Source organism: Acidiphilium sp. 20-67-58 (assembly GCF_002255515.1).
GTDB lineage: Bacteria > Pseudomonadota > Alphaproteobacteria > Acetobacterales > Acetobacteraceae > Acidiphilium.
Genome location: NZ_NCAS01000003.1, coordinates 56,206 through 111,403, shown reverse-complemented (window position 1 = coordinate 111,403; position 55,198 = coordinate 56,206). Strand labels below are relative to the sequence as shown.

At 69.4% G+C, this 55,198-nt stretch carries 55 protein-coding genes (1 of these 55 cut by a window edge); 33 read left to right on the top strand and 22 right to left on the bottom strand.

The genetic code is table 11. The annotated features are described in order from the left end of the window. The 3 genes in view from B7Z76_RS02535 to B7Z76_RS02525 are tightly spaced (at most 22 nt apart) and all read right to left on the bottom strand, a layout consistent with a single transcriptional unit that may run on beyond the window. Nucleotides 1-210 carry the 5' portion of a c-type cytochrome gene (locus B7Z76_RS02535; RefSeq protein ID WP_291341942.1) on the bottom strand. 156 nt of this gene lie to the left of the window's left edge, so 210 of the gene's 366 nt are visible here — the first part of the coding sequence; it begins with the start codon at nt 208-210; its stop codon lies off the left edge, out of view. A gap of 22 nt (nt 211-232) precedes the next feature. Beyond that, on the bottom strand, nt 233-718 hold the full coding sequence (locus tag B7Z76_RS02530; RefSeq protein WP_291341940.1) for a copper chaperone PCu(A)C: 486 nt from the start codon (nt 716-718) through the stop codon (nt 233-235). Next, entirely contained in the window at nt 718-1,362 is a 645-nt protein-coding gene (locus B7Z76_RS02525) for an SCO family protein (protein ID WP_291341938.1), read from the bottom strand. The genes B7Z76_RS02530 and B7Z76_RS02525 overlap by 1 nt, the downstream gene beginning before the upstream one ends. A 119-nt stretch (nt 1,363-1,481) precedes the next feature. Here B7Z76_RS02525 and B7Z76_RS02520 point away from each other — a divergent pair, with 119 nt between their 5' ends. The 3 genes from B7Z76_RS02520 (at nt 1,482) to B7Z76_RS02510 (ending at nt 5,333) form a co-directional block, all read left to right on the top strand. Further along, on the top strand, nt 1,482-2,999 hold the full coding sequence (locus tag B7Z76_RS02520; RefSeq protein ID WP_291341936.1) for a glycosyltransferase family 39 protein: 1,518 nt from the start codon (nt 1,482-1,484) through the stop codon (nt 2,997-2,999). Nucleotides 3,000-3,247: 248 nt separating this feature from the next. Next, the gene (otsB, locus tag B7Z76_RS02515) at nt 3,248-3,958 is read left to right on the top strand and encodes a trehalose-phosphatase (RefSeq protein WP_291341934.1); all 711 of its coding nucleotides are present in this window, start codon (nt 3,248-3,250) and stop codon (nt 3,956-3,958) included. A 1-nt stretch (nt 3,959) separates the two neighbouring features. Further along, nucleotides 3,960-5,333 (top strand): trehalose-6-phosphate synthase, encoded by a 1,374-nt coding sequence (locus B7Z76_RS02510; RefSeq protein ID WP_174504564.1) that lies wholly within the window; start codon nt 3,960-3,962, stop codon nt 5,331-5,333. Here the strand turns inward: B7Z76_RS02510 and B7Z76_RS02505 are convergent. The 11 genes from B7Z76_RS02505 to B7Z76_RS02455 all read right to left on the bottom strand — a co-directional run bounded on the left by B7Z76_RS02505 (nt 5,286) and on the right by B7Z76_RS02455 (nt 19,356). Next, a complete protein-coding gene (locus B7Z76_RS02505; protein ID WP_174504563.1) occupies nt 5,286-5,960 on the bottom strand; it encodes an RluA family pseudouridine synthase in 675 nt (224 codons plus the stop codon). The genes B7Z76_RS02510 and B7Z76_RS02505 overlap by 48 nt on opposite strands. Nucleotides 5,961-5,996: 36 nt before the next feature. Next, entirely contained in the window at nt 5,997-6,596 is a 600-nt protein-coding gene (locus tag B7Z76_RS02500; protein WP_291341930.1) for a GNAT family N-acetyltransferase, read from the bottom strand. An 8-nt stretch (nt 6,597-6,604) separates the two neighbouring features. Continuing rightward, on the bottom strand, nt 6,605-8,521 hold the full coding sequence (gene rpoD / locus B7Z76_RS02495) for an RNA polymerase sigma factor RpoD (protein ID WP_174504561.1): 1,917 nt from the start codon (nt 8,519-8,521) through the stop codon (nt 6,605-6,607). Nucleotides 8,522-8,566: 45 nt separating this feature from the next. Then, nucleotides 8,567-10,429, bottom strand: a complete 1,863-nt coding sequence (dnaG, locus tag B7Z76_RS02490; RefSeq protein WP_291341928.1) for a DNA primase — start codon at nt 10,427-10,429, stop codon at nt 8,567-8,569. After that, complete coding sequence (locus B7Z76_RS02485; protein ID WP_174504559.1) at nt 10,426-10,926, bottom strand: GatB/YqeY domain-containing protein; 501 nt, start codon at nt 10,924-10,926, stop codon at nt 10,426-10,428. The genes dnaG and B7Z76_RS02485 overlap by 4 nt, the downstream gene beginning before the upstream one ends. 48 nt (nt 10,927-10,974) lie before the next feature. Further along, nucleotides 10,975-13,362, bottom strand: a complete 2,388-nt coding sequence (locus tag B7Z76_RS02480) for a bifunctional diguanylate cyclase/phosphodiesterase (protein WP_291341926.1) — start codon at nt 13,360-13,362, stop codon at nt 10,975-10,977. A gap of 328 nt (nt 13,363-13,690) precedes the next feature. After that, entirely contained in the window at nt 13,691-14,917 is a 1,227-nt protein-coding gene (locus B7Z76_RS02475) for an acyl-CoA dehydrogenase (RefSeq protein WP_291341924.1), read from the bottom strand. Further along, nucleotides 14,914-16,554 carry a DEAD/DEAH box helicase gene (locus B7Z76_RS02470; RefSeq protein ID WP_408736362.1) on the bottom strand — a complete coding sequence of 547 codons (1,641 nt, stop codon included), beginning with the start codon at nt 16,552-16,554 and terminating at the stop codon, nt 14,914-14,916. The genes B7Z76_RS02475 and B7Z76_RS02470 overlap by 4 nt, the downstream gene beginning before the upstream one ends. Nucleotides 16,555-16,732: 178 nt before the next feature. Further along, a complete protein-coding gene (locus tag B7Z76_RS02465; RefSeq protein WP_174504555.1) occupies nt 16,733-18,061 on the bottom strand; it encodes an ATP-binding protein in 1,329 nt (442 codons plus the stop codon). Between the two features lie 81 nt (nt 18,062-18,142). After that, a complete protein-coding gene (locus B7Z76_RS02460) occupies nt 18,143-18,841 on the bottom strand; it encodes a response regulator (RefSeq protein ID WP_291341921.1) in 699 nt (232 codons plus the stop codon). After that, nucleotides 18,838-19,356 (bottom strand): MarR family winged helix-turn-helix transcriptional regulator, encoded by a 519-nt coding sequence (locus B7Z76_RS02455; RefSeq protein WP_174504553.1) that lies wholly within the window; start codon nt 19,354-19,356, stop codon nt 18,838-18,840. The genes B7Z76_RS02460 and B7Z76_RS02455 overlap by 4 nt, the downstream gene beginning before the upstream one ends. 206 nt (nt 19,357-19,562) lie before the next feature. On the opposite strand from B7Z76_RS02455, the gene B7Z76_RS02450 reads away from it, so the two are divergent. The 15 genes from B7Z76_RS02450 to B7Z76_RS02380 all read left to right on the top strand — a co-directional run bounded on the left by B7Z76_RS02450 (nt 19,563) and on the right by B7Z76_RS02380 (nt 34,958). Beyond that, nucleotides 19,563-20,462, top strand: coding sequence for a branched-chain amino acid aminotransferase (locus B7Z76_RS02450; RefSeq protein WP_174504552.1), 900 nt, complete (start codon nt 19,563-19,565; stop codon nt 20,460-20,462). Further along, nucleotides 20,459-20,848, top strand: coding sequence for a YidH family protein (locus B7Z76_RS02445; protein WP_174504551.1), 390 nt, complete (start codon nt 20,459-20,461; stop codon nt 20,846-20,848). The genes B7Z76_RS02450 and B7Z76_RS02445 overlap by 4 nt, the downstream gene beginning before the upstream one ends. Nucleotides 20,849-20,921: 73 nt before the next feature. Continuing rightward, on the top strand, nt 20,922-22,139 hold the full coding sequence (locus B7Z76_RS02440; RefSeq protein ID WP_291341916.1) for a multidrug effflux MFS transporter: 1,218 nt from the start codon (nt 20,922-20,924) through the stop codon (nt 22,137-22,139). 23 nt (nt 22,140-22,162) lie between these two features. Next, nucleotides 22,163-22,903 carry a gamma-glutamyl-gamma-aminobutyrate hydrolase family protein gene (locus B7Z76_RS02435; RefSeq protein ID WP_174504550.1) on the top strand — a complete coding sequence of 247 codons (741 nt, stop codon included), beginning with the start codon at nt 22,163-22,165 and terminating at the stop codon, nt 22,901-22,903. A 52-nt stretch (nt 22,904-22,955) separates the two neighbouring features. Then, nucleotides 22,956-23,438, top strand: a complete 483-nt coding sequence (locus tag B7Z76_RS02430; RefSeq protein ID WP_174504549.1) for a hypothetical protein — start codon at nt 22,956-22,958, stop codon at nt 23,436-23,438. A 10-nt stretch (nt 23,439-23,448) separates the two neighbouring features. Beyond that, nucleotides 23,449-24,318 carry an acetyl-CoA carboxylase, carboxyltransferase subunit beta gene (gene accD / locus B7Z76_RS02425; protein ID WP_174504548.1) on the top strand — a complete coding sequence of 290 codons (870 nt, stop codon included), beginning with the start codon at nt 23,449-23,451 and terminating at the stop codon, nt 24,316-24,318. A 34-nt stretch (nt 24,319-24,352) separates the two neighbouring features. Further along, on the top strand, nt 24,353-25,654 hold the full coding sequence (locus B7Z76_RS02420) for a folylpolyglutamate synthase/dihydrofolate synthase family protein (RefSeq protein ID WP_291341911.1): 1,302 nt from the start codon (nt 24,353-24,355) through the stop codon (nt 25,652-25,654). Nucleotides 25,655-25,739: 85 nt separating this feature from the next. Continuing rightward, on the top strand, nt 25,740-26,813 hold the full coding sequence (locus B7Z76_RS02415; protein ID WP_291341909.1) for an alcohol dehydrogenase: 1,074 nt from the start codon (nt 25,740-25,742) through the stop codon (nt 26,811-26,813). Next, on the top strand, nt 26,810-27,721 hold the full coding sequence (locus B7Z76_RS02410) for a LysR family transcriptional regulator (protein WP_291341907.1): 912 nt from the start codon (nt 26,810-26,812) through the stop codon (nt 27,719-27,721). The genes B7Z76_RS02415 and B7Z76_RS02410 overlap by 4 nt, the downstream gene beginning before the upstream one ends. 139 nt (nt 27,722-27,860) lie before the next feature. Beyond that, on the top strand, nt 27,861-28,334 hold the full coding sequence (locus B7Z76_RS02405) for a formate dehydrogenase subunit gamma (RefSeq protein ID WP_174504544.1): 474 nt from the start codon (nt 27,861-27,863) through the stop codon (nt 28,332-28,334). Beyond that, nucleotides 28,334-29,884 carry an NADH-quinone oxidoreductase subunit NuoF gene (locus tag B7Z76_RS02400; RefSeq protein ID WP_174504950.1) on the top strand — a complete coding sequence of 517 codons (1,551 nt, stop codon included), beginning with the start codon at nt 28,334-28,336 and terminating at the stop codon, nt 29,882-29,884. The genes B7Z76_RS02405 and B7Z76_RS02400 overlap by 1 nt, the downstream gene beginning before the upstream one ends. A gap of 12 nt (nt 29,885-29,896) precedes the next feature. Then, on the top strand, nt 29,897-32,737 hold the full coding sequence (gene fdhF, locus B7Z76_RS02395) for a formate dehydrogenase subunit alpha (RefSeq protein ID WP_291341904.1): 2,841 nt from the start codon (nt 29,897-29,899) through the stop codon (nt 32,735-32,737). Next, nucleotides 32,734-33,561, top strand: a complete 828-nt coding sequence (gene fdhD / locus B7Z76_RS02390; protein ID WP_291341902.1) for a formate dehydrogenase accessory sulfurtransferase FdhD — start codon at nt 32,734-32,736, stop codon at nt 33,559-33,561. Before fdhF ends, fdhD begins: the two co-directional genes overlap by 4 nt. Next, on the top strand, nt 33,551-33,787 hold the full coding sequence (locus B7Z76_RS02385; protein ID WP_174504541.1) for a formate dehydrogenase subunit delta: 237 nt from the start codon (nt 33,551-33,553) through the stop codon (nt 33,785-33,787). The genes fdhD and B7Z76_RS02385 overlap by 11 nt, the downstream gene beginning before the upstream one ends. Before the next feature lie 346 nt (nt 33,788-34,133). Further along, nucleotides 34,134-34,958, top strand: a complete 825-nt coding sequence (locus B7Z76_RS02380; protein WP_174504540.1) for a formate/nitrite transporter family protein — start codon at nt 34,134-34,136, stop codon at nt 34,956-34,958. Between the two features lie 160 nt (nt 34,959-35,118). Here B7Z76_RS02380 and B7Z76_RS02375 read toward each other — a convergent pair whose 3' ends face one another. Then, nucleotides 35,119-35,454, bottom strand: a complete 336-nt coding sequence (locus B7Z76_RS02375) for a DUF1491 family protein (RefSeq protein WP_174504539.1) — start codon at nt 35,452-35,454, stop codon at nt 35,119-35,121. A 72-nt stretch (nt 35,455-35,526) separates the two neighbouring features. Here B7Z76_RS02375 and B7Z76_RS02370 point away from each other — a divergent pair, with 72 nt between their 5' ends. From B7Z76_RS02370 to B7Z76_RS02355, 4 genes are read left to right on the top strand one after another with little or no spacing between them, the layout of a single operon-like run. Beyond that, on the top strand, nt 35,527-36,537 hold the full coding sequence (locus B7Z76_RS02370) for an ABC transporter substrate-binding protein (RefSeq protein WP_174504538.1): 1,011 nt from the start codon (nt 35,527-35,529) through the stop codon (nt 36,535-36,537). 1 nt (nt 36,538) lies between these two features. Continuing rightward, nucleotides 36,539-37,279, top strand: a complete 741-nt coding sequence (locus B7Z76_RS02365; RefSeq protein WP_174504537.1) for an ABC transporter ATP-binding protein — start codon at nt 36,539-36,541, stop codon at nt 37,277-37,279. Beyond that, nucleotides 37,276-38,061, top strand: a complete 786-nt coding sequence (locus B7Z76_RS02360; RefSeq protein ID WP_174504536.1) for an ABC transporter permease — start codon at nt 37,276-37,278, stop codon at nt 38,059-38,061. The genes B7Z76_RS02365 and B7Z76_RS02360 overlap by 4 nt, the downstream gene beginning before the upstream one ends. Before the next feature lie 47 nt (nt 38,062-38,108). Beyond that, on the top strand, nt 38,109-38,309 hold the full coding sequence (locus B7Z76_RS02355) for a hypothetical protein (protein WP_174504535.1): 201 nt from the start codon (nt 38,109-38,111) through the stop codon (nt 38,307-38,309). 202 nt (nt 38,310-38,511) lie between these two features. Here the strand turns inward: B7Z76_RS02355 and fabI are convergent, their stop codons facing one another. Beyond that, on the bottom strand, nt 38,512-39,348 hold the full coding sequence (gene fabI, locus B7Z76_RS02350; protein ID WP_174504534.1) for an enoyl-ACP reductase FabI: 837 nt from the start codon (nt 39,346-39,348) through the stop codon (nt 38,512-38,514). Between the two features lie 102 nt (nt 39,349-39,450). Here fabI and pdxH point away from each other — a divergent pair, with 102 nt between their 5' ends. Then, entirely contained in the window at nt 39,451-40,038 is a 588-nt protein-coding gene (pdxH, locus tag B7Z76_RS02345; RefSeq protein ID WP_174504533.1) for a pyridoxamine 5'-phosphate oxidase, read from the top strand. Then, nucleotides 40,035-41,315 (top strand): amidohydrolase family protein, encoded by a 1,281-nt coding sequence (locus B7Z76_RS02340; RefSeq protein ID WP_291341958.1) that lies wholly within the window; start codon nt 40,035-40,037, stop codon nt 41,313-41,315. Before pdxH ends, B7Z76_RS02340 begins: the two co-directional genes overlap by 4 nt. A gap of 165 nt (nt 41,316-41,480) precedes the next feature. Here B7Z76_RS02340 and B7Z76_RS02335 read toward each other — a convergent pair whose 3' ends face one another. From B7Z76_RS02335 to B7Z76_RS02310, 6 genes are all read right to left on the bottom strand, one after another. Next, entirely contained in the window at nt 41,481-42,689 is a 1,209-nt protein-coding gene (locus B7Z76_RS02335; RefSeq protein ID WP_174504532.1) for a histidine kinase, read from the bottom strand. Between the two features lie 115 nt (nt 42,690-42,804). Next, a complete protein-coding gene (locus B7Z76_RS02330) occupies nt 42,805-43,227 on the bottom strand; it encodes an organic hydroperoxide resistance protein (RefSeq protein WP_174504948.1) in 423 nt (140 codons plus the stop codon). Nucleotides 43,228-43,266: 39 nt separating this feature from the next. After that, a complete protein-coding gene (thiD, locus tag B7Z76_RS02325) occupies nt 43,267-44,085 on the bottom strand; it encodes a bifunctional hydroxymethylpyrimidine kinase/phosphomethylpyrimidine kinase (protein WP_291341956.1) in 819 nt (272 codons plus the stop codon). A gap of 8 nt (nt 44,086-44,093) precedes the next feature. Continuing rightward, nucleotides 44,094-45,464: a phosphoglucosamine mutase gene (glmM, locus tag B7Z76_RS02320; RefSeq protein WP_174504531.1), complete on the bottom strand. Its 1,371-nt coding sequence runs from the start codon at nt 45,462-45,464 to the stop codon at nt 44,094-44,096. Nucleotides 45,465-45,548: 84 nt separating this feature from the next. Then, nucleotides 45,549-46,391 carry a dihydropteroate synthase gene (gene folP / locus B7Z76_RS02315; protein ID WP_291341888.1) on the bottom strand — a complete coding sequence of 281 codons (843 nt, stop codon included), beginning with the start codon at nt 46,389-46,391 and terminating at the stop codon, nt 45,549-45,551. A gap of 72 nt (nt 46,392-46,463) precedes the next feature. Beyond that, nucleotides 46,464-46,706 (bottom strand): hypothetical protein, encoded by a 243-nt coding sequence (locus tag B7Z76_RS02310; protein ID WP_174504529.1) that lies wholly within the window; start codon nt 46,704-46,706, stop codon nt 46,464-46,466. Nucleotides 46,707-46,928: 222 nt separating this feature from the next. On the opposite strand from B7Z76_RS02310, the gene B7Z76_RS02305 reads away from it, so the two are divergent. From B7Z76_RS02305 to B7Z76_RS02265, 9 genes are all read left to right on the top strand, one after another. Beyond that, nucleotides 46,929-47,810 carry an alpha/beta hydrolase gene (locus B7Z76_RS02305; RefSeq protein WP_291341886.1) on the top strand — a complete coding sequence of 294 codons (882 nt, stop codon included), beginning with the start codon at nt 46,929-46,931 and terminating at the stop codon, nt 47,808-47,810. A 55-nt stretch (nt 47,811-47,865) separates the two neighbouring features. Then, nucleotides 47,866-48,525 (top strand): glutathione S-transferase family protein, encoded by a 660-nt coding sequence (locus tag B7Z76_RS02300; RefSeq protein ID WP_174504528.1) that lies wholly within the window; start codon nt 47,866-47,868, stop codon nt 48,523-48,525. Continuing rightward, a complete protein-coding gene (locus B7Z76_RS02295) occupies nt 48,525-49,163 on the top strand; it encodes a uracil-DNA glycosylase family protein (RefSeq protein WP_174504946.1) in 639 nt (212 codons plus the stop codon). The genes B7Z76_RS02300 and B7Z76_RS02295 overlap by 1 nt, the downstream gene beginning before the upstream one ends. After that, on the top strand, nt 49,160-49,447 hold the full coding sequence (locus B7Z76_RS02290; protein ID WP_174504527.1) for a 4a-hydroxytetrahydrobiopterin dehydratase: 288 nt from the start codon (nt 49,160-49,162) through the stop codon (nt 49,445-49,447). The genes B7Z76_RS02295 and B7Z76_RS02290 overlap by 4 nt, the downstream gene beginning before the upstream one ends. A 65-nt stretch (nt 49,448-49,512) precedes the next feature. After that, nucleotides 49,513-50,919, top strand: coding sequence for a dipeptidase (locus B7Z76_RS02285; protein WP_291341883.1), 1,407 nt, complete (start codon nt 49,513-49,515; stop codon nt 50,917-50,919). A gap of 4 nt (nt 50,920-50,923) precedes the next feature. Then, nucleotides 50,924-51,523 carry an ATP-binding cassette domain-containing protein gene (locus tag B7Z76_RS02280; protein WP_291341881.1) on the top strand — a complete coding sequence of 200 codons (600 nt, stop codon included), beginning with the start codon at nt 50,924-50,926 and terminating at the stop codon, nt 51,521-51,523. Beyond that, complete coding sequence (locus tag B7Z76_RS02275; RefSeq protein ID WP_174504524.1) at nt 51,520-52,311, top strand: ABC transporter permease; 792 nt, start codon at nt 51,520-51,522, stop codon at nt 52,309-52,311. The genes B7Z76_RS02280 and B7Z76_RS02275 overlap by 4 nt, the downstream gene beginning before the upstream one ends. Nucleotides 52,312-52,515: 204 nt before the next feature. Next, nucleotides 52,516-54,441 (top strand): S9 family peptidase, encoded by a 1,926-nt coding sequence (locus B7Z76_RS02270; RefSeq protein WP_174504523.1) that lies wholly within the window; start codon nt 52,516-52,518, stop codon nt 54,439-54,441. After that, nucleotides 54,438-55,070, top strand: coding sequence for a VC0807 family protein (locus tag B7Z76_RS02265; protein ID WP_174504522.1), 633 nt, complete (start codon nt 54,438-54,440; stop codon nt 55,068-55,070). The genes B7Z76_RS02270 and B7Z76_RS02265 overlap by 4 nt, the downstream gene beginning before the upstream one ends. The last annotated feature ends 128 nt before the right edge of the window (nt 55,071-55,198 follow it).

Below are 55,198 nucleotides of genomic sequence, written 5' to 3'. Positions count from 1 at the left end.
GAGGCGCGGGGCGCCGATGGCGGGATTGCCGGCGAGATCGGCGCCGTGACAGACCATGCAGGGCAGCACCCCGCCCGCCGTGCCATGGGCGACGATGGTTGCGCCGCGCGCCGCATTGCCCGCTGCTTCGCCTTGGGGCGGGAGGGCGGCCACGGCGAGAGACGGCAGCAGGAGGAGGGCGGCGAGCAGCGCCGGCCGGAAATACGACACGGGCAGATCTTGCCTTCCCGTGTTACTGGCTGGCCGGGCGGCCATCGGCGCCATAGACGGTGAAGGGCACGGTGAGCGGCGGGGCGGCGGCGAATGTCAGGGTGACGCTCGCGGTCTGTCCCACCGCCATGTGCGGCTTCATGCACATGATGTGATAGGCGCCGGGAGAGAAGCGGAATTTGCCATGGGCCGGGATGGTCACGGATTGCACGTGGATCATCATGTCCATCCCGCTATGGTTCAGGCTGCGGTGCAGCATGGCGCTGCCGCAGGCGGGGGAACGGACGCCGGTGAGCACCGCGGGGCTGTCGCTTTCATTGGCCAGGGTGACGAAGCCGGCAGCCGGGATTTGTGGCAGCAGGTAGCGGAACCAGCCATCTTTGGCGGTGATCGCGGGAGCGGTGATCGCGGGAGCGGGGCTGCCGGCGGCGGCGGGAGCGGCGGCGGCGGGCTGGGCCAGCCCTGCGGCGACCAGAACGGCGGCGAGGAAAGCGGGGCGGCGCGGCATCAATAATTGTCCATCGTCTTGCGGATGAGCGCGGCCACGCCGGGCAGGTCGGGCCGCGAGGAGGGGAAGGTTGCGAGCAGGGCGATGGCCCACCCGTTCGGCCCGAAGAGATAGGTGGCGCTGCTGTGGCGGATGGCGCCCTCGGGATCGGGCGAATCGGGGCCGGTGGGGGCGCGGTAATAGACGCCGAAGCGCTGCGCCAGCGCCTTGAGTTCCGCCGGCGTGCCGCGCAGGCCGGTGAAGACCGGCGGCGGGCCGAATTTGGCGACGAAGGTCTTGAGCCGGGCGGCGGTGTCATAGGCGAGGTCGACGGTGACGAAGACGACCCGCAGATCCTTCCCGTACTTGCCGAGCAGGGGGACGAGTTTTGCCGCGTTTTGCAGGGTCAGCGGGCAGGTGTCCGGGCAGCGGGTAAAGCCGAAATAGAGGATCACCGGATGGCCGCGAAAGGTGGAGGCGGTGACGGTCTGGCCGGTTTCGACATCCTGCATGTGCAAGGCGAGCGGCGGCAAATGGCCTTCGAGCGGGATGATGGCCGGGCCGGCGGGGGCGCTTTCGGCCGAGGCGGAGCGCAGGGCGAGGCCGCCGAGGGCGAAACCGGACAGGCCGAGCATGGCCCGGCGGTCGAGGGCGTGTCGTGACATCGTGAACCTCCGTGGGAGGCCTTGCTAGAGCGGGATTCAGCACCCGGCAAGTCAGGCTCGCGTGAGGACAGGGCGGCAGCGCTTGACCGGCCGGCGCGGCGCGGCCATGCGATGCGGTCATGAAGCAGATGCAACCGGGCAGCGCCGCGCTGCTCGTCATTCTCGCCGCGACGCTGGCGCGGCTGGTGCTGGCCGCCGGCATGGGGCTCGGGATCGACGAGAGCTACATGGTCGCCGCCGCGCACACGTTCCAGCTGTCGTATTTCGATCATCCGCCGGTCTCGTGGTGGATGGAACTCGGCATCCAGCGGCTGACCGGGCTGCACACGCCGTTCATCGTGCGGCTGCCGTTCATCGCGACGTTCGCGGCGACGAGCGGGCTGATGTACGGGCTGACAAGGCGGCTGTTCTCGCCGGCGGCGGGGCTGTGGGCGGTGATCGGGTTGAATATCTCGCCGGTGTTCTCGTTTGCCTTCGGCACCTGGGTGCTGCCGGACGGGCCGCTGGATGCGTTCCTGGTCGGCGCCGCCTGGGCGCTGGCGCGGGCGCTGGGGATCGGGCGGACGGAGCAGGCGGCCACGCCCGATCCGGAATTCTGGCCGCTGGCGGGCATTCTGATCGGGCTCGCGATGGCCTCGAAATACAACGCGGTGCTGGTGCTGGCGGGGGCGCTGCTGTTCCTGCTGGTGGATGCGCGGGGGCGGCGGGCGCTGGCGACGCCGGGGCCGTGGGTGGCCTGCGTGCTGGCGGCGGGGATGTTCTCGCCGGTGGTGATCTGGAACGCGCTGAATGGCTGGGCCTCGTTCGGCTATCAGGGCGACCGGGCGGCGGGGCTGGCGCTGCACCCGCTGCGGCCCTTCGCGATCTGGGGCGGGGAGGCGCTGTTCGTCGCGCCCTGGATTTTCGTCCCCATGATCGGGCTCCTGATCGGCGGGCTGCTTGGGCGCGACCGGCGGGCGCGGCTGCTGGCCTGGCTCGGCGTGGTGCCGGTGGCGCTGTTCTCGGTGATCGGGTTGTGGTCGTCACGCAAGATTTTGTTCCACTGGGCGGCGCCGGGGTATCTGATGTTGTTCCCGCTGCTTGGCGACTGGGCGGTGCGCCAGCGCGGGGCGCTGCTTCTGTGGATCGGCCGGGCGGCGGCGGGGACGGCGGCGCTGCTGGCGGTGGCGGTGCTGTTCATCGCCGTGCAGGTGCGGCTCGGCATCGTGCCGGGGTTCGATGCGATGTTCCCGCCCGGAAAGTCGCCCACCTTGCAGGCGATCGACTGGACGAGTTTCCGCGCTTCACTCAAGGCGCGCGGGCAGCTCGACCGGCCGGGGCTGGCGCTCGCGGCACTGCGCTGGTTCGATGCGGGGAAGATCGCCTATGCGGTCGGGCCGGGAATGCGGATGACGGTGTTCGAGGGCAATCCGCATGAATTCGGCGTGACCACGCCGCCGCGATCGCTGATCGGAGAGAATATCCTGATCGCGGCGATGCCGGGATCGGTCTCGGCGATCGAGACGCGCTATGCGCCGCGGTTCCGCTCGATCACGGTGGAGCCGCCGATCGACATCGTTCATGACGGGCATGTGCTGCTGCGGGTGCCGGTGCTGATGGGGCACGATCTGCTCTCCTGGCCGGCGGCGCGGCGGTAGAGCATCATCCGATCAGATGAACTCATCTGATCGGATAAAGATGCTCGGTTTGTCAGTATGATAGAGCATCATCCGATCAGATGGGCTCATCTGATCGGATCAAGATGCTCTAGTAATCAAAAAGATAGAGCGCATCATCCGGTCCTGATGGATCGGAACGTGTTCTAGCGTTCCGCAACTTCCAGCGTTCCGCAACCGAACCGGTCTCGTTGCTTGATCGGGGCATCATCCATGCCCATTTGTCATGAATGCAACCGATCCTGACGCGCGATCACGCGCTGTTCCTCGACCTGGACGGCACGTTGCTGGAATTTGCCCCGACGGCGGAGGAGGTGGCGGTGCCCGAGGGGCTCGCTTCGATGCTGCGCGGGCTGGCGGCGCAGCGCGACGGGGCGCTGGCGATCCTTTCGGGGCGGTCGCTCGCGCAGATCGACGCGGTGACCGGCGCCCCCTTCCCCGCCGGCGCCGAGCACGGCTTCGTGCTGCGCGACGCGGCGGGGGTGATCCATCATCCGCTGCACGAGACGGCGAACCGCGCGGCGTGGCGGGCGGCGCTGGAGGCGGCGGCGGCGGCGCATCCGGGCGTGCGGATCGAGGCGAAATCGGCCTCGCTGGTCGCGCATTTCCGGGCAGCTCCCGCGGCCGGGACGGCGCTGAGGGAGATGATCGGCGCGATGATCGCCGCCTCGCCCGAGGTAGAATTGCTGGCGGCGAACATGGCCTGGGAGATCCGCCCGCGCGGCGCGGGCAAGGGGCGCGCGCTGGAATGGTTCATGGCGCGGCCGCCTTTCGCCGGGCGGGTGCCGGTTTTCGTCGGCGATGACGTGACCGACGAGGAGGCGATCGCGGCGGCGGCGGCGCAAGGCGGGCATGGGCTGCATGTGCATCGCGATTTCGGCGGCAGGCCGGGTGCTGTGCTGGCCTGGCTCGGCAGCGCCCTCGTGCCGGGAGGGGTGTGAGATGGGGCGGCTCGTCGTCGTGTCCAACCGGGTGTCGCTGCCCACCGACAAGGGGGCCAAGGCCGGCGGGCTGGCGGTGGCGCTGGAGGAGGCGATGATCCCCGGCTCGCTCTGGTTCGGCTGGTCGGGACGGCGGAGCGCGAGCGATGCGGGACGGACGGCCATCGCCGAGCATCGCGGCATCACCTATGCGACGCTCGATCTGAGCGAGGCGGAGTATCGGCGCTTCTATGTCGGCTTCTCCAACGGCGCGCTGTGGCCGCTGCTGCATTACCGCAGCGGGTTGTTCGACTTCCGGCGCGACGAGTTCGAGGGGTATCTCGCGGTCAACGAGAGATTCGCCGCCCGGCTCGCGCCGCTGCTGGACCCGGACGACGTGATCTGGATCCATGACTACCAACTGCTGACCATGGCCGAGGCGCTGCGGCGGCGCGGCGTCACCAACCGGATCGGGCTGTTCCTGCATATCCCCTTCGTGCCGCCGGCGATGCTGCACGTGCTGCCGGAGGCGTGCCAGCTGGTGCGGGCGATGGCGGCGGCGGACCTCGTCGGGTTCCAGACCGAGGGCGACCGGGCGAATTTCCTGGAGTGCGCCGCCTCCTGCATGGAACTGCACCGCGACGGGGCGGGCGGCTTCGTTCATGACGGGCACCGCACGATGACGACGGTAACGCCGGTGGGGATCGACGCGGAGGGCTTCGCGCGCGCAGCGCAGCGGGCGGCGGGGATGGCGGATTCGCGGCGGCTGGTGTCGAGCCTGGTGGGGCGGGCGCTGGCGATCGGGGTGGACCGGCTGGACTATACCAAGGGGTTGCCGCAGCGCTTCGACGCGTTCGGCCGGCTGTTCCAGCGGCACCCCGAGCATCTGCGCCGGATCAGCCTGTTGCAGATCGCCGCCCGCTCGCGCGAGGATGTCGACCGGTATCAGGCGCTGCGGCACGAACTGGACCGGCAGGCCGGCAAGATCAACGGCGCCTATTCGGATTTCGACTGGACGCCGCTGCGCTACATGACGCGGGCGGTGAACCGCGCCACCATCGCCGGGTTCTACCGGATCGCCAGCATCGGGCTGGTGACGCCGCTGCGCGACGGGATGAACCTGGTGGCGAAGGAGTTCATCGCCGCCCAGGACCCGGCGGACCCGGGGGTGCTGGTGCTCTCGCGCTTCGCCGGGGCGGCGGAGGAGCTGACCGAGGCGCTGATCGTCAATCCGTATGACGCCGACCAGGTGGCGGATGCGATGCACGCGGCGCTGCTGATGCCGGCGGAGGAGCGGGTCGCGCGGCATGCGGCGCTGCTCGGCAAGATCAGGGCGCGGACCGCCGCCTCATTCTGCCGGAGCTTCCTCGACCAGTTGCGCGAGATCGAGCGCTGAGGCGCGTGCCGCCGCCAGCATATGCACGGGCGGCGCGGCGGTGACGGTGAGTTTCGGCTCCAGCGGCAGGGCGAGCGCGCGGGCGAGCAGGCAGAGCCCGTCGGAAGCGGTGCCGTAGAGTGGATCGCCGACGATGGGGAAGCCGGATTCGGCGCAATGGACGCGGAGCTGGTGGGTGCGGCCGGTGCGCGGGCGGAGTTCGAGCAGGGCCCTGCCCTGCCCCGCCGCGAGGCATCGCCAGTCGGTGATCGCGGGGTCGCCGCGCGGATCGGGCGCGATGCGCCAGCCGCCCTGGGTGGCGCGGCGGGCGAGCGCCAGTTCGATCGTGCCGTGCGGCGCGGCCGGAACACCCTCGACGATCGCCCAGTAGGTCTTGCCGACGCGGCGGGCGGCGAAGGCGCGTTGCAGCGCGACCAGCGTGGTCTTGCGGCGGGCGATGGCGAGGCAGCCGGAAGTGTCGGTATCGAGCCGGTGGACCAGCCACGGCCCGTCGGCGCCGCGCCGCCAGCGGGGGAACCAGTCTTCCACGCTCGGGCCGCCGGCGCGGCCGGCATGGCTCGGCAGGCCGGCGGGCTTGTCAATCACGATCAGGTGGGTCGAGTGGTGGAGGATGCGGGGCTCGGTCATCGCTCGCTCAGCGTCGTGCCATGGCCGGGCGCGGGTTCAGGCCGGGCGCGGCGGGGGGCGGAGATGGGCGGGCACCGCGAAGCCGAGGCGGCTCGGGATGTCCCATACCTCGTCGATCCGGCGGACGATGCGAAAGCCGGCGCGCTGGTAGTTCGGCAGGGCGCGGGGATGATCGGCGGTGCAGGTGTTCACCGTCATGCCGCGGACCGGGCCGGAGAAGACCCGCTCGATCGCCGCCCCCAGCAGGGCGAAGCCGAGGCCGCGGCCGATCACCTCGGGCAGCAGGCCGAAATAGCTCAGATTGACATCCGGCCAGGAGGTCGCGTCCAGCTCGAAGAAGCCGGCGACCGCGCCATCGACCCGCAGCAGGTACACCGCGATCGCCGGATCGGCCAGCAGGCGGGCGAGCATCGCATCCGGCATGATCCGCCGCAGCCACCACAGCCAGGGCTGGCCGACACGGTCGTAGAGGTCGCGATAGGTCGCGAGATCCATGTGCGGCACAGGCTCGATCGTGGCGCCTTCAGGCAGGTCGGGCCATGTGCGGGCGGGCATGCGGTCCATCCGCAGGAAGGTCACGGTGACGCAGGCGCGGTCGAAACTCTCGCCGGGGCGGACGCGGGCATATTCGAGCATGGCGCGGCTCAGTCCTCGAGGAAGCTCCTCAGCTTGCGGCTGCGCGAGGGATGCTTGAGCTTGCGCAGGGCCTTCGCCTCGATCTGGCGGATGCGCTCGCGGGTGACGTTGAATTGCTGGCCGACTTCCTCAAGCGTGTGGTCGGTGTTCATGCCGATGCCGAAGCGCATGCGCAGCACGCGCTCCTCGCGCGGGGTGAGCGAGGAGAGCACGCGGGTCGCGGCTTCGCGCAGATTGGCGTGAACCGCGGCATCGAGCGGGATGATCGCGTTCTTGTCCTCGATGAAATCGCCGAGATGGCTGTCTTCCTCGTCGCCGATCGGGGTTTCGAGGGAGATCGGCTCCTTGGCGATCTTGAGCACCTTGCGCACCTTCTCGAGCGGCATGCCGAGCTTCTCGGCCAGTTCCTCGGGCGTCGGCTCGCGGCCGATCTCGTGCAGCATCTGCCGCGAGGTGCGGACCAGCTTGTTGATCGTCTCGATCATGTGGACCGGGATGCGGATGGTGCGCGCCTGATCGGCGATCGAGCGGGTGATCGCCTGGCGGATCCACCAGGTCGCGTAGGTCGAGAACTTGTAGCCGCGGCGGTATTCGAATTTGTCCACCGCCTTCATCAGGCCGATATTGCCTTCCTGGATCAGGTCGAGGAATTGCAGGCCGCGATTGGTGTATTTCTTGGCGATGGAGATGACGAGGCGCAGATTGGCCTCGATCATTTCCTTCTTGGCGCGGGTGGAATCGCGCTCGCCGCGCGAGACGGTGGCATAGACGCGGCGGAATTCCTCGATCGGCAGCTGCGCCTCGGCGGCGATGCGGCCGATCTGGGCGCGCAGCTCGGTGATGCGGGTGCCGTAGCGCTCGACGAAGATTTTCCAGCCCTTGCCGGGGCGCTTGGCCACGTCGTCCAGCCAGGTCGGGTCCATCTCGCGGCCGCGATAGGCGGCGAGGAAGTCCTCGCGGGTGATCTTGCAGCCCTCGGCGAGGCGCAGCATCTGGCCTTCCAGACCGTTGAGCCGCTGGTTCAGCTCCTTGAGCTGGATCACCAGCTCCTCGATGCGGTTATTGTGCAGGCTGACCTGCTCGACCTTGGCGACCAGCTCGTCGCGCAGCTTTTCGTAGGTCTTTTCCGAGCGGGAGGCCATTTCCTCGCCGGCGTTCATCGCGTCCAGCCGCTTGTGCTGGAGCTTCATGAACTTCTCGTAGAGCTTCTCGACCTCGGTGAAGGTTTCGAAGACCTCGGGCTTGAGCTTCTCCTCGACCGCGGAGAGCGAGAGGCCGCTGGATTCGCCTTCCTCGTCCTCCTCGGGTTCCTCGGCGACCGGGGCGTTGGGGTTGAAGCCGGCATCGCCGCCGCCCTGGGTGGCTTCGAGATCGATCACGTCGCGCAGCAGCATCTTCCCGTCCTTGAGGGATTCATGCCACGAGATGATCGCGCGGAAGGTGAGCGGGCTTTCGCAGAGCCCGCCGATCATCATGTCGCGCCCGGCCTCGATGCGCTTGGCGATGGCGATCTCGCCCTCGCGGGAGAGCAGCTCGACCGTGCCCATCTCGCGCAGATACATCCGCACCGGATCATCGGTGCGGCTGCCGCTCGACTCGCTGATGTTGCCGGAGGCGGTTTCCTCGTCCTCGGTCGCTTCCTCGTCCTTCTCGGCGCGGGCGGCGGGTTCCGGCTCCTCGCCTTCCTCGCCCTCGACCACCTGGATGCCCATTTCGCTGAGCATCGACATCACGTCCTCGATCTGCTCGGAGCTGTTCTGCTCGGAGGGGAGGACGGCGTTCAGCTCGTCGAAGGTGATGTAGCCACGCTCCTTGCCGCGGGCGATCAGGCGCTTGACCGAGGCGGACTGGATGTCGAGCGTTGCGGTGTCGGCCTCGGCCTCGGGCGCCGCGGTCTCGGCTTGGGCAGCTTGTTTGGTCGCCATCAGTGCATCAATCTCCAGGGCAGCAACGCGAAGGGCGCGCTCGGTTCAGGCGTCAAGGTCGGCTTCGCCCCGCTCGGCGCGATAGCGCGCTTCCACGAGGGCCCGCAGACGGGTGTTGTTTTCGGGCGTCGGATCCTGCTCGAACCTCAGTCTCTGTTCCTCGCATTGTTGCCGCAGCCAGTCCAGATTCATCAGGCCGTATAGTCCGTACCAGAGCGACTGCAACGCATCGGCGCCGGTTGCGGACGTGTCGGTTCCGGTTCCGGGGCGCGGAATGCCGCCAAGAACGAGAGCGGCCTCCTCACCCAGACCCGACTGGGTCAAATGGTTGAGCAGGTGTTCAGAGTCAAGGGTTTCGGCGGTGGCGAGCCATGCGGCCATCGCGGCGCGCAGGCGGGCGCACTCCTCCGGCAAGGCGAGCAGGCCGAAGGCCTCCTCCAGCATCGGCAGCAGGTCGGGATGGGCGATGAGCAGGCCGGTCAGCAGCCGGGCGCGGCGGCGATGGGCGATGGCGGTGTCGATCGGAGGGCGGGGCAGGTTGAGCGGCGGCGGGTTGGCGAAGCCGGGACGCGAAAAGCCGGAACGCGAAAAGCCGGGACGCGAAAAGCCAGGACGGAAGGCCGCGCTGCCGCCGGGACGGGCCGCGGACGCGCGGTCGCGCCGGGCGGCGAAGAAACGGTCGAGCAGGGCGGCGCGGTATTCGCCGGCCAGGGCGCGGTCGTCGATCAGGCGGGCGAGCGCCTCCAGCCGGGCGCGCAGGGCGGCGCGGCCTTCCGGGGTGGACTGGTCGGCCGCCTCGGCGAGCAGGTCGTAGAGCGTGTCGGCCAGCGAGGGGATCGCGGCGAGGCGGGCGGCGAAGGCGGACGCGCCCTCACGGCGGACGAAACTGTCCGGATCATCGCCCGGCGGCAGGGCGAGCACGGCGAGGCCGCGCTCGGGGGTGAGCTGCTTCAGCGCGAGTTCGATGGTGCGCAGGGCCGCTCTGCGGCCGGCGGCATCGCCATCGAGGCAGAGGATGGGGCGCGGCGAGAGGCGCCAGAGTTCCTCGAGATGGGAGTCGGTGAGTGCGGTGCCGAGCGGGGCGACCGCGCCGGCGAAGCCGGCGGCGGCGAGCGCGATCACGTCCATATAGCCCTCCACCACGATCAGCGCCGCGCCGGTGCGGATGGCGGGGCGGGCGGAGTCGAGCCCGTAGAGGGTGCGGCGCTTGGAGAAGAGCGCGGTTTCCGGGCCGTTGAGGTATTTCGGCTGGCCATCGCCGAGCAGGCGGCCGCCGAAGCTGAGCATGCGGCCCTTGCGGTCGCGGATCGGGAACATCACGCGGTTGTAGAAATAATCGACCGCGCCGCGCTCGCCCTCCTTCATCAGCCCGGCCTCGATGAGGCGGGATTCGGCGATGCCCTGGCGGGCGAGTGCGGCGCGCAGCGCCCCCCTGCCCTCGCCCGACCAGCCAAGGCCGAAGCGGGCGATGGTCGGCGCATCGAGGCCGCGGGCGGCGAGATAGGCGCGGGCGGCCTCGCCCTCGGGGGCGGCAAGGCGGCGGCGGTATTCGGCGGCCGCGGCTTCGAGCACATCCGCCAGCTCCGCCTCGCGCTTCTGCGCCTCGGCGATGGCGGGGCTCGGCTTCGGCACCTCCAGCCCGGCCTCGGCGGCGAGGCGCTCGATCGCCTCGATGAAGCTCGCCCCCTCGCTCTGCATCACGAAGCTGATGGCGTCGCCATGCGCGCCGCAGCCGAAGCAGTGATAGTGATCGTCGTAGACGTAGAACGAAGGCGATTTCTCGTTGTGGAACGGGCAGCAGCCTTTCTGGTCGCGGCCGGCGCGCTCGAGGCGCACGCGGCGGGCGACCAGCGGGACGAGCGGCGTGCGGTTGCGCAGCTCGTCGAGAAATTGCGGCGGCAGGCTCATCCGCCGGCCAGCTTCGCCTTCACCGCGGCCGAGGCGGCGGCCATGTCGAGGGCCGCACCGTGCGCCGCCTTCAGCGCGGCGATGACCGCGCCCATCTGTTTCGGGCCGGTCGCACCGGTGGCGGCTATGGCGGCGGCGATGGCGGCATCGAGCGCCGCACCGGCGAGGGTTTGCGGCAGATAGGCCTCGATGATGGCGATTTCCGCCGCCTCGCGCGCGGCAAGCTCGGGGCGGTTGCCGGCGAGATATTGCGCCTCGGACTCGCGGCGGGATTTGACCATGCCGCGCAGCAGGGCGACGAGTTCGGCCTCGGCGATCGCCTCGACGCCGCGCGGGCGGGCGGCGATGTCGGCGTCCTTCACCTTGGCGAGGACCATGCGCAGGGTGGAGACGCGGATCTCGTCGCGCGCGCGCATGGCGGATTTCAGGTCTTCGGTCAGGCTGACGCGCAGGGCGGCGGCGGCTTCGCCGGGAACATTCGCTTGTGTGACGGTCATGACGGTCTCCGAACTTGTGCCGGCCGCGGACGCGGGGCGGCGCGGCCGTCAGCCGAAGGCCGCGCCCGTGCCGGCCAGCACGCCCGACGCCGCAAGGACGAGCAGTCTATCGCCGGAGAGCGGCCGGGAAAAGAGATATCCCTGGGCATCGATGTCGGGATAGGCCAGCAGGGCGGCGGCGTGCGCCTCGGTCTCGACGCCCTCGACGGTGACGCGCAGGCCGAGCGTGCGGCTGAACTCGATGATCGCCCTGACGATCTGCGCGGCGTTGCCCGGACGATCAAGCTCGCGGATGAAGCTGCGGTCGATCTTCAGGCGGTCGAAGGGAAAGGTGCGCAGGGTGGAGAGGGCGGCGAAACCGGTGCCGAAATCGTCGATCGCGATGCTGCAGCCAAGGGCGCGCAGGCGGCGGAGATTGTCGATCGTGCGGTCGTCGGTGGAGAGCAGGGCGGTTTCGGTGACTTCGAACTCGATGCGCCGGGGATCGAGGCCGGAGGCGGCGATGACCGCGGAAATCTGGTCGAATTGCAGCGCCTCGCGCAGATGCAGGGCGGAGAGGTTGATCGAGATCGAGATCTCGGGCGGCAGGCGCAGGGCGAAGGCGGCGGCCTCGGCCAGCACATGGCGGGTGACGGCGCCGATCAGCCCGCCGCGCTCGGCGATGGCGATGAAATCCTCCGGCCCGATCACGCCGCGCTGGGGATGGCGCCAGCGCACCAGCGCCTCGACCGCGCGCAGCCGGCGGCTGCGCAGATCGACGATCGGCTGGTATTCGAGGAAGAGTTCGCGGTCGTTCAGGGCGCGGCGGATGTCGCGCCGCAGGCCGCGCTGGGTCTGCACCTGGCGGTCCATCGCCTGGTCGAAGAGCTGCCAGGCGCCGCGGCCGCGCTGCTTGGCGCGGTAGAGGGCGAGATCGGCGTTGCGCAGCAGGGCGTCCGACGTGTCGGCATCCTCGGGCGCGAGGGCGATGCCGATGCTGACGCCGATCTCGACCGTCATGCCGTCGAGCCCGTAGGGCGGGGAGAGGCGCTCGATGATGCGGTCGGCCATCGAGGTCGCGTCGAGCCGGCTGCCGCCGGGCAGCAGGACGGCGAATTCGTCGCCGCCAAGGCGGGCGGCGATGTCGGTGTCGCGGATGGCGCCGCGCAGGCGGCCGGCGACGGCGCGCAGCAGGCTGTCCCCCAGGGCGTGGCCGTAGCTGTCGTTCACCGCCTTGAACTGGTCGAGATCGAGATAGAGCATGGCGGCGCCGGCGGTGGCGAGCGCCTGGTCGGCCAGGACGCCGAAAGCGGCGCGGTTGAGCAGCTCGGTCAGCGGATCGTGACGGGCGAGGAAATCGATCCGCTGGCGGGAGCTGTGCGCCACCGTGACATCCGAGCCGACGCCGCGATAGCCGGCGAAGAGGCCGTGATGGTCGAGCGTGGGCTTGCCGGTGAGCGACCACCAGCGGCGGTCATCCGCCGGGCCGACCGGCACCAGCAGGTCGCGGAACGGCCGGCGCAGGCCGATCTGACGGCGCAGTTCGGCATAGGGGTCGGAATTGGCATTGCCATCGGCGGCATCGGTATCGGCCGCGCTGGCATCCGTGGCGCCGAGGCTGGCGAGGAAGGTGAACAGGTTGCCGCCGATCGCGGTGGCGTCGCGGCGCGCTGCCTCGGCCAGACGCGGCGAGGGATGGACGAGGTTCAGCCGGGCGTCGGTCTCCCACAGCCAGTCGCTCGCATTGTCCTCGAAATCGCGCAGCAGCATCTGGATCGTCTCGTTGATCCGCCGCAGCTCGAAGGTGCTGACGCCGTGCTCGACCATGCGGCGGTTGAGCACGACCATGGTGAACAGGACGAAGGCGGAATAAAGGGCGAGCGTGATCACGATGGCGGGCTGCCAGAGACTGGCCGAGACGCGCAGGGCGGCGAAGGCGCCGGCGGTGAGCGGCAGCCAGAAGGCGAGCCTGGTGGCGAGCGGGCCGGCGGAAATGACGCTGGACAGCAGGCCGATGAACACGCCGATCAGCAGCCCCTGGCTATCCGGCGGCACCGCGCGGATCAGCAGGTTCAGATAGACCGCCCAGGCGGTGCCGAGCACCGCCGTGACGCCGTTGAAGGCGATGCGGATCAGCAGCAGGTCGGACCGGCGGCGGCGCAGTGCGGGCCAAGCGGCGGCGACGCCGAACAGGACGAGGCAGGCCAGCAGCAGCACGGCGAGCGACGCCGCCACTGCCGGGCGGTGCAGCGTGGCGCGGAAATCGACCGCGAGGACGATGGCGATGCCCATGCCGACCAGGCTCGCCACCCGGGTGAGCCGGGCGCGCAGCTCGAACCCCTCGATCGCCACCGACTCGGCGAGGTGGCGGGGCACCGCATCCGCGCCCAGCAGCGCGCGGATGACGCCGCGCAAGGCGGCCGGGCCCCCGGGCGATGGCCGGGAAAGGTCAGACATCGGCGGCGGGGGCTGCTGCGGGGGCGGCGAGATCAGTCATGAGGCAGGGGGAAGTGTTCCACGACACGTCTCTGGACTGGCGTTTCTCTAAATAGGTTAAAGTTTTCAATTTTTTGCAGCAAAAAATGATATTTATATGTAACGATATATACATATGGCCGCAATGTTGCAAGCAGCGCACGCATGTGCGGCGCAGACCTGAGCGGGCAGAGAGGGCGGGGCGGGATGAAAACCGGCCGGACGGCTTGGCCCGGCCGGGCGAGGAGGGGCCGGTGATCGAAAGCGTCGGGCGCCATCCGATCCCGCAGGATGGATGGCGCCCGCGCGATCAGAAGGCGGACAGGCCGGTCTGGGCGCGGCCGAGGATGAGGGCGTGGACGTCGTGCGCGCCCTCATAGGTGTTCACGGTTTCGAGATTCACCATGTGGCGGATGACATGGTACTCATCGACGATGCCGTTGCCGCCATGCATGTCGCGCGCGAGGCGGGCGATGTCGAGCGCCTTGCCGCAATTGTTGCGCTTGAGCAGGGAGATCATTTCCGGCGCCGCCTCGCCGGCATCGAGCAGGCGGCCGAGGCGCAGCACGCCCTGCAGGCCGAGCGTGATCTCGGTCTGCATGTCGGCCAGCTTCTTCTGGACGAGCTGGGTGCCGGCCAGGGGGCGACCGAACATCTGCCGGTCCAGCGTGTATTGCCGGGCCGCGTGCCAGCAGAATTCGGCAGCACCCAGCGCGCCCCAGGCGATGCCGTAGCGCGCGTTGTTGAGGCAGGAGAACGGGCCGCGCAGCCCCTTCACGCCGGGCAGCATGCGGTCCTCGGGGACGAAGACGTCCGAGAGCATGATCATGCCGGTGACCGAGGCGCGGAGCGAGACCTTGCCTTCGATCTTGGGTGTCTCCAGCCCTTTGGAGTCGCGATCGACCAGGAAGCCGCGGATCACGCCCTCGTCATCCTTGGCCCAGACCAGGCAGACATCGGCGATCGGCGAGTTGCTGATCCAGGTCTTCGAGCCGTTCAGCACAAAGCCGCCATTGACCTTCTTCGCCCGGGTGCGCATCGAACCCGGATCGGAGCCGGCATCGGGCTCGGTGAGGCCGAAGCAGCCGACCCATTCGCCGGTGCGCAGCTTCGGCAGGTAGCGGTCTTTCTGGGCCTCGGAGCCGAAGGCGTAGATCGGGTACATCACCAGCGAGGACTGCACCGAGAAGGCGGAGCGATAGCCGGAATCGACGCGCTCGACCTCGCGGGCGATCAGCCCGTAGGCGACATAAGAGACATCGGCGCAGCCATGGGTGGACAAAGTGGCGCCGAGAAAGCCCAGCTCGCCCATTTCGGACATGATCGAACGGTCGAAGCTTTCTTCGCGGAAGCCTTTAAGGACGCGCGGGAAGAGCTTGTTCTGGCAGTATTCGTGCGCCATGTCGCGGATGGCGCGCTCGTCTTCGGTGAGTTGCGCGTCGAGATGGAGGGCGTCCGACCAGTCGAACGGGGTGAACCCCCCCTTGCGGCCCGTCTTGCGGGGTGCGGCTTCGTCTATCCTCTTGATCTCGTTCATGCGGCGATTTCCGTATCCTCGTTGTGTTTGTCCTGGTCCGCGCCTTCCTCGCGGGGCCGGGACGTGTCGCGCCGGCGGATCTGCATGAAGGCGGGAATGTCGTTGCCGAAGCCGACCACGGCATCGCGCGGGGATTCGGCGCGGCCGCCGCGCTCGGCGCGGTCAGACCGCTCGGGGCGCTCGGAACGGTCAGACCGCTCGGGGCGCTCGGCGCGGTCGGGACGCTCGGACCGCTCGGAACGGTCAGACCGCTCGGGACGGTCGGGACGTTCGGACCGTTCGGGGCGGCGGCGCTCGCCGGACCTGGCGGTTGTTGCGGCTTTGGGGCTCGCGGGTTCGGCGGTGGCGGTGGCGGGCTTGGCGGCGGGTTTCGCCGCTCCCCTGCCCTTGCCGCGGCCGCGGCGGCCACGGCCGTCGGACTCCTCCCACTCCACCGGGTCGAGACCATCGACGGCGAGGCGGGGGATTTCATGGCCGGTGAGCCGCTCGATCGCCTCGACCGCGATCCGGTCCTCGGGGCCGGCGAGGGTCAGGGCGCGGCCCTGCAGGCCCGCCCGGCCGGTGCGGCCGATGCGGTGAACGTAATCCTCGGCGTGGTGCGGGACGTCGAAATTGAAGACATGCGACAGGCCGCCGATATCGATGCCGCGGGCGGCGACGTCGGAGCAGACGAGCAGGCGGATCTCGCCGGCCTTGAATTTCTCCAGCGTCGCGAAACGGGCCGATTGCGGCATGTCGCCATGCAGCATGCCGGCGGAGAACTGGTGCCGGACCAGCGACTTGCAGAGAATGTCGACATCGCGCTTGCGGTTGCAGAACACCAGCGCGTTCTGCACTTCCTCGCTGCGGATCAGCCGGCGCAGTGCCTCGCGCTTGTCATGCGTCGCGACGAGGGACAGGCCCTCGGTGATGGTGGTGGCGACGGTGGCCGGGCGGGAGACGGTGATTTCCTTCGGGTTCGAGAGGAAGGCGTCGGCCAGGCGGCGGATTTCGGGCGCCATGGTGGCGGAGAAGAACAGCGTCTGCCGCATCGCCGGCAGCATGGCGACGATGCGCTCGATATCGGGGATGAACCCCATGTCGAGCATGCGGTCGGCCTCGTCGATCACCAGCACGCGGACATCGGAGAGCAGCAGGCCGCCGCGCTCGAAAATGTCGATGAGGCGGCCGGGGGTGGCGATCAGCACATCGACCCCGCGGGTCAGCACGTCGCGTTGCTCGCCCATGCTCTCGCCGCCGATCAGCAGCGCGTGGTTGAGCTTCAGATGTTTGCCGTAGAGGACGAAATTCTCGGCGACCTGCAGGGCCAGTTCGCGCGTCGGCTCGAGGATGAGCGAGCGCGGCATCCGGGCGCGGGCGCGCGAGCCGGACAGGATGTCGAGCATCGGCAGGGTGAAGCTCGCGGTCTTGCCGGTGCCGGTCTGCGCGCAGGCCAGCACGTCCCGCCCCATCAGCACGACGGGGATCGCCTGCGCCTGGATCGGCGTCGGCGTCGTGTAGCCCTTCTCGGCGAGCGCTGTGAGGATGGGTTCGGACAGGCCGAGCGGCGCGAAGCCGGTTTCGGCCGGCGGTTCGGCGGCCGGTTCAGTGGCAGTGGTGGTGGGCGTGTGGGGCTCGATATCCCAGGATTCGGACAATATGCGGACCAATTCGGACAAGAGAAACTGATATGGCCCAGCCGGCTCGCCCACGCGCGGATAGCGGCGCGGGTGGGAAAATCGGGCATGGGCGGGAGGGCGTTCAACGCTGCCCTTCACACCTCCGGTATCAGTGCAGACCACGTAAAAGTCAAGGTGTTGCCGTGTGCTGCGGTGTTCAGAGCGGCAGGGTGACGATCACCCGGAGGCCGCCGAGCGGGCTGTCGGCGAGGTGGAGGTCGCCGCCATGGGCAGCGACGATGTCGCGCGCGATGGCGAGACCAAGGCCGGTGCCGCTGGCGCTGCCGCTCTCGAAGGGGCGCAGCATCGCCGCGCGGCGGCTTGCGGGGAGGCCGGGGCCGTCATCGTCGATGGTGATCCGCAGGGTCTGCCCGCCTTCCTGGGCGGCGCCGATGACGATTCGGCCGGCGGCGTGGCGGGCGGCATTGTCGAGCAGGTTGGCGAGCGCGCGGCGCATCGCCTCCGGCCGCAGCACCACCGGGGGGAGCGGGGCGAGATCGAGCCCGATCGGCGCGCCGCCGCGCGCCGCCCGCGCCGCCAGATCCTCGATCAGCAGGGCGAGGTCGGCCGGTTGCGGCTGCTCGGTGCCCTCGCCGCGGGCGAAGGTGAGGTAGAGGCCGATCAGGCGCTCCATCTCGGCGATGTCCTCGGTCATGCCCTCGAGATCGGCGGTGTCGGGCGGCATCATCGCGAGGGCGAGGCGCAGCCGGGTGAGCGGGGTGCGCAGGTCGTGCGAGACGCCGGCGAGCATCGCGGTGCGCTGGACGAGGAAGCGGCGGATGCGGTCCTGCATCCGGTTGAAGGCGGTGGCGGCGCGGCGGACCTCGATCGCGCCCTCGGGGCGGATCGGGCCGGGATCGCGCCCCATGCCGAAGGCCTCGGCGGCGAAGGCGAGGCGGCGGATGGCGCGGATCTGGTTGCGCAGGAACAGGATGGCGATGCCGAGCAGCAGGATGGTGACGCCGGCGAGCCAGGCGAAGAAGATGTAGAGCGCGCCGACATAGAGCCGCTTGCGCGGCACATCGACCGTGAGCACGCCGCCCGAGAGCTGGATGTCGACCCGGATCATCCCCGGCGGGCCGCGCCAGGCGAGGGTGAAATCGCGGTCGAGATTCTGCCGCAGGGCGCGGGCGAGATCGGTATCGACCGGGCCGAAGGCGTGCGGCAGGCCGCGCGGGGTGAGCGTGGCGCCGGGATGGACGCGGATGCGGAACTCGAAGCGCCGGGCGGCGTGGGCGAAGATGCGGCTGCGGGCGGCGGGGTGGAGCGTCGCCTGGTCGAGCACGAAGGCGATCTCGCCGGCGACGCTGCCGGCGAGGCGGCGGGAGAGAACGTCGAGATGGCTGCCATAGAATATTTGCAGGGCGACGCCCTCGAGCAGGACCAGCGGCAGGACCACGATCAGCAGGGTGCGGCCGAACAGGCTGCGCGGCAGGATCTTGCGCAGCACGCGGTCGGGCTCGAGACCGCGCGGGGCCAGTCTCATGTGGCCAGTCTCATGTGGCCAGTCTCATGTGACGGGTCTCATGGGGCGGGTCTCACTGTGGTTAGTCTCATGAGGCGAGCCTCATGGGCCGGGCTTGAGGACGTAGCCGCGGCCGCGCACGGTTTGCAGGTAGCGCGGCTCGCGCGGGTCGGGCTCGATCTTGCGGCGCAGGCGGGTCACCTGCACGTCGATCGCGCGTTCGCCGGCCTCGTCCATGCCGAGGATCTCGGCCAGCGCCTCGCGCGAGAGCACCTCATGGGCGCGGGCGGCGAGGACGGCGAGCAGGCTCGCCTCGCCGCCGGTCAGGCGGACCGGGCCGCGCAGGGTGGTGAGTTCGCCGCGGGCAGGATCGAAGCTCGCCGCCCCCAGCCGGACCGGGCCGGCTTGCTGCGCGGGCGGCGCGGCGCGGCGGAGCATCGCGCGGATCCGCAGCAGCAATTCCCGCGGGTCGAACGGCTTGCCGAGATAATCATCCGCCCCCGCCTCGAAGCCGGCGATGCGGTCTTCCGGCGCGCCGCGGGCGGTGAGCAGCAGGATCGGCAGATCGGGCGCGCGGTCGGCGCGGAGGGATTCGACGAAGTCGAGCCCGGTTTCCTCGGGCATCATCACGTCGAGCACCATCATGTCGGGGTCGACCACGCGCAGGGTTTCGCGGGCGGCGGCGGCACTTTCGGCGACGGTGACGCGAAAGCCGTTCTCGACCAGGTAGCGCTGCATCAGGACGCGCAGGCGGGCATCGTCATCGACCAGCAGGATATGGGCGCCGGCCGCCCCGCTCATCGCCGCGCGGTGCGCCCGGCATCGGCCCGGTCGAGATAGGCGCGGGCCTCATCCTTCATCATGCCGCGCAGCACGCGGCGGAACCCCTCGACGGCGGGGCCGCCGGCCTCGCGGAAGGCGGCGGTCAGGCGCTCGCGCTGGGCCTCGAACAGCTTGCGCTCCAGCGCCGCCCCCGCGGGCGTGAGGCTGAGCAGGCGCTGGCGGCGATCCGCCCGGCCGGGAATCTGCTCGACATAGCCATCGCGGATCAGCGGGCCGAGGACGCGGGCGAGGCTCTGCTTGGCGATGCCGAGAATGTGTAGCAGCTCGCCGACCGGCAGGCCGGGGTTGCGGCCGATGAAATGCAGCGTGCGGTGATGCGCGCGGCCGAAGCCCATTTCCGCGAGAATCGCGTCCGCCGCGGCCACGAGGTCGCGGTTGGCGAAGAAGATCATGTCCTGGGCGAGGCGGAGTTCTTCCTCGCGGAGGAAAAGGAGACCGGCAGCCGTGCCGGGTTGGGCTGTCTTTTCGTGCATGGCGTCGATGCCCATACTGAAGCGGGACGTCTGTGATAAGACAGGAATTATGGCTTTCCTGCAAGAACCGTTGCGCAGCCGCGCGCAATCGCCGTCAAAACCTCATTCCTGCTCCCTGAGAAACATCGCTTGGCCATCGCGGGCGGCCTGGATTAAGAGTTGGGTTCCTCGTTCGAGGAGACCGACATCAAAGAGGACGCGAGGCGATGAGTCTGATTCCGTTTGACGACCGCGACGGCATGATCTGGTGGGACGGCGCGCTGCGCCCCTGGCGGGATGCCAAGCTGCACGTGCTGAGCCACGGGCTGCATTACGCCTCCGCCGTCTTCGAGGGCGAGCGGTCCTATGGCGGGAACATCTTCCGCCTCCGCGACCATACCAACCGGCTGATCCAGTCGGGCAAGCTGCTCGGCTTCGACATTCCCTTCACCGCCGACGAGATCGACGCCGCCTGCAACGAGGTGCTCAAGGCGAACGGGCTGACTGACGCCTATGTCCGCCCCCTCGCCTGGCGCGGCTCGGAGATGCTCGCGGTTTCCGCCCAGCAGACCAAAATCCATCTCGCCATCGCCGCCTGGCCGTGGCCGAACCTGTTCGGCAACGACCGGATGAAGGGCATCACCCTCGGCATGGCGCAGTGGCGCCGGCCGGACGCGCGGACCGCGCCGACCGCCTCGAAGGCCGCCGGGCTCTACATGATCGGCACGCTCTCGAAGCACGCGGCCGAGGCCGAGGGGTTCAACGACGCGCTGATGCTCACCCTCGACGGGCATGTCGCCGAGGCGACGGGGGCGAACATTTTCTTCGCGATCGACGGCGAACTGCACACGCCGACGCCGGATTGCTTCCTCGACGGGATCACCCGCCGCACCGTGATGGCGCTGGCCCGCGCGCGGCAGATCCCGGTGCATGAGCGGCACATCCTGCCCGAGGAGATGGCGAAGGCGAGCGAGGTGTTCCTCGCCGGCACCGCCGCCGAGGTGACGCCGGTGCGCCAGATCGGCGAGCTGACCTTCACCCCCGGCCCGATCACCGAGACGCTGATCGCGGATTATACCGCCCTCGTCCACATGTCGCCGGAAGAGGTGGCCAAGCGGGCGGCGTGACCGTACCGCGGTTTGGCGACCACGCGGCGAACGAGCGCACCTTCCTCGCCTGGGTGCGCACCGCCATCGCGGTGATGGCGTTCGGCTTTCTCGTCGAACGCTTCAACCTGTTTCTGCAGGTGGCCGGGCAGTCGCTCGGCCGCACCTTCACCGTGTCGGGGACGCTGGCCTCGGACGCGGTGGGGATCGCGCTGATCATCGCCGGGGCGCTGATGGTCGCCGCCGCGATGCTGCGCTTCGTCGCCAACCGGCGGGCGATTCTCGACGAGGCCGCCCGCGCGCCGGGGAATGACCGGCTCGACCTGGCACTCGCCGGGATGATCGTCGCACTCGGGCTGGGGCTCGCGGCCTATCTCGCGGTGACGATCCTGCGCGGGGCGGGCTGATCCAGATCGCCGACGCCCGGCAGGATTGCGCTGACGGGGCGTTTGCCGGGTTTCGCGGCGGCGTTATGATCAGATGATGTCATCCGCACCACGCGCTGTCGCCGAAGCGGCGCCGGATCTCGCGACGAGCCGGCGCCTGCCGCTGCTGCTCGGCTTCCTGATCGCGATCGGGCCGGTGTCGGTCGACATGTATCTGCCTGCCTTTCCGACCATCGCCCGGCAGTTCCACGACCCGGCCGGGCCGGGGCTGACGCTCGCCGCCTATTTCGCCGGGCTCGCCGCGGGGCAGATGACGCAGGGGCCGTTTTCCGACCGGGCCGGGCGGCGGCTGCCGATCCTGCTCGGGCTCGGGCTCTATATCGCCGCCTCGATCGGCTGCACGCTGGCATGGAACACGGCATCGCTGTCGTGGTTCCGGCTGCTCGCCGCCTTTGGCGGCTCGGCCGCGGTGGTGGTGCCGCGGGCGATGGTGCGCGACATCGCCGACGGACCGGCGGCGGCGATGCTGTTCTCGCGGCTGATGCTGGTGATGGGGGTGGCGCCGATCATCGCCCCGATTCTCGGCAGCGCGGTGATCGCCTTCGGCTCGTGGCGGTGGATCTTTGTCCTGGCGACGCTCTACGGGATCGTCGCGATCGCGATGGTATGGGTGAAGCTGCCGGATACGCTGCCGGTCTCGCGGCGGAGCACGGTGGGGTTTCGCACCATCATCATCCGCTACGGGCAGATCGCCGCCGAGCGCGGCTTCCTGACCCATGCGCTGACCGGCACCTTCGCGATCGGCGCGCTGTTCGCCTATCTTGCCGGCACGCCGGCGGTGTTCATCGGCGCGTATCACTGGCACCCGCTCGCCTATGCGCTGCTGTTCGGGCTGAATGCGGCGATCTATATCGGGTTCAACCAGTGGAACCCGCATCTGGTGGCGCGGGCGGGGCTGCGGCCGGTGATTTCGGCTTCGGTCGTCGCACTTTTGTGCGGGACCATCGTGCTGGTGGTGGCGGCGCTGCGCGGCGGCGGGCCGCTGCCGATCATCGCCGGGCTGTTCATCTGCCAGGCGAGTTACGGGCTGACGCTGCCAAGCGCGCTGGTCGCCGCCCTCTCGCGGCACCAGGCGCATGCGGGCTCGGCCTCGGCCCTGCTCGGCACCTGGCAATATGTCGGCGGGGCGATCACCGGCGCGCTGGTCGGCGCCTTCGCCGACGGCACCGCCCGGCCAATGGCCTTCGCCATGTTCGCATGCGCGTCCCTCGCCGCACTCGCCGCCGCCTTCCGACCCCGACGCCTGACCTGACAGACTCACCTGACGAGGATTTCATGCCCAGCATCATCGGCATTCCCGCCTGCACCAAGTTCATCGGCAACCACCACCAGCACGCGACCCCGGCGCGCTACGGCGAGGCGGTGATCGCGGCGAGCGACGCGCTGCCGCTGCTGATCCCGCCGGAAGGCGAGGCGATGATCGCCGTGCTCGACCGGCTGGACGGCATCCTGTTCAACGGCAGCCCGAGCAACGTGATGCCGACGCGCTACGGCGTTGCCAATGACGAGACGCCGGACGCGCATGATGCCGACCGCGACGCGACGACGCTGCCGCTGATCCGCGCCGCCCTTGCCCGCGGGATGCCGGTGCTCGGCATCTGCCGCGGGTTGCAGGAACTCAACGTCGCCCTTGGCGGGACGCTGCACCAGCGCGTGCATACGCTCCCCGGGCGGCTCGATCATCGCGCCGGCGAGGGCACGCGGGCCGAGCAGATGGCGCTCAAGCACGAGGTGCGGCTGAGCGGCGCGCTGCGGCATATCTGCGGGGCGGAGACGATCATGGTCAATTCGCTGCACGGCCAGGCGATCGACCGGCTGGCGCCGGGGCTCGCGGCCGAGGCGGTGGCGCCGGACGGGACGATCGAGGCGGTGCGGGTCGAGGGGGCGACGGGCTTCGCCATCGCCGTGCAATGGCACCCGGAATGGGCGGTGATGGAGGCGCCGGACCGGCAGCGCCTGTTCGCGGCCTTTGGCGAGGCGTGCCGGGCCTGGCGCGGCGGGCGGGCGGCGGCCTGACTTTTGCCGCCGTTGATTCTATATGAACGGTTTACGCGAAAGGACGGGTCCCATGGATATCCAGACGATCGACACGCAATATGACCAGTTGCAGGGCCAGGCGCAGCAGACGGCCGGCCAGCTGAAGGCGCTGGCGCAGAAGCTGCAAGCGGCGCGAGACGCCGGGAACCAGGACGCGCGGGAGTGGCTGCTGGACCTGCGCGAGATCGCGCTGGCGATCCAGGCGGAGCAGAATCAGGTGGGCGGGCTGCTCCAGGCGCTTCACAATTTCGTGGCGAACCAGCCGGCCGCGCTCGCCGGCTCGGTGCCCCAAACTCAGCCGATGTCTCAGCCGGCTTACCAGCCCCAGGGTCAGCCCCAGAGTCAGCCAATGACCCAGCCGGCGTATCAGCCGCAGCCGCAATACCCCCAGCAGGGCTATCCCCAGCAGGGCGGCGGGCTGCTCGGCGGGTTCCTGAATTCGGGCTTTGGCCGGGCGATCGCGATGGGGGCCGGGTTCGGCCTCGGCGACGACCTGATCAACAGCATTTTCTGACCGGCCCGACATGAACTGGCTTTCCGAATTCGTCCGCCCGCGCATTCGCACCCTGCTCGGGCGCAAGGAGGCGCCGGACAATCTCTGGCATCAGTGCAGCGCCTGCCAGCAGATGATCTTTCACCGCGAACTGGAGACCAACCTCAAGGTCTGCCCGCATTGCGGCCACCACATGCGGGCGACGGCGGCCGAGCGGCTGGCCTGGACCTTCGATGGCGGCAAGTTCCAGCGGATCGACCTGCCCAGGGTGCCGGTCGATCCGCTGAAATTCCAGGATCGCAAGAAATATCCCGACCGGCTCGCCGATGCACGCAGGAAGACCGGGATGGAGGATGCCGTGCTGGTCGCGCATGGCACCGTGGGCGGGCATCGGGCGGTGATCGCGGCGATGGATTTCCGCTTCATGGGCGGCTCGATGGGGGCGGCGATGGGCGAGGCGCTGGTCGCCGCCGCCCGGCTCGCGGTGTTGCAGAAGGCGGCGCTGATCGTGTTCACCGCCTCGGGCGGGGCGCGGATGCAGGAAGGGCCGGTGAGCCTGATGCAGATGCCGCGCAGCACCATCGCGGTGCAGATGGTCCGCGAGGCGGGGCTGCCCTATATCGTCGTGCTGACCGATCCGACCACCGGCGGGGTGACCGCCTCGTTCGCGATGCTCGGCGATATCCAGATCGCCGAGCCGAACGCGCTGATCGGCTTTGCCGGGGCGCGGGTGATCGAGGAGACGATCCGCGAGAAACTGCCGGAAGGCTTCCAGCGCGCCGAATACCTGCTCGAACACGGCATGGTCGACATGGTGCTGGCGCGCGGCGAGATGGCGGCGACGCTCGGGCGGCTGCTCGGCCTGCTCAAGGTGGGGCGGCCGGACGCGGAGGCGGCGTGAGGCGCGGCGTGAGGCGCGGCGCAAGGCGGGCGGCATGAGCGGGGCGGCGACGGGATCGAGCCGGATCGATGCGCGGATCGAGCGGCTGCACACGCTCTATCCGCGGCTGATCGACCTGCGGCTGGAACGGCTGGAGCGGCTGCTGGCAGCGCTCGGCCATCCCGAGCGGCGCCTGCCGCCGACGATCCATGTCGCCGGGACCAACGGCAAGGGCAGCGTCTGCGCCTTCCTGCGCGGCATGGCCGAGGCGGCGGGGCTGCGCGCGCATGTCTATACCTCGCCGCATCTCGTGCGGTTCAACGAGCGCATCCGGCTGGCCGGCGCGCTGGTCAGCGATGACGAGCTGGACGCGGCACTCGACGAGGTGGAGCGGGTGAACGACGCCGCCCCCATCACCGTGTTCGAGGCGATCACCGCCGCCGCCTTCGTGCTGTTCGCATCCCGCCCGGCGGAGATCGCCATCATCGAGGTGGGGCTCGGCGGCACCTTCGATGCGACCAACGTGATCCCGCCGCCGGCAGCCGCCGCGATCACCGCGATCTCGCTCGATCACCGCGAATTCCTCGGCGATACCGAAACCGTGATCGCCGCCGAGAAGGCCGGGATCATGAAGGCGGGCAGCCGGGCCGTGACGGGGTTCCAGACGCCGGAGGTACTGGCCGTGCTGGATGCCAGGGCGAAGGCGGCCGGGGTGAAGCTCGCGGTGCGCGGGCGGCAGTGGCGGATCATGCAGCAGGGCGCGGGTGCTGTGTATGAGGATGAGGACGGGCGGCTGGAGCTGCCCCGCCCTGCCCTGCCCGGCGCGCATCAATTCGACAATGCCGGCATCGCCATCGCCGCCCTGCGCGCCGGCGGGTTCGGATTCGGCGAGGCCGCTTTCGCGCGCGGCATGGCCGCGGCGGAATGGCCGGCGCGGTTGCAGCGCCTCGGCGCGCCGCTGGAAGCGCTGCTGCCTTCGGGCTCGGAACTCTGGCTCGATGGCGCGCATAATCCGGGCGGGGCGCAGGCGCTGGCCGAGGTTCTGGCCGGCTGGGAGGGGGAGACGCATCTCGTCGTCGGGATGAAGCAGGCCAAGGACGTCGCGGAATTCCTGCGCATCCTGCTGCCGCAGGCGGCATCGGTGCAGGCGGTGGTCGAGCCGGGGCAGCATCTCGCCTTGCCGGTCGAGGCGATCATCGAGGCGTCGGGCGGGGTGGCGACGCCGGGCCCGGATGTGGAAACCGCGCTGCGGCGGCTCGCCGCGGACGGGGCGCCGAAGCGGGTGCTGATCTGCGGCTCGCTCTATCTCGCCGGGGTGATCCTGGCACGGCAGGACGCGGCGCCGGCAGAGGGGTGAACTCACGCGCCATGTGGCCGGCCCGGCTTGCCTGAACGGCGCGATGCGCCCGATACTCGCGGTGGATCAAAAATGGGAGACCGGAATGTCCACCACGATGAAAGCCTGGGCCGTTGTCGAGAACGGGGCGCCGCTGAAGGAAATCGACCTGCCGATGCCCGAGCCGAAGGGGCAGGAGATCTTGCTGGAGGTGACGCATTGCGGCGTCTGCCATTCCGACCTGCATCTCTGGGACGGGTATTACGATCTCGGCAGCGCCGGGCGTTATGAGATCGTGCAGCGGGGAATCACGCTGCCGCTGGCGCTGGGCCATGAGATCGTCGGCCGGGTGGTGAAGCTCGGGCCGGAGGCGAGCGGGGCGAAGGTGGGGGATGTGCGGATCGTGTATCCCTGGGTCGGCTGCGGCGAATGCGCGCGGTGCAAGGCGGGCGAGGACAATCTCTGCGCCAAGCAGCGCTCGCTCGGCATCTACCAGCATGGCGGCTACGCGACCCATGTGATCGCGGCGCATGCGGGGCACCTCGTCGATCCCGGCGATCTCGATCCCGCGCTGGCGGCGACCTATGCGTGTTCGGGCATCACTGTCTATGCCGCGATCCGCAAGGTGATGCCTCTGCCGGCGGACACGCCGGTGGTGCTGATCGGCGCGGGCGGGCTCGGGCTGTCGGCGATCGCGGTGCTGCGCGCGCTCGGGCACAGGGCGATCGTCAGCGTCGATACCAGTGCGACGAAGCGCGCGGCGGCGCTGGCGGCGGGCGCCAGCGCGGTGGTGGATGGCAACGATCCGGCGCTGCACAAGGCGATCATCGCGGCGTGCGGCGGGCAGCCGGAGGCGATCATCGACCTCGTCAACGGCTCGGGCACGGCGAAGGCGGCGCATGCGGCGCTGGCCAAGGGCGGCAAGCTGATCATGGTCGGGCTGTTCGGCGGCGAGCTGAACATCCCCCTGCCCTTCATGCCGATGCGGGCGCTGACATTGCAGGGCAGTTTCGTCGGCACGCCGGGCGATCTGCGCGAGCTGGTCGATCTCGCCCAGGGCGGGGCGCTGCCGAAGCTGCAGATCGAGACGGTGCCGCAGCGCGAGGCGGATGCGGCGATCCACCGGCTCAAGGCCGGCGAGGTGACCGGGCGGCTGGTGCTGGTGGCCGAGGGCGCTTGATCGAGAAGCTCGAATACCTGCTGGCGCTGGCGCGCGAGCGGCACTTCGGCCGCGGCGCGGAAAGTTGCGGTGTGACCCAGCCCACCTTCTCGGCGGGGATTCGCGCGCTGGAGGAGGCGCTGGGGATGCCGCTGGTCGAGCGGTCGTCACGCTTTCAGGGGTTTACCCCGGAGGGCGAGCGGGTGCTCGACTGGGCGCGGCGCATCGTCGGCGACATGCAGGCGATGCGCGCCGATATCCGCGCGCTGAAGCTGGGGCTTTCGGGGTTGCTGCGGATCGCCGCGATCCCGACCGCGCTGGCCACGATCACGGAACTCACGACGCCCTATCGGCGCCAGCACGAGGCGGTGCGGTTCTCGATCCAGTCCTGCACCTCGAACGAGGTGCTGCGGCGGCTGGAGAATTTCGAGGTCGATGCCGGGGTGACCTATATCGACAACGAGCCGGTGGGCAAGAACCGGGTGGTGCCGCTCTATGAGGAGCGCTACCGGCTGCTGACGGCGGCGGACGCGCCGCTCGGCCGGCGCGATCAGGTGAGCTGGGCCGAGGTCGGGCGGATCCCGCTCTGCCTGCTGACGCCGGACATGCAGAACCGGCGGATTCTCGACCGGCTGCTGCGCAATGCCGGCACCGAGTTGCGGCCGACGCTGGAGAGCAACTCGATCGTCGTGCTGGTGAGCCATGTGCAGACCGGGCGCTGGGCCTGCGTGCTGCCGGAGAAGCTGGCGCAGATTTTCGGACTGACGCCGCGGCTGCGGGCGATCCCGATCACCGGGCCGGAGGAGGTTCACGCGGTCGGGCTGGTGCTGCCGAACCGCGAGCCGGTCTCGCCGCTGGTGGCGGCGCTGGTGGAGGTGGCGGAAGCGCGGGCGGCGGCGCTGGCCGCGCCCGGCCGGGCGGGTGTTTGATAGACGTTTTCTATCAAACAATCCGGTCTTTGGCTTGTTTACCGACGTGAACTTGGGGATAATAGAGAAATCATTAACCTGCATCGCTTAAGCAGGAGACTCGGTCATCCTGGCCGAGCGAGGAAACGGGATAGTCGGAATGGACCAGACGCCAGCCCAGTGGAACGAAGACGCGGCACGCGCCGTGATCCGGGATCATGTCGGCGAGGAAGGCCCGCTGCTGCCAATCCTGCACGCATTGCAGGAGAGTTTTGGGCATGTGCCGCGCGCGGCGGAGCCGCTGATCGCCGAGGCGCTCAACATCACCCGCGCCGAAGTTCATGGGGTGATCAGCTTCTATCATGATTTCCGCCGCGAGCCGGCCGGCCGCCACGTGCTGAAACTGTGCCGGGCCGAGGCCTGCCAGTCGATGGGGTCGGAGGCGAATGCGCGGCGCCTGCTCGATGCGCTCGGGCTGGACTGGGGCGGCACCACGCCGGACGGGCGGCTCACCGTCGAGGCGGTGTATTGCCTTGGCCTGTGCGCGACGGCGCCGGGCGCGCTGTTCGACGACGAGCCGGTGGGGCGGGCCGATGCCGCCACGCTCGAAGCTTTGGTCGCGGAGGCCGCGTGATGAAGATTTTCGTACCCCAGGACATGGCCGCCGTTGCGATCGGGGCGAACCGGGTTGCCGCCGCGATCGAGGCGGAGGCGCAGGCGCGCAACATTCCGGTGACGATCGTGCGCAACGGCTCGCGCGGGATGTTCTTCATGGAGCCGCTGGTCGAGGTCGCCACCGCATCGGGGCGGATCGGCTATCGCAATATCGGCGTCGCCGACGTGCCGGGGCTGTTCGAGGCCCGCTTCTTCGACGGCGCGCCGCATGAAAAATGCGTCGGCCATGTCGAGGAGATCGCCTATCTCGCAAAGCAGACGCGCTTCACCTTCGGCCGCGCCGGGATCATCGATCCGCTCTCGCTCGAGGATTACCGCCATCATGGCGGCTACAAGGGGCTGGAGGCCGCGCTGTCGATGGGGCCGGCGGCGACCGTCGCCGCGGTGAAGGAGAGCGGGCTGCGCGGGCGCGGCGGTGCTGGCTTCCCGACCGGGATCAAGTGGGAGACCGTCGCCCGGGCGGCGGCGGACCGGAAATACATCGTCTGCAACGCCGACGAGGGCGATTCCGGCACCTTCGCCGACCGTCTGATCATGGAAGCCGATCCGTTCATGCTGATCGAGGGCATGACGATCGCGGGTGTCGCGGTGGGCGCGACCAAGGGATATGTCTACATCCGCTCGGAATATCCGCTCGCGATCCGGATGATGCGCCGGGCGATCGAGCTGGCGGAGCGCGCCGGCTATCTCGGCAAGGGGATCAACGGCAGCGCGCATGATTTCGACCTCGAAGTGCGGGTCGGCGCCGGGGCCTATGTCTGCGGCGAGGAGACCTCGCTGCTGGAGAGCCTGGAGGGCAAGCGCGGGCAGGTGCGTCCGAAGCCGCCGTTGCCGGCGATCGAGGGGCTGTTCGGCCGGCCGACCATCATCAACAACACGATCAGCCTCGCCAGCGTGCCGTTCATCCTCGCCGAGGGGGCGAAGCGCTATGCCGAGGTCGGCTACGGGCGCTCGCGCGGGACGATGCCGGTGCAGCTCGCCGGCAATGTGAAGCAGGGCGGGCTGTTCGAATGCGCCTTCGGCGTGACGCTGGGCGAGCTGGTGAACGAGATTGGCGGCGGCACCGCATCGGGCCGGCCGGTGAAGGCGGTGCAGGCGGGCGGGCCGCTCGGCGCCTATTTCCCGCCCTCGATGTTCGACACGCCCTATGATTACGAGGCCTTCGCCAAGCGCGACGGGCTGATCGGCCATGGCGGGCTCGTGGTGTTCGACGACACCGCCGACATGGTGCAGATGGCCCGTTTCGCGATGGAATTCTGCGCCCTCGAATCCTGCGGCAAGTGCACGCCCTGCCGCATCGGCTCGACGCGCGGGGTGGAGACGTTCGACCGCCTTCGCGCCGGCATCGAGCCGGAGAAGAACCTGGCACTGGTGCGCGATCTCTGCGAGACGATGAAATTCGGCTCGCTCTGCGCGCTGGGCGGCTTCACGCCGTATCCGGTGCTGTCCGCCATCAACCATTTCCCGGAAGAGTTTCGCGCGCCGAAACTCCCCGCCGCGGCTGAGTGAAGGAGAACCACCATGGGTCTCGTCCATGAAATCGACTACGGCACCAAGCCCAGCGAGGCGGAAAGCCTCGTTACCCTGACGATCGACGGGGTGAAGGTCAGCGTGCCGGAAGGCACGTCGGTCATGCGGGCGGCGATGGAGATCGGCACGCAGATCCCCAAGCTCTGCGCCACCGACATGCTGGACAGTTTCGGCTCGTGCCGGCTCTGCCTCGTGGAGATCGAGGGGCGCGCGGGCACGCCGGCCTCCTGCACCACGCCGGTGGCGGAGGGCATGGTGGTCCACACCCAGAACGAGCGGCTCGGCAAGCTTCGCCGCGGGGTGATGGAGCTTTACATCTCCGACCACCCGCTGGACTGCCTGACCTGCTCGGCCAATGGCAATTGCGAGTTGCAGGACATGGCCGGCGCGGTCGGGCTGCGGGAGGTGCGCTATGGCTATGAGGGCGAGAACCATCTCGACTCGGCCAAGGACCTCTCCAACCCGTATTTCCAGTTCGATCCGGCCAAGTGCATCGTCTGCTCGCGCTGCGTGCGGGCCTGCGAGGAGGTGCAGGGCACCTTCGCGCTGACCATTGCCGGGCGCGGCTTCGACTCCAAGGTTTCGCCGGGGATGGAGGAGAGTTTCTTCGAATCCGAGTGCGTGTCCTGCGGCGCCTGCGTGCAGGCTTGCCCGACCGCGACGCTGATGGAGAAATCCGTCGTCGAGATCGGCCAGCCGGAACATTCGGTGGTGACGACCTGCGCCTATTGCGGTGTGGGCTGCTCGTTCAAGGCGGAAATGCGCGGCGAGGAACTCGTGCGCATGGTGCCCTACAAGGACGGCAAGGCGAATCATGGCCATTCCTGCGTGAAGGGGCGCTTCGCCTGGGGCTATGCGACGCATCAGGACCGGATCACCAAGCCGATGATCCGTGCGAAGATTTCCGATCCGTGGCGGGAAGTGTCGTGGGACGAGGCGATCAGCCATGTCGCCTCGGAGTTCAAGCGGATCCAGACGACCTATGGCAAGGGCTCGGTCGGCGGCATCACCTCGTCGCGCTGCACCAACGAGGAGACCTTCCTCGTGCAGAAGCTGGTCCGCGCCGGGTTCGGCAACAATAACGTCGATACCTGCGCGCGGGTGTGCCACTCGCCGACCGGCTATGGCCTGTCGCAGACCTTCGGCACCTCGGCGGGGACGCAGGATTTCGACAGCGTCGAGCAGGCCGACGTGATCCTGGTGATCGGCGCCAACCCGACCGATGGCCACCCGGTGTTCGGCTCGCGGATGAAGAAGCGGCTGCGCGAGGGGGCGAAGCTGATCGTGATCGATCCGCGGCGGATCGACCTCGTCCGCACCCCGCATGTCGAGGCGGCGCATCATCTGCCGCTACGGCCGGGCACCAATGTCGCCATGCTGACCGCCCTCGCCCATGTGATCGTCACCGAGAACCTCTTCGACGAGGCTTTCGTGCGCGAGCGCTGCGATCTCGACGCCTTTACCCAGTGGGCCGAGTTCGCCGCCGCCGAGCGGAACAGCCCCGAGGCGCTGGCGGCGACCACGGGCGTCGATCCGCAACTGGTGCGGGCGGCGGCGCGGCTCTACGCCACCGGCGGGAATGCCGCGATCTATTACGGGCTTGGCGTGACCGAGCACAGCCAGGGCACGACGGCGGTGATGGCGCTCGCCAATCTCGCGATGGCGACCGGCAATATCGGCCGCGTCGGCGTCGGCGTGAACCCGCTGCGCGGGCAGAACAACGTGCAGGGCAGCTGCGACATGGGCAGTTTCCCGCATGAGTTCAGCGGCTATCGCCATGTCTCGATGCCGGAGGTCCGGCAGGCTTTCGAGATCGATTGGGGCGTTTCGCTCGATGGCGAGCCGGGACTGCGCATCCCGAACATGCTGGACGCCGCGGTGGATGGCACGTTCAAGGGGCTCTACATCCAGGGCGAGGACATCGCGCAGTCCGACCCGGACATCAAGCATGTCACCGCCGGGCTCGCGGCGATGGAATGCGTCGTCGTGCAGGATCTGTTCCTGAACGAGACGGCGCAGTTCGCCCATGTGTTCCTGCCGGGCTCGACCTTCCTCGAGAAGAACGGCACCTTCACCAATGCCGAGCGGCGCATCCAGCTCGTGCGCAAGGTGATGACGCCGAAGAACGGCTACGAGGACTGGGAGGTCACCCAGCTGATCGCCCGGGCGCTGGGCTACAACATGAACTACACGCATCCCTCCGAGATCATGGACGAGATCGCGCGGCTGACGCCGAGCTTCTCGGGCGTGTCCTTCGGCCTGCTGGAGCGGGAAGGCTCGGTGCAGTGGCCCTGCAACGAGACGGCACCGGAAGGCACGCCGGTGATGCATGTGGACGGGTTCGTCCGCGGCCGGGGGCGGTTCTTCGTCACCGAATATGTCGCGACCGACGAGAAGACCGGGCCGCGCTTCCCGCTGCTGCTGACCACCGGGCGCATCCTGTCGCAATACAATGTCGGCGCGCAGACGCGGCGCACCGCCAACACCGCCTGGCACGAGGAGGATCTGCTCGAGATCCATCCGCACGATGCCGAGCAGCGCGGGATCAATGACGGGGCGTGGGTCAAGCTCGCGAGCCGGGCCGGCGAGACGTCGCTGCGCGCGAAGGTGACCGACCGCGTGGCGCCGGGGGTGGTCTACACCACCTTCCATCACCCGATGACGATGGCCAATGTCGTCACCACCGACTATTCGGACTGGGCGACCAACTGCCCTGAATACAAGGTGACGGCGGTGCAGGTCTCGCCCTCGAACGGGCCGACGGCGACGCAGCAGGACTACGCCGATCTCGGCCGCCGGACGCGGCAGATCGAGGCCGTGCCGGCGGAATGACGTCTCTGCCCGCCCCTGTCGTGCGGGTGGCGGCGACGGCGTTCCATCATGGCGACGTCGTTGCCGGCACCAGGCTGGTGCCGGAGGAGACGGCCGTGGCGCTGAGCTACGACCGGGTCGGCTATGCCGTGATGATGGCGACACCGCGGGATCTCGAGGATTTCGCGATCGGGTTCAGCCTGTCGGAAGGCATCGTCGACCGCGCCGAGGATGTGCGGGAGTGCCGCATCGTCGCCGTCGAGGACGGGCTGGAGTGCCGGATGCAGGTTGGCACCGAGATCGGCGAGCGGCTGGCCCGCCGGCGCCGTCACCTTGCCGGTGCACTCGGCTGCGGGCTGTGCGGGCTGGAGAGTCTCGCCGAGGCGAACCGACGCTTGCCGGTGGTCGGCTCGGCGCTGAGCGTCTCGGCCGAGGCGGTGATGCAGGGCATGCGGGCGATGGCCGGGCAGCAGGCGCTGAACCGCGAGACCAGGGCGGTGCATGCCGCCGGGTTTCTCGACCCGGCCGATGGTTCGGTGCTGGTGCGCGAGGATGTCGGCCGGCACAACGCGCTCGACAAGGTGTTCGGCGCCCTCGCCCGCGCCGGGCGGCCTGCCGCCGGCGGGGTCGTGCTGATGACCAGCCGGGTCTCGATCGAGCTGATCCAGAAATGCGCGGTCGCCGGCGCGCCGGTGATCGTCGCGGTGTCGGTGCCGAGCGCCCATGCGATCCGCGCCGCCGAAACCGCCGGAATTACGCTCGCCGCCGTCGCGCGCGATGACGGGTTTGAAGTTTTTACCCACGAAACACGCATTCGCTTTGGAGCTGCCAGCCATGTCGCCTGAAGATCAGGACCGCAAACTCGTCTACATGGCGAACCAGATCGCCACTTTTTTCAACACCGCCGCCGATGACGAGGCGGTGGCCAGCATCGAGGCGCATATCCGCAAGTTCTGGGACCCCAGGATGCGGGCGAAGATCATCGCCTTCCGCGCGCATGGCGGCACGGGGCTGACAGAAAGCGCGGCCGCGGCGGTGGATCGCCTGTCCCGCGAAGTCGCCAGAGCATGATCCGTTCGGACGGAATCCTCTGACCGGATAAAGATTATTTAATCATCGACATGCTAGAGCACGATAACCGATCCTGATGGATCGGATGTCGTGCTCTAGCGCCTGAGGCGGCAATTCCGTCGAAAGAAGATGCGGCGGTCCAAATAAAACTTACTATCCGTTCAATATTGGTGCCGCGTCATTCAATACTGACGCGGAATTCTTTATTGTTGCATGTCGTTTTGCGGTCTGACCGGACAGCGTGACTGCTTATGTCGTAATTCATGCCGAAATACACGAAAATGTGTTGACGAAATACTGTGACATGGTAATGGCGCGGCTAGTCCAAGCACAAGGAGCGACAACAATGGATTGGTTGAATCCGCCCGCACTCGCAGCGGCGATGAGAGACGCGGGCACCGCCAAGGGGAACCTGCCGGCCAAGACGATCGTTCTCACCGGCATCCTGTCGGGCCTGTTCCTCGGGTTCACGACAACGCTGTTCGTGTCCGCCCTGGTCGCCACCGGCAATCTGGTGGTCAGCGCGATGTTCTTCCCGGTCGGCTTCATCCTGCTGGTGCTGCTTGGCCTCGAACTGTTCACCGGCAACGCGGCGCTGCTGCCCTATGCCGGCATGGTCGGGCGGCTCGGCTTCGGCAGCATCGTCAGCGGTCTGGTGCTCGTTTATGTCGGCAACCTGATCGGCAGCCTGGCCTATGCGGCACTTTTCGCCGCGATCGACACCAAGTTCTTCACCGTCGCACCGGATGCGGTGGGCGCGAAGATCGCCGCCATCGCGACGCTCAAGGTGATCCCCTACATGCATGCCGGCGGCGCCGGCTGGTTGACCGCGTTCTCCAAGGGCGTGGTCTGCAACTGGATGGTCAGCCTCGGCGCGGTGATGGCGCTCGTCTCGCGCTCGGTGATCGGCAAGATCTTCGCGATGTTCATGCCGATCATGGCCTTCGTCGCGCAAGGCTTCGAGCACTGCGTGGTCAACATGTTCGCGATCCCCTGCGGCATCATGCTCGGTGCGAAGGTGACGGTCGGGCAGTGGTGGGTCTGGAACGAGATCCCGGTGACGCTCGGCAACATCGTCGGCGCCGTGGTGATCACGGCCCTTGGCCTCTACCTCGCGCATGGCGCGACGGCGGCGGCAGAGCCGGCGGCGGCGACCGCACCGGCGGAGTGAGCTAGAGCATCATCCGATCAGATGGAATCATCTGATCGGATAAAGATGCTCTAATTATCAATAGGATAGAGCACGACATCCGATCCGGATGGATCGGAACGTGCTCTAAATCGCATGACCAGAGCGAGGGGCCGTGCCGGAAGGCGCGGCCCTTCTGCATTCAGATGAGCGTGCCCTCGAAGGGCGGCAGATAGTCCGGCGCCTCGAACTCGACGACCCAGAGATCGGGGTCGAAGCCGAGCTGCTTCTCGACATAGGAATCGGCCCGCGCATCGTCGACCGGATCGGGGCCGGTGGCGCGCAGCCAGGCCGGGCGGCCCAGCGCATCGCGCGTCTGGCTCAGGATCACCACCCCCATCCGGCCGCGCAGCAGCACCAGCACGCCGCCGGCATCCTCGTCGCCACGATGCAGCAGCATGCCGGGCCTGCCATCGGCGGCGCCGAGCCGCAGCGCCATCTGCACCCAGATGCCGGCCTTGATGCGCGGCTCGCTCATCGGTCTTGACCTCTCGACGGCCGTACCGAACTCTGTTGATAATGACTGAAGAAAACCCACGGGGAAAAGCTCATGGACTGGTTCCGCTCCTTGCCTCGACTGCTTGCCACGCTGCTCTGCGCCGCACCGGCGCTGGCCCATGCCGCCTCGCCGCCGAAGCTGCAGAAGGTCACGTTCGGGCTCGACTGGGTGGCCGAGGCCGAATATGGCGGCTTCTATCAGGCGGTGGCGGAGGGCATCTACCGCAGATATGGCCTCGACGTGACGATCCGCGAGGGCGGGCCGCAGGTGAACAACGCGCAGCTGCTGCTCGCCGGGCGGCTCGATTTCGACATCACCTCGAACAGCTTCCTCGCCTTCAATTTCGTGCAGCAGAAGATCCCCTTCGTCGCGGTCGCCGCGTTCTTCCAGAAGGATATCGACGTGCTGATCGCGCATCGGGGCGCGAACGAGGACAGTTTCGCCGCACTCAAGGGCAAGCCGATCGCGATTTCGGCGGATACGCGGGCGGGGTGGTGGCTCTTTCTCAAGCAGAAATACGGCTATAGCGACAGCCAGATCCGCCCCTACGATTTCAGCCTCGCCCCGTTCTTCACCAGCAAGGACCTCGTGGTGCAGGGGTTTCTCACCTCGGAGCCGTTTCTCGTGAAGCAGAAGACCGGGCATTTCCCGGTGGTGCTGCGGCTCGACCAGGCGGGGTTCGACGGGTATGGCGAGTTGATCGCGACCTCGCGCAAGCTGGCCAAGACCGACCCCTCGGTGGTGCGCCGCTTCATCGAGGCGTCGGCCGCGGGGTGGAAATCCTATCTCGACGGCAATCCGGCGCCCGCCTTCGCGCTGATCCGCAAGGCCAACCCGGACATGACGCCGGCGCTGCTGAAATTCGGCTATGACCAGCTCAAGGCGCATCAGGTGGTGGAGGATGCGACCACGGCGAAGATCGGGATCGGCGGGATGACCGATGCGCGGTGGAAGGGCTTCTACGAGCAGATGCGCGCGGCCGGGCTGTATCCGGCGCAGTTCGACTATCGCAAGGCCTATACGCTGCGCTTCCTGCCGAAGGGGAAAGCGGCCGCGCGCTGAGATGGTGCGGCTCGAGCAGGTAACGCGGCAGTTCGGGACGGGAATTGTCGCGCTCGCGGGGATCGATGCGGAAATCGGGCGGGGCGAGTTCGTCGCCCTGCTCGGGCCCTCGGGCTGCGGCAAGTCGACGCTGCTGCGGCTGCTGGCCGGACTCGATGCGCCGGATGCGGGGCGGCTGGCCTGGGACGGGGGTGCGGCACCCGGCGCGGGCGAGATCGGCTTCGTGTTCCAGGATGCCACGCTGCTCCCCTGGGCGAGTGCGGCGCGGAACGTGCATTTGCCGCTGCGCCTCGCCGGGCAACACTTCGAGGAGGACGCGGCCTCGGTCCATGCGCTGCTGGCGCGACTCGGGCTGGCGGGGTTCGAGGATGCGAAGCCGGCCGCCTTGTCGGGCGGGATGCGGATGCGGGTGGCGATCGCGCGGGCGCTGGTGTCGCGGCCGCGGCTGCTGCTGATGGACGAGCCGTTCGCCGCCCTTGATGAATTCACCCGCAATCGGTTGCAGGATGATTTGCTGGCGCTGTGGCGGGAGACCGGCAGCACGATCGTGTTCGTCACCCATTCGATCTACGAGGCGGCGTATCTCGCCACGCGCATCGTGGTGATGACGCCGCGGCCGGGGCGGATCGCCGCGGAGATTGCCAGCCCGCTCGCCGAGGGCGGGGATAGGCGGACCGATCCAGCCTATGCCGCGCTGGTCCGCGAGGTGACGGAGACGCTGCGCGCGGTGATGCCGGCATGAGACGCGCCGAGCGATGGGCGCCGATCGTCTTTGGCGTTGCGGCGCTGGCGCTGTGGCAGGGGCTGGTGATCGGCTTGCGGGTGAAGCCTTACGTGCTGCCGGGGCCGGCGGCGATCGTGATCGCATTCTGGGCGGACCGGGCCTCGCTGCTGCTGTCGCTGGTCTCGACCCTCGCGGTGACCGGGGCGGCGCTGCTGGCGGCGGCGTTGCTCGGCATGGCGCTGGCGATGGCGATGGCGGCGAGCCGGCTGGCGCGCGCGGCGATCCAGCCCTGGGCGGTGGTGTTGCAGGTGACGCCGGTGGTCGCCATCGCACCGCTGATCATCATCTGGGTGCATCAGCAATTCGCTGCCATGGTGGTGTGCGCCACCATCGTCGCGTTCTTCCCGGTGCTGTCCAACACTGCGGCGGGGCTGGCGGCGACGCCGCCGGAGCTGGCCGACCTGTTCCGGCTGAACGGGGCAAGCCGATGGCAGACGCTGGCGCTGCTGCGGCTGCCATCCGCCCTGCCCTTCTTTCTCGCCGGGCTGCGGATTGCCGGCACGCTGGCGCTGGTGGGCGCGGTGGTGGCGGAGTTCGTCGCGAGTTCGGGCGGGTTTGCCGGCGGCCTGGCCGGGCGCATCCTGGAGGCCGGCTACCGGCTGGAGATACCGCGCATGTTCGCCGCCCTCACCTTGCTCGCGCTGACCGGGATCGGGATCTATGCCGCACTCGGCGCCTTCGAGCGGACGATGCTGCGCCGCTTCGGCGCCGGCGGGCGGGATGCGCGCGAGGGTACTTGATCAGGGGGCGCTTGATACTGGCGGGTTGTTCTGGCACAGGCGCGCGCATGACCCGCAAGATGACCGATGCCCAGCTCGACTATGAACGCAAGCGCGCCGCCAAGGCCAAGATGAGCCTTGACGAGTGGCTGAAGACCAAGGACCGCCGCGCCGCCGAGGCGGCTTCGGCAGTGGCCGCCCCGGCGCGGGCGGAGAAGAAACCCGGCCTGCTGCGGCGGCTGATCGACCGGGCGCACAAGCCGATCTAGAGCATCATCCGGTAAGATGGACTCATCTGGTCGGATAAAGATGCTCTAATTATCAATATCATAGAGCACGACATCCGATCCTGATGGATCGGAACGTGCTCTAAAGCATCATACGGTCAGATGGCTCCATCTGATCGGATAAAAACTCTTTTATTGTCAAGATAATAGAGCGTCATCCGATCCATCGGGATCGGAAACCGCGCTACCCGACGGCGTCGATGTCCGGCGCCATCGGGTTCTTCATGCCGACGATGTGATAGCCGCAATCGACGTGGTGGATCTCGCCGGTCACGCCGCGGGAGAGGTCGGACAGGAGATAGAGGCCGGAGGCGCCGACTTCCTCCAGCATCACGTTGCGCTCCAGCGGCGCGTTGAGCTGGTTCCATTTCAGGATGTAGCTGAAATCACCGATGCCGGAGGCGGCGAGCGTCTTGATCGGGCCGGCGGACAGGCCGTTGACCCGGATCGCGTCGCGCCCGAGATCGGCGGCGAGGTAGCGCACCGAGGCTTCCAGCGCCGCCTTGGCCACGCCCATCACGTTGTAGTGCGGGGTGACGCGCTCGGCGCCGAGATAGGTCAGCGTCACCATCGCGCCGCCGCGCTTCATCAGCGCCGAGGCGCGCTGGGCGGCCGCGGTGAAGGAGAAGCAGGAAATGTCCATCGCCTGGAGGAAGGCGGCGCGCGGCGTGTCGGCATAGCGGCCGCGGAGGAACTGCTTGTCGGCGAAGCCGATGGCGTGGACCAGGAAGTCGATCTCGCCCCAGCGGTCGGCGATGGCGGCGAAGGCATCGTCGAGTGCCGCATCGTCGGTGACGTCGCAGGGGATGACGAGGTCGGACTCGACACTTTCGGCGAGCGGGCGGATGCGCTTCTCCAGCGCCTCGCCCTGATAGGTGAAGGCGAGTTCGCCGCCCTGCGCGGCGACGGCCTGCGCGATGGCCCAGGCGATCGAGCGGTTGTTCGCAACCCCCATGATGACGCCGCGCTTGCCACGCATCAGCGTGCCGGTGAGCGGGTAGGTCGGGGTGGATTCCTGCATGTCGGGGGCTCCAGTCTGGCATGTCGCGGCCTTCCCTGCCGGGGTGGTGGCAGGGGGCGGCATGGACTATCAAATATTGCGACACGGAAGAGAGAGCAACCGATGATCGATGTCAGTGCCGATCCGTTCCGGCTTTTCGCCACCTGGATGCAGGACGCCGAGGCCAGCGAACCCAATGATCCCAATGCGATGACGCTGGCCACCGCCACGCCGGACGGACGGCCTTCGGCCCGGATCGTGCTGCTGAAATCATGGGATGAAACCGGATTTATTTTCTACACGAACCTGGAGAGCCGGAAATCGCTGGAGATCCGGGCGAATCCGGCAGTGTCGCTGCTGTTCCACTGGAAGTCGCTGCGGCGGCAGATCCGCATCGAGGGGCGGTGCCGCACCGTGCCGGATGAAGAGGCGGATGCGTATTTCGACAGCCGGCCGCGGATTTCACGGCTCGGCGCCTGGGCGTCCGACCAGTCGCGCCCGCTCGGCGCGCGGGAGGAGCTTGAACGGCGCCTGGAAGAGGCGACCGCGCGCTATGCCGAGGGGCCGATCCCCCGCCCGCCGCACTGGTCGGGCTGGCATGTGACGCCGGAGACGATCGAGTTCTGGCAGGACCGGGAGTTCCGCCTGCATGACCGGGCGGTGTTCAGCCGCGCCGGGGCGGGATGGACGGCGACGAGACTGTTCCCGTGACCGCCGGGCTGCTCATCCGCGACGCGACGCTGCCGGATGGGCGGCGCGGGGTGGATATCCTGATCCGCGACGGGGTGATCGCGGCGGTGGCGCCGGGGCTAGGCGCCACGGCGGAGACCGTGATCGATGCGGCGGGGGATCTGGTCGCGCCCCCTTTCGTCGATTCGCACCTGCATCTGGATTCCACCCTCTCGCTCGGCCTGCCGCGGCTGAACCGCAGCGGCACGCTGCTGGAGGGGATCGCGCTCTGGGGCGAGCTGAAGCCGGACCTCACGGTGGAGGCGATCCATGCGCGGGCGAAGCGTCTCTGCACCTGGTCGATCGCGCAGGGGATCGGGGCGATCCGCTCGCATGTCGATATCTGCGACGACCGGCTGCTCGCCGTCGAGGCGCTGACGGCGCTGCGGGCGGAGATGGCGCCGTGGATCACCATCCAGCTCGTCGCCTTTCCGCAGGATGGCTGGCTGCGCTACCCGCGCGCGGCGGAGAACCTGCGCCGGGCGATGGCGATGGGGATCGACGTGATCGGGGGGATTCCGCATTTCGAGCGGAGCATGGCGGACGGGGCCGAGAGCGTGCGCCAGCTGATGGCGATCGCGGCCGAAGCCGGCATGATGGTCGACATGCATTGCGACGAGAGCGACGATCCGCTGTCGCGCCATATCGAGACGCTGGCGGCGGAGACCGTGCGGCACGGGATGCAGGGGCGGGTTGCCGGCTCACACCTCACCTCGATGCACTCGATGGACAATTACTACGCGAGCAAGCTGATTCCGCTGATCGCCGAGGCGGGGATTTCCGCCATCGCCAATCCGCTGATCAACATCACGTTGCAGGGGCGGCACGATACCTATCCGAAGCGGCGGGGCCTGACGCGGGTGCCGGAGCTGATGGCGGCGGGGGTGAATGTCGCCTTCGGGCATGATTGCGTGATGGACCCGTGGTATCCGCTCGGCACGCACGACATGCTGGAGGTGGCCTCGATGGGGCTGCATGTCGCGCAGATGACCGGGGTGGAGGCGATGCGCGCCTGTTTCGACGCGGTGACGGCGAACGCGGCGCGGGCGATGGGGCTCGCGGGCTATGGCATGGCCCCCGGCTGCCGGGGCGATCTGGTGCAGCTCGACGCGGCCGATCCGATCGAGGCGATCCGCACCCGGGCGGCGCGGCGGCGGGTGATCCGCGGCGGCGCCGTCATTGCCGAGGCGCCGGCGCGGGTGAGCCGGCTGCGGTTGGGCGACGCGGCGATGGAGATCGGCTTGCGGGCCGGCGGCTAGAGCATCATCCGATCAGATGGGATCATCCGATCGGATAAAGATGCTCTAATTATCAACAAGATAGAGCACGACATCCGATCCTGATGGATCGGAACGTGCTCTAAGGGCTTGCGTTCGGGGCGCGCAAGTGTTGGCGCGCAGGCGGATTTGAGAAGCTGGACCGGATCAGGCGGGCGCGCTGCGGCCGCGCTCGAACCCGGCTTCGCGGGCGAGGTCTTCGATGAGGCGAAGCAGCGGCCCCTTGGGCGCCCCGGCAAAGCGCTCCTGCGCGGCGAGGCCGGTGAAGAGTTTCGGCAGGTCGTGCAGGCTGAGATCGACCTTGCGCTTCAGCGCGTCCTCGATCTGCTTGCGGCGCAGCCCGCCGGACGCGCCCTCGCGGTTGAGCAGGATGGTGGGACGCTGGGGCTGCCCCGGTATGGTCGCGGCGGCGATCAGCCGCACCGTGTCGCGCAGGCTGGCGAGGCTCGGATCGAGCACGATGATGCGGTGCTGCGAGAGTTCGAGCAGTTCGCGGTGCTGCTGGATAGGCATGAAGGGCAGATCGACGATGACGAAATTGAACCGCATGCGGATCGCGTCGATGACGCGGCGGGCAGCGCCTGGCGGGGCTGCGGGCTGGCGTTCGAGATCGGGCGGCGAGCCGAGCACGTGCAGGCGGTTGCGCACCGGGCAGACGGCGGCGGCGACCGCCGCCCCCGGATCCTCACCCGGATCGGCCAGCAGCGACTGGAAGGCATGCTGGAAGGTCACGCCGAACCATTCCTGTGTCGGGCCGATGAAGGGATCGGCATCGAGCAGGAGGGTGTGGCGGCTGGCATCGACGCCGAGATACCAGGCCAGCGCGGCGGCGATGGTGCTGGTGCCGACGCCACCGCGGGCGCCGATGACCGAGATCACCCGGCCGCCGCGCGTGAGGTCGGTCACCGGGGCGTTGCGGGTGATCAGCGAGGCGAAGTGGCGGGTGACGATCTCGCGGTTGATCGGCTTGAACAGGTAGTCCACCGCGCCGACGCGGCGGGTGATGTCGCGATAGAGATCGACATCGTCGATCTCGCCGATGACGAGCAGCGAGACCGAGGGCTCGATGACGTCGCCAAGTTCGAGCAGGCCCTGTATCGGCCGCTCGTCCCGCCCGATATCGACGACGACGATCTGCGGCGTCGGCATCTTGGCGAGGGTGGCGATGGCGGTCTTGACGGTGCCGCGGCGGATGTCGGCGGTGTTGTGGATGCCGGTCTGGGCGAGATCCTGCAATCCTTCGCGCAGCACGGTCTCGGTCGCGGCATCGAGCGCAAAGCCGATGACGGTGATCTGTTCCTGACGGCCGCCAAGGCCGCCATCGTCGACCGCGATGTTGCCGCCGATACTATCCATGGCGGGCGCGCCGGTGTGCGGGGCGCAGCCGGGCGCCGGAAAGTCCGTTGCGGGATGCCTGGGCCGTGTCCGACTTCATGACATCCCGATAGACCGAAAAGCTTAAGGAATGCTTTCAGCCGACGGCGAATTTGCTCTCGATGTTACCCCGCGTTGCATGCGCGTAGGGGCAGACGATTTCCGCCTTGCGCACCAGGTCTTCCGCCGCCGCGCGGTCCATGCCGGGGATGGTGACGGTGAGATGGGCGGTGATGCCGAAGCCGGTGCCGTCGTCGCGCGGGCCGATGCCGACCTCGGCATGCACCGCAGCGTCCTCGGGGATCTTCACCTTTTCCTGGCCGGCGACGTATTTCAGCGCGCCGAGAAAGCAGGCGGAATAGCCGAGCGCGAAGAGCTGCTCGGGGTTGGTGCCGACACCGCCATCGCCGCCGAGTTCCTTCGGCGTGCTCAGATCGACCTTGAGGCGGCCGTCGCTGGTCTCGGCATGGCCGGTGCGCCCGCCGGTGGCGTGGCCGCGCGCGTGATAAAGGGGGTTCATCGGTGGTTCCTCCGTGTTGTCGTTGACAGGCTCATGAGATCATGACGGCGGGCGATCCTGCAAGGGCATCGCGGCGCGGGCATGGCCGAGCGGGCCGTGGCCGCTGCCGTAACCGGGGGACGCGCGCAGGGCGGCGGCGAGAAACGCCTCGGCGGCGGCGATCGCCTCGGCCAGTCCCAGCCCGCGGGCGAGGCCGCAGGCGATGGCACTCGCCAGCGTGCAGCCGGTGCCGTGGGTGTGGCGCGTTGCGATGCGCTGATGGGTGAAGACGGTCATCCCCTCCGCGGTGAACAGGCGATCGACCAGTGTGTCCTCCTCGAAATGGCCGCCCTTGAGCAGCACCGCCCGCGCGCCCATGCCGAGCAGCGCGGCGCCGGCGCGCAGCGCGTCCGCCGCCGTGTCCACCGCGCCTCCGGTGAGCGCCGCCGCCTCGTCGCGATTGGGGGTGATCAGCGTGGCGCGCGGCAGCAGGTGGTCGCGGATGATTGCGAGCGCGCCCGCGCCGGCCAGCGCGGTGCCGCTGGTCGAGGCGAGGACGGGGTCGAGCACCAGCGGGGCGGCGGGGGCGGCGGCCGAGATCGCCCGGGCGACCTCCTCGGCCGTCCCGGCGCTGCCGAGCATGCCGAGCTTGATCGCATCGACGCCGAGATCGGCCACCACCATGCGGATGGCGCGGCCGACGAGATCGGGCGGGACCGGGGCGATGGCGGCGATGCCGGCGGTGTCCTGCGCGGTGACGGCGGTGATCGCGGTCATCGCGTAGCCGCCCAGGGCGGTTATGGTCTTGACGTCGGCCTCGATGCCGGCGCCGCCGCCGCTGTCCGACCCGCCGATGGCGAGGACGCGGAACCAGCCCATTGCCGCGCTCAGCGCGCCGATTCCGCCTCGATCACGGCGCAAAGCTCGTCGACCACGGCGGCGACGAGATCCTCGTCCTCGCCCTCGGCCATCACCCGGATCAGCGGCTCGGTGCCGGAGGCGCGCAGCAGCAGGCGACCGCTGCCGGCGAGCCGCGCCTCCGCCGCCGTTGCCGCCGCCGTGACCACGGGCGAGAGCAATGGCGAGGCGCCGCTGTAGCGGACATTGCGCAGCAATTGCGGCAATGGCGTGAAGAGGCGGCAGACCTCGCTCGCCGGCCGTCCCTCGCGCACCAGCACCGCCAGCACCTGGAGGGCGGCGATCAGCCCGTCGCCGGTGGTGGCGAAATCGGCGAGGATGACATGGCCGGACTGCTCGCCGCCGAGATTGAGCCCGTGCGCGCGCATGGTTTCGGCGACGTAGCGGTCGCCGACCGGGGTGCGGTGCAGGGCGAGGCCGAGGCCGGCGAGGTAGCGCTCCAGCCCGAGATTGGACATCACGGTGGCGACGATGCCGGCGCCGGACAGTCTGCCATCGGCCTGGAAGGCGCGGGCGATCAGCGCCAGCACCTGGTCGCCATCGATGATGCGGCCGCGCTCGTCGGCGAGGATCACGCGGTCGGCATCGCCATCGAGGGCGACGCCGATATCGGCGCGGTGGCGCACCACCGCCGCCGAGAGGGCGGAGGGGACGGTCGAGCCGCATTCGTGGTTGATGTTGAACCCGTCCGGGCTGACGCCGAGGGGGATGACCTCGGCGCCGAGTTCCCACAGCGCCGCCGGGGCGACCTTGTAGGCGGCGCCATTGGCGCAGTCGAGCACGACGCGCAGCCCGTCGAGCCGGAGGCCGCGCGGCAGGCTCGATTTCGCGGATTCGACGTAGCGGCCGGCGGCATCGACCAGCCGCGTGGCGCGGCCCAGCGCCGAGGCGGCGGCGAGGCGGCCGGCGAGATCCTGCTCCATCAGCGCCTCGATCTCGGCCTCCACCACGTCGGACAGCTTGGCGCCGTCCGGGCCGAACAGCTTGATGCCGTTATCCTCGAACGGGTTGTGCGAGGCGGAGATGACGACGCCGAGATCGGCGCGCAGGCTGCGGGTGAGCATGGCGATGGCGGGGGTGGGCAGCGGGCCGGCCAGCGTCACGTCCATCCCGGCGCCGATGAAGCCGGCGGTCAGCGCCGGTTCGAGCATGTAGCCGGACAGGCGGGTGTCCTTGCCGATGATGACGCGGTGGCGGTGATCGCCGCGGGTGAAGCGCAGACCGGCGGCCTGGCCGAGGCGCAGCGCGATTTCGGCTGTCATCGGCGCGGTGTTGGCGCGGCCGCGAATACCGTCGGTGCCGAACAGGCGGCGTTTGGGGCGGGGCGGGATCTGGTTCATCGCGGATCGAAACCTTGCTGGCGCCGGGCGGGCGCGGGGCGGAGCGGCGGGCGCAGTATCCCAAGAGACGCGCCCGCGGTCCAGTCAGGACGCGGCAAGGGCCTGCCAGACGCGCAGCGCCTGCACCGTGCCGGGGACATCATGGACGCGGAGGATCGCCGCCCCCTGCCCCGCAGCGAACAGGGCGGCGGCGATGGAGCCGGGGTCGCGGCGGGCGGGGTCGGGCTCGCCGGCCAGCTCGCCGATGAAGCGCTTGCGCGAGACGCCGGCCAGGACCGGGTGGCCGAGCGCGCGGAACGCCGGCAGGGCGCGCAGCAGCGCCACGTTCTGCGCGCCCTGCTTGGCGAAGCCGAAGCCGGGATCGAGCGCGATGGCGGCCGGCGCGATGCCGGCTTCGAGGGCGGCGTCGCGGGTGGCGGCAAGCTCGGCCACGACATCGGCGAGGAGATCGGCGTAGACCGCCTGCGCGTTCATCGTCGCCGGGGTGCCGCGCATGTGCATCAGGATCACCGGGCAGCCGGCGGCGGCGACCAGCCCGGCGGCTTCGGGATCGTGGCGCAGGCCGGAGACGTCGTTGACGATGCGCGCTCCGGCTTCGAGGGCGGCGCGCATGGTGGCGGCGTTGCGGGTATCGACCGAGACCACCGCGCCATCGCCCGCGAGCGCGCGGATGACCGGGACAACGCGGGCGATTTCAGCCTCGGGCGGCACCGCGGCGGCGCCGGGGCGGGTGCTTTCGCCGCCGACATCGAGGATCGCCGCACCGGCCGCACGCATGGCCCGCCCAGCCTCGATCAGGGTAGCGGGATCGGGATCGGCGCCGCCGCCGGAGAAACTGTCCGGCGTGACGTTGATGATGCCCATGACGAGCGGGTTGGCGAGGCTGAGCCCGGCCCAGCGCGGCGATGGTTCAGTGGTGTCGGTCATCCGCGCCGGATAGAGCATCGCCCGGCCGGGGGGAAGCATCCGGTCGGGCGGCGCACCTGCGCGGCGGCGGGCTCAGCCGAGGCCGGGGATGGTCAGCGTGTGGTGATGCTGCTTGCCGTCCAGCGTCTGCTGCGCCGCCTGGAGCGCCTGGGCGGGGCCGATGCCCTGCAGCATACCGGACGTGCCGGCCTGGGTGGCCTGCAGCCCGGCGAGGGTGGCCTGCAGCGCGGCGCCGAAGCCGGGATGGCTGGTGGAGGCGACGCCGCCGGCATAGGCGACGGGCGGGGCGGCGGCGGCGAGATTGCGGATGATCATGTGCGTGACCCTTTCACTGCCGGGCGGGGGAAGCGCGGTTTTGGCGCCTGTACCCCGTTCGGACCGATGATAACTTTGCATGAAGCGTGCCAGAGGCTGCGCGCCGGCGGGCGGCGGGCGCAGGCAGCGAAGGCAGGCGGCATGGGCGGCGGACGGCAGGGCGGCAGATTTTGCCGTGCCGGCAGATATTGCCGGGCAGGAAGTTCCGGCCATATCCGCTTGATGCCCCGGTTTCCCAGCTCGACCGACCTGCTCGACCGCATCGTGCCGCGCTTCGGCACCATCAGCCTCGGCGGAATCGCCTATGGCGAGGGGCCGCGCCACCGTCTCGACATCCATCGTCCGGCCGGTCCGGTCGTGCGGAAGCTGCCGGTGGTGGTGTTTTTCTATGGCGGGTCGTGGCAGAGCGGCGCGCGGGGCGAATACGCCTTTGTCGGCCGGGCGCTGGCGCGGCTCGGCCTGGTGGTGGCGATCCCGGATTACCGGCTTTATCCGGAGGTGCGCTATCCGGATTTCATCGACGACGCCGCACGGGCGACCGCCTTCGTGCGGCGGAATGCCGGGCAGTTCGGCGGCGACGGGCGGGCGGTGTTCGTCGCTGGCCATTCCGCCGGGGCCTATCTCGCGATGATGCTCGCCCTGAAGGGGGACTATCTCGCCGCTGCGGGGGAGGATGAAGCCGCACTCGCCGGCGCCATCGGGCTCGCCGGGCCCTATGATTTCCTGCCGATGACCGGGCCGGTCTATCGCCGGATCTTCGACCGCTTCGCCGACGATCCGGTCTGCCAGCCGATCAGCCACGCGAGCGCCGCCGCCCCGCCATCGCTGCTGATCACCGGCGCGCGGGATCGCCTCGTCGCGCCGGCCAACACGGCTGCCCTCGCCGCCCGGCTGCGGCAGGAGGGCGCGGTGGTGGATACGCGGGTTTACGAACGGGTCTCGCATGTGAATCTGCTGCTCGCGGTGCTGCCGAGCTTCGGGCTGCTGCCGCCGGTCTGGCGGGAGATCGCCGCGTTCATCGGCCGCACCGCGCCGCAGCCGGGCGATGCGCGGGACGATGGCGGGCGGACGGCCGATATGGCGGGGCGGCAGCATCCGGGCTAGAGCACGTTCCGATCCGATGATTCCATCTGATCGGATGATGCTCTAAGCTTCGATCATGAACGACACCTCATCGGTCCTGTATATCGGCAGCCGCCGCTATTCCTCGTGGTCGCTGCGCGGGTGGCTGGCGGTGCGGCTCGCCGGGCTCGCGGTGGAGGAGCGGGTGATCCCGCTGGCGGGCGGGCATACGCCAGCGGTCAAGGCGGCGTCGCCCTCGGGGATGGTGCCGTTCCTCGAACACGAGGGCGCGCGGGTCTGGGACAGTCTCGCCATCGTCGAGTATTGCGCCGAGATCGCGCCGCAGCTCTGGCCGGCGGCGCGCATCGCCCGCGCCCATGCCCGCGCCATCACCGCCGAGATGCATTCCGGCTTCCGCGAACTCCGCCTCGCCATGCCGATGAATTGCACGCGCAGGCTGGACCCCGCCGAGCCGGCGGCGGCGGTGCGCGCCGATCTCGACCGGATCGAGGCGATCTGGGCGGAGACGCGCGCACGCTTCGGCGCCGGCGGGCCGTTCCTGTTCGGCGCGGCGATGACGGCGGCGGATGCGATGTATGCGCCGGTGGTCTCGCGGCTGCTGACCTACCGGCCGGAGGTCTCGGCCGCGACCGCGGCCTATATCGCCGCGGTGCGGGCGCATGAGCTGGTCGATGCCTGGTATCGCGCCGCCGCCGCCGAGCCCGAGGCGTGGAAGATCGCCCGGTTCGAGGCGTGATCCCACCGCTCGGCGCCGTATCGGCGGGCGGGGATGGCGGCGGGGGCGAGACGATCGAGGCGGTGGCCGCAGCCGCGCGGGCCTGCACGGTCTGCGCCGCATCGCTGCCGCTCGGCCCGCGCCCGGTGTTCCGCATCTCGGCCACGGCGCGGGTGCTGATCGTCGGGCAGGCGCCGGGGACGAAGGTTCACGCGAGCGGGATTCCCTGGAACGATCCCTCGGGCGACCGGCTGCGCGACTGGCTCGGCATCGACCGGGAGGCGTTCTACGACGAGAGCCGGATCGCGATCGTGCCGATGGGGCTGTGCTACCCGGGACGGCTTCCGCGCGGCGGCGACGCCCCGCCCCGGCCGGAATGCGGCAGGCTCTGGCAGGCGCGGCTGCGCGCGGCGATGCCGGCGATCCGCCTCACGCTGCTGGTCGGCAGCCACGCGATTCTCTATCATCTCGGCAAGGGGTCGATGGAGGAGCGGGTGCGCGGCTTCGCGGCGCATCTGCCCGCGCGGTTTGCGCTGCCGCATCCCTCCTGGCGGACACGGGCCTGGGCGGCGCGGCGGCCCTGGTTCGAGACCGAGGTGATCCCTGCCCTGCGCGACGCTTTCGCCGCCGCCCTCTCACCGCAAGGAGACACGACATGATCCCCCGCCTGACCGATGCCGAACGCGCCGCCCTTGTCGACCTGTTGCCGGAATGGACGCTGGCGAAGGAGCGCGACGCGATCGAGCGGCGCTTCACCTTCGCCAATTTCTCGGAGGCCTTCGCCTTCATGACGCGGGTGGCACTGCTGGCCGAGGCGCATGACCATCACCCGGAATGGTCGAATGTCTATAACCGGGTGACGATCCTGCTCTCGACCCATGACGCGGGCGGGCTTTCGGCGCGCGATATCCGCCTCGCCGAGGCGATCGACCGGCTGGCCTGACCCAAGCCGGCTTTTCTGGCGCGGCGCCCTCCCCTATCGTCGCGCCGCCAACAGGGGGATAGCCGATGCGCAACGACAGGATCGACGACGTTCTCGCCCATATCGACGCGGAGCTGGACAGCGCGCGCGGGCGCTGGTTCGAGCTGCTGCGGATCCCCTCGATCAGCGCGCAGGGACTGACCGAGGCCTCGCCGCACCGGGCGGATTGCCTGCGCGCCGCGTCGCACATGCGCGACCTGCTCGCGGGGATGGGTTTCGCGGCGCACCTGTCGGCGACCAGGGGCCTGCCCGGGGTGATCGCGACGCATCACCACGCCGGGCCGGAGGCGCCGACCGTGCTGTATTACGGGCATTACGACGTGCAGCCCGCCGATCCGCTGGAATTGTGGGAGAGCGATCCGTTCGCGCCGGTGCTGGTCGATCATCCGGAAGGGGCGCGCGTGGTCGCCCGCGGGGCGGTGGACGACAAGGGCCAGGTGATGATGGTGCTGGAGGCGGTGCGCGCCTGGCTCGACGTGACGGGCGGCCTGCCGGTGAACCTCACCGTGCTGCTGGAGGGCGAGGAGGAATGCGGCAGCCCCTCGCTCGCCGCCCTGCTGGAGGCCGAGCGCGACGCGCTGAAGGCGGATTTCGTGCTCGTCGCCGACACCAACATGTGGGACCGGCAGACCCCGGCGATCACCACCAGCCTGCGCGGGCTCGCGGCGGTCGAGGTGCGGATTGCAGGGCCCGATCGCGACCTGCATTCCGGCCTGTTCGGCGGGCCGGCGCTCAACCCGATCCGCGCGCTGACGCGGATTCTGGGCGAGTTGTTCGACGCCGACGGGCGGGTGGCGATTCCGGGCTTCTATGACGGGATTCTCGACATTCCGGCGGATGTGCTCGCCTCGTGGCGGGCGAGCGGGTTCGACGAGGCCGCCTGGCTCGGCGGGGTGGGGCTGCGCCATGCCAGCGGCGAGCGCGGGTTCTCGGCGCTGGAGCAGAACTGGGCGCGGCCGACCGCCGAGATCAACGGGATTTTCGGCGGCTATCAGGGCGAGGGCACCAAGACGGTGATTCCCGCCGAGGCCGGTGCGAAGCTCACCTTCCGCCTGGTGCCGGGGCAGGACCCGGCGAAGGTGGTCGAGGGGTTCAAGGATTTCGTCACCGCGCGGCTGCTGCCGGATGCGACGGCGCGGTTCGAGGTGCACGGCGCCTCGGCCGGGCTGGTGGTGCCGGTGGATCTGCCCTTCGTGCGCGCGGCGCGGGCGGCGCTGGAGCGGGAATTCGGCCGCGCGCCGGTGCTGGCCGGCTGCGGCGCGTCGATCCCCGTGGTCGAGGCGTTCGAGCGGCAGCTCGGGCTCAAGACCCTGCTGGTCGGCTTCGGGCTCGACGATGACCGCATCCACAGCCCGAACGAGAAATTCGAGATGCGCTGCTTTCATCGCGGCATGCGGGCGGAGGCGCGGATGCTCGCCGCCTTCGCCGGCTGAGGCGGTGGCCGGCTTCCTGGAGGCCGCCGGCCTGCGCGGCGCAGCGGGTGGGCCGTTCGACCTCACCCTCGGGCGCGGCGAGGCGGTGGCGATCACCGGGCCGTCCGGCGCGGGCAAATCGGTGCTGCTGCGGATGATCGCGGATCTCGACCCGCATGAGGGGCGGGTGACGCTGGGAGGGGCCGACCGCGCGGCGATGCCGGCACCGTCCTGGCGGCGGCGCGTCGCCTATCTGCCGGCCGAGCCGGGCTGGTGGCACGAGGCGGCCGCCGCCCATTTCCCCGACCGCGCGGCGGCAGCGGAGATGATGCCGCAGCTCGCCCTGGCGCCGGCGCTGCTCGACCAGGCGATCCACCGGCTGTCGACCGGCGAGCGGATGCGCCTCGCGCTGATCCGCACCATCCTGCCCCGGCCCGATGTGCTGCTGCTGGATGAGCCGACCGGCGCGCTCGATCCGAAGGCGACCGGGCTGGTCGAGACGCTGCTGGCGCTGCGGCTCGCCGCCGGCACCGCGATCGTGATGGTGACGCATGACGAGGCGCAGGCGCAGCGGCTCGGCGCGCACCGGATGCATCTCGAAGGCGGGCGGCTGAACCTCGCATGACCCCGATCGATCTCACCCCGGCGGACCTGCTGATCGCCGCCTCGCTCGTGCTGGTCGATGCGCTGGCCTCGGTGCTGCTCGGCCTCAGGCTACACCGGCAGCTGCTGGTCGCGGCGGCGCGCTGCGCGGTGCAGCTGCTGCTGATCGGGTTTCTGCTCCGCTTCGTCTTCGCCGCCGAGGCGCCGCTGCTCACGCTCGGCATCATCCTGCTGATGGTCGCGATCGCGGGGCGCGAGGTCGCGGCGCGGCCGGAGCGGCGGCTCGTGCGCTACGGCAACCAGATCGCCGGGCTGTCGGCCGTGGCGCTGGCCACCTTCATCACCGCGATCTTCGCGCTCGCCACCGCGATCCGCCCGGAACCCTGGTATGCCGCGCGCTATGCCATTCCGCTCGCCGGGATCATGCTCGGCAACGCGCTCAACGCCGCCTCGCTCTCGCTCGACGCGCTGCTCTCGGCGGTGACGCGCGAGCGCGCCGCGATCGAGGCGCAGCTCGCCCTCGGGGCGCGTTTCCGCGACGCGATGCGCCCGCTGATCCGCGAGGCGGTGCGGCGGGGGATGCTGCCGATCGTCAACACCATGTCCGCCGCCGGGCTGGTGACGCTGCCCGGCATCATGACCGGGCAGATCCTGGCCGGGCTGTCGCCGGTTTCGGCGGTGAAATACCAGATCATGCTGATGTTCCTGCTCGCCGGGGCGACCGGCATCGCCGCCGTGGGCGCGGCCTATTTCGCGGCACGGCGGCTGACCGACGAGCGCGAGCGGCTGCGGCTCGACCGGCTGCACTGAGCCCCGGCGGCGAAACCGCCGCACTGACCGGCGCGGCGGTTTCGCCACGCTGAATGGCGCGGCGGTTTCGCCGCACTGACCGGCGCGGCGGTTTCGCCGCACTGAATGGCGCGGCGGTTTCGCCGCACTGAATGGCGCGGCGGTTTCGCCGCACTGAATGGCGCGGCGGTTTCGCCGCGACGCGATCTCCGATAGGACGTCCACATGGACCGCACGACAAACACCACCGCCCTCCCCCTCATTCCGCGCGCCGCATTGTTCGGCAATCCGCGCCGGGCGGGGGCGCAGATCAGCCCCGATGGGGGCACGATCGCCTTTCTCGCGCCGCGCAACGGGGTGCTGAACCTGTTCGTCGCCCCGCGCGGGCGGATCGACGCGGCGCAGCCGCTGACCGACGAGCGGCGGCGCGGCATTCCGGGCTATGCCTGGGCGCATGACGGGCGGCATCTGCTCGTGGTCAAGGACAATGACGGGGACGAGAATTTCCATCTCCACGCCGTCGACCGCGAGACCGGGGCGATGCGCGACCTGACGCCGCACGGGCCGATCCAGGCGAGCATCGTCAAGCTCTCCCGCCGCCATCCCGGCGAGGCGGTGGTCAGCCACAATGCGCGCGACCCGCAATGGCCGGATCTCTACCGGATCGAGATCGCGACCGGGCGGGCGACGATGATCGCGGAAAATCCCGGCCTCGCCGGCTTCGATGTGGACGAGGATTTCGCCCTGCGCCTCGCCGCGCGGCTGGAGGGCGACGGCAGCCAGACGGTGCTGCGCCCGGATGGCGCCGGCGGTTGGTCGCCGTTCATGCGGTTCGCGCCGGAAGACGCGATGACCTCGGGCGTGCTCGGCCTGTTCACCACCGATGGGCGGACGACGCTGATGCTGAGCAGCGCGGGGCGCGATACCGCCGCACTGTTCCGGCTCGACCTTGAGACCGGCGACGCCACGCTGCTTGCCGAGGATGCGCGGGCGGATATCGGCGAGATCATCGTCCGGCTGCACGAGAACACGCCGCTCGCCTATGGGGTGAATTACGAGCGCAACCGCTACGTGGCGCTCGATCCCGCGATCCAGCCGGATCTCGACGCGCTCGACGCCGCCGGGATCGGCGATTGGGGCATCCAGTCGCGCAGCGAGGACGACCGGTTCTGGATCGTCGGCGCCGCCTCGGACACGGCGCCGGGCGTCGCCTGGCTGTATGACCGCGAGAGCCGCCAGCTCGAAAAACTCTACGACACACGCCCCGATCTTGCCGAAGCCACGCTCGCGCCGATGCGCCCGGTGGTGATCGCCGCGCGGGACGGGTTGTCGCTCGTGTCATACCTCACCGTGCCGCCGGATGGGGGGGATGCGCCGCGCCCGCTGGTGCTGCTGGTGCATGGCGGGCCGTGGGCGCGGGATTCCTTCGGGTTCAACCCGTATCACCAATGGCTGGCCAATCGGGGCTATGCCGTGCTGTCGGTCAATTTCCGGGCCTCGACCGGGTTCGGCAAGGCGTTCCTCACGGCCGGCGACCGCGAATGGGGCCGGGCAATGGATGACGACCTGCTCGATGCGGTGGACTGGGCGATCGGCCAGGGCATCGCCGATCCGAGCCGGATCGCCATCATGGGCGGCTCCTATGGCGGCTACGCGACGCTGGCCGCGATGACGCGGAACCCCGAGCGCTACGCCTGCGGGGTGGATATTGTCGGCCCGTCCAATCTCGAGACGCTGCTCGCGACGATTCCGCCCTATTGGGAGGCCGGGCGCAGCATCTTCACCCGCGCGCTCGGCGACCCGGCAACGCCGGAGGGGGCGGCGTTGCTGCGCGAGCGCTCGCCGGTGCACCAGGCGGCGCATCTCGCCCGGCCGCTGCTGATCGGCCAGGGGGCGAACGATCCGCGGGTGAACCAGGCGGAATCCGACCAGATGGTGGCGGCGCTGAAGGCGAAGGGCATCGCGGTGACTTACGTGCTGTTCCCCGACGAGGGGCACGGGTTCGCGCGGCCGGAAAACAGCATCGCCTTCAACGCGATCACCGAGCATTTCCTCGCCGCCCATCTCGGCGGGCGGGCGGAGGCGCTGGCGGCGGACGAGATCGGCCGCTCGACGGCGCAACTCCTCGAAGGGGCGGACATCCTGCGATGAAGGGCATCGTCACCCGCAAGCGCGTCATGATGGCGCTGGAAATCCTGTTCAATTTCCTGCTGCCCTGGACGGTCTATCATTTCAGCAAGCCGCATGTCGGCGAGATCCACGCGATCATGGCCTCGGCGGCGCCGCCGATCGTCTGGAGTCTCGTCGAATTCGCGCGCCACCGGCGGGTGGATGCGATTTCGGTCATGGTGCTGGGCGGCATCGCGCTGTCCCTGGTCGGCTTCGCGCTCGGCGGCTCGCCCAAGCTGCTGCTGATGCGCGAATCGCTGATCACCGGGCTGATCGGCCTCGTGTTCATCGGCTCGGCGCTGATCCGCCGGCCGCTGATCTATGTGCTCGCCAGCGCCAGCCTGAAGCGGCAATCGGCCGAGGACAGCGCGGAATTCGAGGCGCATCGCGACCAGCCGGGATTCCGGCGGGTGATGAGCGTGATGACGATCGTCTGGGGCATCGGGCTGGTGGTGGAAACGGCGGTGCGCAGCGTGCTGGTGTTTTCGCTGCCGGTCGGCCGGTTTCTCATCGTCGGGCCGATCGTCGGCTACGCGACCATCGGGCTGCTCATGCTGTGGACCTTCCTCTATGGCCGCGCCGCCGAGAAGGCCGGGCTGATCGGGGAGTGAGGCGCCACGGCGGAATAATTTATCTTTATTAAAATTTATCTTATTAATTTGTAATGTTTTCGCCAAGTCCCATATACTGACCCGCATGGACGGGCGCTGAAGTGCCAGGACCGTGCGTGAGGGCCGGC

Excerpts from the sequence above, each read along its gene's own strand:
- B7Z76_RS02530 (WP_291341940.1), bottom strand. The coding sequence starts at position 718 with ATGCCGCGCCGCCCCGCTTTCCTCGCCGCCGTTCTGGTCGCCGCAGGG.
- B7Z76_RS02525 (WP_291341938.1), bottom strand. The coding sequence starts at position 1,362 with ATGTCACGACACGCCCTCGACCGCCGGGCCATGCTCGGCCTGTCCGGT.
- B7Z76_RS02520 (WP_291341936.1), top strand. The coding sequence starts at position 1,482 with ATGAAGCAGATGCAACCGGGCAGCGCCGCGCTGCTCGTCATTCTCGCC.
- otsB (WP_291341934.1), top strand. The coding sequence starts at position 3,248 with ATGCAACCGATCCTGACGCGCGATCACGCGCTGTTCCTCGACCTGGAC.
- B7Z76_RS02510 (WP_174504564.1), top strand. The coding sequence starts at position 3,960 with ATGGGGCGGCTCGTCGTCGTGTCCAACCGGGTGTCGCTGCCCACCGAC.
- B7Z76_RS02505 (WP_174504563.1), bottom strand. The coding sequence starts at position 5,960 with ATGACCGAGCCCCGCATCCTCCACCACTCGACCCACCTGATCGTGATT.
- B7Z76_RS02500 (WP_291341930.1), bottom strand. The coding sequence starts at position 6,596 with ATGCTCGAATATGCCCGCGTCCGCCCCGGCGAGAGTTTCGACCGCGCC.
- rpoD (WP_174504561.1), bottom strand. The coding sequence starts at position 8,521 with ATGGCGACCAAACAAGCTGCCCAAGCCGAGACCGCGGCGCCCGAGGCC.
- dnaG (WP_291341928.1), bottom strand. The coding sequence starts at position 10,429 with ATGAGCCTGCCGCCGCAATTTCTCGACGAGCTGCGCAACCGCACGCCG.
- B7Z76_RS02485 (WP_174504559.1), bottom strand. The coding sequence starts at position 10,926 with ATGACCGTCACACAAGCGAATGTTCCCGGCGAAGCCGCCGCCGCCCTG.
- B7Z76_RS02480 (WP_291341926.1), bottom strand. The coding sequence starts at position 13,362 with ATGTCTGACCTTTCCCGGCCATCGCCCGGGGGCCCGGCCGCCTTGCGC.
- B7Z76_RS02475 (WP_291341924.1), bottom strand. The coding sequence starts at position 14,917 with ATGAACGAGATCAAGAGGATAGACGAAGCCGCACCCCGCAAGACGGGC.
- B7Z76_RS02465 (WP_174504555.1), bottom strand. The coding sequence starts at position 18,061 with ATGAGACTGGCCCCGCGCGGTCTCGAGCCCGACCGCGTGCTGCGCAAG.
- B7Z76_RS02460 (WP_291341921.1), bottom strand. The coding sequence starts at position 18,841 with ATGAGCGGGGCGGCCGGCGCCCATATCCTGCTGGTCGATGACGATGCC.
- B7Z76_RS02455 (WP_174504553.1), bottom strand. The coding sequence starts at position 19,356 with ATGCACGAAAAGACAGCCCAACCCGGCACGGCTGCCGGTCTCCTTTTC.
- B7Z76_RS02450 (WP_174504552.1), top strand. The coding sequence starts at position 19,563 with ATGAGTCTGATTCCGTTTGACGACCGCGACGGCATGATCTGGTGGGAC.
- B7Z76_RS02440 (WP_291341916.1), top strand. The coding sequence starts at position 20,922 with ATGATGTCATCCGCACCACGCGCTGTCGCCGAAGCGGCGCCGGATCTC.
- B7Z76_RS02435 (WP_174504550.1), top strand. The coding sequence starts at position 22,163 with ATGCCCAGCATCATCGGCATTCCCGCCTGCACCAAGTTCATCGGCAAC.
- B7Z76_RS02430 (WP_174504549.1), top strand. The coding sequence starts at position 22,956 with ATGGATATCCAGACGATCGACACGCAATATGACCAGTTGCAGGGCCAG.
- accD (WP_174504548.1), top strand. The coding sequence starts at position 23,449 with ATGAACTGGCTTTCCGAATTCGTCCGCCCGCGCATTCGCACCCTGCTC.
- B7Z76_RS02420 (WP_291341911.1), top strand. The coding sequence starts at position 24,353 with ATGAGCGGGGCGGCGACGGGATCGAGCCGGATCGATGCGCGGATCGAG.
- B7Z76_RS02415 (WP_291341909.1), top strand. The coding sequence starts at position 25,740 with ATGTCCACCACGATGAAAGCCTGGGCCGTTGTCGAGAACGGGGCGCCG.
- B7Z76_RS02405 (WP_174504544.1), top strand. The coding sequence starts at position 27,861 with ATGGACCAGACGCCAGCCCAGTGGAACGAAGACGCGGCACGCGCCGTG.
- B7Z76_RS02400 (WP_174504950.1), top strand. The coding sequence starts at position 28,334 with ATGAAGATTTTCGTACCCCAGGACATGGCCGCCGTTGCGATCGGGGCG.
- fdhF (WP_291341904.1), top strand. The coding sequence starts at position 29,897 with ATGGGTCTCGTCCATGAAATCGACTACGGCACCAAGCCCAGCGAGGCG.
- fdhD (WP_291341902.1), top strand. The coding sequence starts at position 32,734 with ATGACGTCTCTGCCCGCCCCTGTCGTGCGGGTGGCGGCGACGGCGTTC.
- B7Z76_RS02385 (WP_174504541.1), top strand. The coding sequence starts at position 33,551 with ATGTCGCCTGAAGATCAGGACCGCAAACTCGTCTACATGGCGAACCAG.
- B7Z76_RS02380 (WP_174504540.1), top strand. The coding sequence starts at position 34,134 with ATGGATTGGTTGAATCCGCCCGCACTCGCAGCGGCGATGAGAGACGCG.
- B7Z76_RS02375 (WP_174504539.1), bottom strand. The coding sequence starts at position 35,454 with ATGAGCGAGCCGCGCATCAAGGCCGGCATCTGGGTGCAGATGGCGCTG.
- B7Z76_RS02370 (WP_174504538.1), top strand. The coding sequence starts at position 35,527 with ATGGACTGGTTCCGCTCCTTGCCTCGACTGCTTGCCACGCTGCTCTGC.
- B7Z76_RS02365 (WP_174504537.1), top strand. The coding sequence starts at position 36,539 with ATGGTGCGGCTCGAGCAGGTAACGCGGCAGTTCGGGACGGGAATTGTC.
- B7Z76_RS02360 (WP_174504536.1), top strand. The coding sequence starts at position 37,276 with ATGAGACGCGCCGAGCGATGGGCGCCGATCGTCTTTGGCGTTGCGGCG.
- B7Z76_RS02355 (WP_174504535.1), top strand. The coding sequence starts at position 38,109 with ATGACCCGCAAGATGACCGATGCCCAGCTCGACTATGAACGCAAGCGC.
- fabI (WP_174504534.1), bottom strand. The coding sequence starts at position 39,348 with ATGCAGGAATCCACCCCGACCTACCCGCTCACCGGCACGCTGATGCGT.
- pdxH (WP_174504533.1), top strand. The coding sequence starts at position 39,451 with ATGATCGATGTCAGTGCCGATCCGTTCCGGCTTTTCGCCACCTGGATG.
- B7Z76_RS02335 (WP_174504532.1), bottom strand. The coding sequence starts at position 42,689 with ATGGATAGTATCGGCGGCAACATCGCGGTCGACGATGGCGGCCTTGGC.
- B7Z76_RS02330 (WP_174504948.1), bottom strand. The coding sequence starts at position 43,227 with ATGAACCCCCTTTATCACGCGCGCGGCCACGCCACCGGCGGGCGCACC.
- thiD (WP_291341956.1), bottom strand. The coding sequence starts at position 44,085 with ATGGGCTGGTTCCGCGTCCTCGCCATCGGCGGGTCGGACAGCGGCGGC.
- glmM (WP_174504531.1), bottom strand. The coding sequence starts at position 45,464 with ATGAACCAGATCCCGCCCCGCCCCAAACGCCGCCTGTTCGGCACCGAC.
- folP (WP_291341888.1), bottom strand. The coding sequence starts at position 46,391 with ATGACCGACACCACTGAACCATCGCCGCGCTGGGCCGGGCTCAGCCTC.
- B7Z76_RS02310 (WP_174504529.1), bottom strand. The coding sequence starts at position 46,706 with ATGATCATCCGCAATCTCGCCGCCGCCGCCCCGCCCGTCGCCTATGCC.
- B7Z76_RS02305 (WP_291341886.1), top strand. The coding sequence starts at position 46,929 with ATGCCCCGGTTTCCCAGCTCGACCGACCTGCTCGACCGCATCGTGCCG.
- B7Z76_RS02300 (WP_174504528.1), top strand. The coding sequence starts at position 47,866 with ATGAACGACACCTCATCGGTCCTGTATATCGGCAGCCGCCGCTATTCC.
- B7Z76_RS02290 (WP_174504527.1), top strand. The coding sequence starts at position 49,160 with ATGATCCCCCGCCTGACCGATGCCGAACGCGCCGCCCTTGTCGACCTG.
- B7Z76_RS02285 (WP_291341883.1), top strand. The coding sequence starts at position 49,513 with ATGCGCAACGACAGGATCGACGACGTTCTCGCCCATATCGACGCGGAG.
- B7Z76_RS02275 (WP_174504524.1), top strand. The coding sequence starts at position 51,520 with ATGACCCCGATCGATCTCACCCCGGCGGACCTGCTGATCGCCGCCTCG.
- B7Z76_RS02270 (WP_174504523.1), top strand. The coding sequence starts at position 52,516 with ATGGACCGCACGACAAACACCACCGCCCTCCCCCTCATTCCGCGCGCC.
- B7Z76_RS02265 (WP_174504522.1), top strand. The coding sequence starts at position 54,438 with ATGAAGGGCATCGTCACCCGCAAGCGCGTCATGATGGCGCTGGAAATC.